Genomic DNA, 57,671 nt, shown 5'->3' on the forward strand with positions numbered 1-57,671 from the left:
CCGCGCCTCCAGGCCGTTCCGTCGTCACCTGCACGACGTGACCCGCGTTCGCGACGGCTGTCGCGTATCGACGTGGGAACGCGTCGGTAGCCTGGTCCGGTGAACTCCCGTCGTGCCTTCCTGATCTGGGGCGTCGCGGTCCTCGCGTACGTCCTCGCCGTCGTGCAACGGTCCTCGCTCGGAGTGTCCGGCGTCGACGCGCAGGACCGGTTCGCCGTCTCGGCGGCCGTCCTGTCGACGCTCGCCGTGGTGCAGATCGCCGTCTACGCGGGGCTGCAGATCCCGGTGGGGATCGCGCTCGACCGCGTCGGACCGCGCAGGCTCGTGCTCCTCGGTGCCGCACTGCTGGTCGTCGGACAGGCGATCGTCGCGGTGTCGCCCTCGATCGGGCCGGCCATCGCTGGGCGGGTGCTGGTCGGGGCCGGTGACGCGATGACCTTCATCTCGGTGATCCGCCTGGTACCGATGTGGTTCAGCGGCCGGATCCTGCCGCAGATCTCCCAGTGGACGGGCAACCTCGGGCAGATCGGCCAGGTCCTGTCGGCGTTCCCGTTCGCCGTGCTCCTGCACTCGGTGGGGTGGACCCCGGCGTTCGGCGTCGCTGCCGCGGCCAGCGCGGTCGGTCTCGTGCTCGCCGCCGTGTTCGTCCGGAACGGTCCGGTGCCGGTGCGGACCGACACGATCCCGCTGCCGCACTCGTGGGGTGCCGCGTTCAGCACCTTCGGGCACGCGCTCCGGCGCCCCGGCACACAGCTCGGGTTCTGGTCACACTACGTCACGCAGTCCTCGGGCACGGTGTTCTCGCTGCTGTGGGGCGTCCCGATGCTCCGGGGACTCGGGTACTCCCCGGGCGAGGCGGCGGGCTTCCTCACGATCATCGTGGTGGTCGGGTTCGTCGCCGGCCCGGTGCTCGGCGTGCTCTGCGCACGGTTCCCGATGCGCCGGTCGAACCTGGTGCTCGGCGTGGTCGTGCTGCTCGCGGTGCTCTGGACGGCGATCCTGCTCTGGCCCGGGCACCCGCCGACCTGGCTGCTCGTGCTGCTCGTCGTCGCGATGGGCATCGGCGGACCCGGTTCGCTCATCGGCTTCGACTTCGCCCGGACCTTCAACCCGATCGGCTCGCTCGGCTCGGCGAACGGTGTGGTGAACGTCGGCGGGTTCCTCGCGGCGTTCGTGATGATGTACCTGATCGGCGTCGTCCTCGACGTGGCGGCGCGGGCATCGGGCACCACGGTGTTCGCCTGGGAGAACTTCCGGATCGCCCTCACGGTGCAGTACGTCGTGGTCGGGTTCGGCGTCGGGATGCTCCTGCACGCCCGCCGCCGGACCCGTCGGGTGCTGCACTCGGAAGAGGGAATACGCGTCGGACCACTCTGGGTTGCACTCGTTGCACGCCTGCGGAGGCGGCACGTGCAATAATGATCACGGACCCGTTCGGGACCCCTGTCTGTCGGAGCACTTCGGTGCGCCGGTGAACTCGGGGGACTTGACATGGGTCCTAGTGCTGCCCGGAACGGTAGGACTCGTACGACGCGGGGGACTGCGGCGCGGGACCTGGGCGGCGAGGGAAGCCACGACCCCACGAACGTGGCACGACGAGAGAGGTGATCGCATGGCTGCCCGGAGCACGACGATCGATCCCACGAAGGACACCGAGCCCGAGGGCGCTGTGGCAGAGGACGCCACCGCCACCGAGGGCACCGCAGCGCCGAAGAAGCGCGCCACGAAGGCCCCCGCCACGAAGGCCCCTGCCAAGAAGGCGCCTGCCAAGAAGGCAGCACCCAAGGCGAAGAAGACCGACGCCGTCGACGAGGCCATCGCCTCGGACGAGCCGGTCGAGGAGCCGACCGACGAGGCCGACGACACCGACGACAAGACGGCCAAGCCGGACGCCGCTGCCGCGGTCGCCGCCGGTGCGCTCGTCATCTCGCAGACCGACGACGACGAGGCACCGGTCTACTCCACGACCATCACGGGTGCCACCGCCGACCCGGTGAAGGACTACCTCAAGCAGATCGGCAAGGTCGCCCTGCTCAACGCCGAGCAGGAGGTCGAGCTCGCGATGCGCATCGAGGCCGGCCTGTTCGCCGAGGACAAGCTGCAGCACTCGACGGGGCTGTCGAAGCCCGCCGAGCGTGAGCTGCGCTGGGTCGCCCGTGACGGTCAGCGTGCGAAGTCGCACCTGCTCGGCGCGAACCTCCGTCTGGTCGTCTCGCTGGCCAAGCGCTACACCGGTCGCGGCATGCAGTTCCTGGACCTCATCCAGGAAGGCAACCTGGGCCTGATCCGTGCGGTCGAGAAGTTCGACTACACCAAGGGCTTCAAGTTCTCGACGTACGCGACCTGGTGGATCCGTCAGGCCATCACCCGCGCCATGGCCGACCAGGCCCGCACCATCCGCATCCCGGTGCACATGGTCGAGGTCATCAACAAGCTCGCCCGCGTGCAGCGCCAGATGCTGCAGGACCTCGGTCGCGAACCCACTCCGGAAGAGCTCGCACGCGAGCTCGACATGACCCCGGAGAAGGTCGTCGAGGTGCAGAAGTACGGTCGCGAGCCGATCTCGCTGCACACGCCCCTGGGTGAGGACGGCGACTCCGAGTTCGGTGACCTCATCGAGGACACCGAGGCGGTCGTGCCGGCCGACGCGGTGGGCTTCACGATGCTGCAGAAGCAGCTCGAGAGCCTGCTCGACTCCCTGTCCGAGCGCGAGGCGGGCGTCATCCGCATGCGCTTCGGCCTGGGCGACGGCCAGCCGAAGACCCTCGACCAGATCGGTGACACGTTCGGCGTGACGCGCGAGCGCATCCGTCAGATCGAGTCCAAGACGATGGCGAAGCTCCGCCACCCGTCGCGGTCGCAGTCGCTGCGCGACTACCTCGAGTAAGCCGGCATGCGCTTCTTCATCCCGATCCTGATCGGGCGGATCCTCCGTGCCCTCGCCCGTGCGCGGGGCGGTGGATCCGCCTACCCGGGGTTCATCGTCCTGAAGCTCGTGCCGGACTTCCTGCAGCACGTGACGAAGCAGTTCCCGAACGGCGTCGTCTTCGTGCTCGGTTCGAACGGCAAGTCGACGACGACGCACATGATCTCCGACATCGTCCGGGCCCACGGGCTCCGTGTCTTCACGAACCCGTCGGGCGCGAACCTGCCGCAGGGCATCGCGTCGGCCCTGCTGTCCGAGGTCTCGCTGACCGGACGTCTCAAGGCGGACATCGGCATCCTCGAGGTCGACGAGGCCTTCGCGGTGGAGCTCGCCGGCATCCTGTCGCCCTCGACGGTGACGATGCTCAACGTGCAGGTCGACCAGCTGTACCGGTTCTTCGAGACCGAGCGTGTGGCGACGATGATGCTCGACACCGCCGCACTGTCGACGGCGAACGTCATCACGAACCACGACGACCAGTTCCTCGACGGCTACAGCGGCACCCCGGGGCAGCGCGTCCTGCGGTTCGGTGCGAGCGACGAGGTCATCGCCGCAGCGCCGAACGGCCTGCAGAACGCTGACTCGTTCGACGCCGGTGACCGTGCCCAGCACACCGCCGACGCCGAGGTCGTGGCCCACACGGGCGACGGCGCGACGATCCGCTTCGACGGCGCCGAGATCCCGGTCCGTCTGCCCGCCCGCGGCCTGCACTACGCGGTCGACGCCGCCGCGGCCACCGCGACGGCGAGTGCGGCCCTCGGTGCGCAGTTCCGCGCCGACGCCGTGACGAAGGCCTTCGGCACGATGAAGCCGGCCTACGGCCGTGGCGAGCGGCTCCCCATCGCGGGCGAGTCCGCCGAGTTCACGATGTTCAAGAACGCCGCGAGCCTGCAGCTCAACCTCGACGCCCTGCCGGACCAGCCCGAGCAGGTCCTCATGGCGATCGACGAGGGCACGCCGGACATCTCCTGGATCTACGACATCGACTTCTCGAAGCTCGACCACGTGGACGTCGTCTCCGGCGACAAGGCGTGGCAGATCGCGATCGCGCTCGAGCATGCCGGTGTCCGCATCGGCCGGGTCGAGCCCGACGTCGAGGCTGCCATCAAGCACATGGAGCAGCTCGGTTCGACGACCCGTGGGACGAAGAACTTCATCGTCAACTACGAGATCATGATGATCGCCCGCAAGGCCCTCGGCCACCCGGACATGGAGAAGACCGCATGACGGCCGACCGGCTGACCATCCTGCACGTCTACCCCCGGCAGATGGGTGTCTCGGGCGACCGCGGCAACGTCGCGGCCCTGGTACGCCGTGCGGCCGCCGCGGACATCGAGACCCAGGTCCTCGAGTACGCGCCCGGCGACGACCTGCCGACCACGGCGGACGTCGTCGTGATCGGCAACGGACCGCTCAGCGCCATGCGCTCCCTGGGTGACGACATCGCACGCATCGGCGGAACGCTCCGTGCGTTCGCGGCCGATGGCGTGCCGGTCATCGCCGTCGGCGGCGGGTTCGACCTCGCGACGAACGAGGTCGTGCCGACCGAGGGCGCGCCGCTCGCCGGATTCGGTGTGTTCGACGCCCGTGCCGTGCGCGGTGCCGAGCGCCGCGTGAACTACTTCGTGCTCGAGACCCGGTACCCGCTGCTCCCCGGAGCGCCGAAGGGTCTTGCCGGCTTCGAGGACCACGCCACCCGCATCGAGCTCGCAGCCGGCGTGACGCCCTTCGCCGACGTCGTCTCCGGCGGCGGCAACCAGGCCGGCTCGCCGGTCGAGGGCGCGATCGTCGGGAACTCCTTCGGCACGCACACCCAGGGTCCGGTCCTGCCGCTCAACCCGCAGCTGACCGACGGTGTCCTCGCCGCAGCCACCGCACGGCTGGGCCGCGAGTACGCGCCCGACGCGGAGCAGACGGCGACCATCGACCGCTACGCACGTGAAGCGCGCGCGACGGTCGACCGCTACGTCGACAAGGCGTTCAAGCGCATCGCCTGACGCACGACGAAGAAGGCCGGGTCCCGAGGGGGCCCGGCCTTCGTCGTCTCCGCGCGTTCTGAACCAGGCTGCAGACAGACAGGAGGCGCGGTGCCAGCTGGCACCGCGCCTCCTGTCCGTCTGCCGGTCGCGACTACTTCGACTCGTAGAGTCGGCTGCTCTCGTCGTGCCACTCGATGGCGGTCGCCGCGAGCTTGTCCTTGAACTCGGCGCCGTGGTGGGCGCAGAAGTAGAGCTCGCCGCTCGACATGGTGGCTCGGATGTAGGCCTGCGCCCCGCAGCTGTCGCAACGGTCGGCGGCGGTCAGCTGGTGGTTGCTGACTTCGTCGATGGAGGGGTCCTGCACGGTCTGGGTCATTGCTGTGCTCCTCACGGATCGCAGGTGGTGCCGGGTGGTTGCACCATTTCAACACGTGATGCCTGGGAGCGACGCATTGTCGCGGCCTGTTTCGCTCAGCGCGGATCGGATGGCCCCAGTGCGAGTGTCCACACGGTGCTGTCGGTGCCGCTCGGTAAACTCCGACGGTGAGCTCCGACTACTCCGCACGCCATCTCTCCGTCCTCGAAGGGCTCGAGGCGGTCCGGAAGCGGCCGGGCATGTACATCGGGTCGACGGACTCCCGCGGCCTCATGCACTGCCTGTGGGAGATCATCGACAACTCGGTGGACGAAGCCCTCGCGGGACACGGTGACGAGATCGGCGTCGTGCTGCACGCCGACGGCTCGGTCGAGGTCCGCGACACCGCCCGCGGCATCCCCGTCGACGTCGAACCGAAGACCGGCCTGACCGGGGTCGAGGTCGTGTTCACCAAGCTGCACGCCGGTGGCAAGTTCGGCTCCGGATCGTACGCGGCCTCGGGCGGGCTGCACGGCGTCGGGGCCTCGGTCGTGAACGCGCTGTCGGAGCGCCTCGACGTCGAGGTCGACCGTGGCGGCAAGACCTACGCCATGTCGTTCCACCGCGGCGAGCCCGGCATCTTCGACGACCGCAAGGGCATCGGCCCGGACGCCCCGTTCGCGCCCTTCACGTCGGGCAGTGAACTGCGTGTGGTGGGCAAGGTCAAGAAGGGCGTCACCGGTTCCCGGATCCGGTACTGGGCGGACCGCCAGATCTTCACCGCCGACGCCCGGTTCAGCACCGACGACCTGGTCACCCGTGCACGCCAGACGGCGTTCCTCGTGCCCGGGCTCGGCATCACCATCACCGACGAGCGCGCTGCGTCGATCGACGCCGCTGCCGCCCGTGCCGAGGCGACGGGCACCACCGTGGCTGCCGGCCCGGTGGTCGAGCGATTCCGGTACGAGGGCGGGATCGGCGAGTTCGTCGAGCACCTCGCCGTCGACAGCCCCCTGACCGACGTCTGGCGTGTGCAGGGCACCGGGACCTTCACCGAGACCGTGCCGATGCTCGACGACAAGGGCCACATGGTCTCCACCTCGGTCGAGCGCGAGTGCGAGGTCGACCTCGCACTCCGCTGGGGCAGTGGGTACGAGACCGTGTTCCGCAGCTTCGTCAACATCATCGCGACGCCGAAGGGGGGCACCCACCAGGCCGGGTTCGAGTCCGGTGTCGTGAAGGCCGTCCGCGCCCAGGTCGAGGCGAACGCCCGCAAGCTCAAGGTCGGGCAGGACAAGCTCGACAAGGACGACGTCCTCGCCGGCATGACCGCCGTGCTGACCGTGCGGTTGCCCGAGCCGCAGTTCGAGGGGCAGACGAAGGAGATCCTCGGCACCCCGGCGGTCCGCAAGATCGTCGACCAGGTGGTGTCGAAGCGCATCACCGAGATCCTGACCTCGACGCAGCGCACCGAGAAGGCGCAGTCGGCCGCCCTGCTCGAGAAGGTCGTGTCGGAGATGAAGACCCGCATCTCGGCGCGGGCGCACAAGGAGACCCAGCGGCGCAAGAACGCGCTCGAGAACTCCTCGCTGCCGACGAAGCTCGCCGACTGCCGCTCGCAGGAGACCGAGGGCACCGAGCTCTTCATCGTCGAGGGCGACTCGGCCCTGGGCACCGCGAAGCTCGCGCGCAACAGTGAGTACCAGGCGCTGCTGCCGATCCGCGGCAAGATCCTCAACGTGCAGAAGGCGTCCGTGTCGGACATGCTCTCGAACGTCGAGTGCGCGTCGATCATCCAGGTCATCGGTGCCGGTTCGGGTCGGACGTTCGACATCGACCAAGCCCGCTACGGCAAGATCATCATCATGTCCGACGCCGACGTCGACGGCGCCCACATCCGCACACTGCTGCTGACGCTGTTCTTCCGGTACATGCGGCCGATGATCGAGCAGGGCCGGGTCTTCGCCGCCGTGCCGCCGCTGCACCGGGTCGTCGTGGTGAACCGCGGCAAGCCGAACGACACGCTGTACACGTACTCCGAACAGGAGCTGCAGACGGTGTTGAAGAAGCTCGAGAAGACGGGCAAGAAGTACCAGGAGCCGATCCAGCGGTACAAGGGCCTCGGTGAGATGGACGCGGACCAGCTGGCGGAGACCACGATGGACCGTGCGCACCGAACCCTGCGCCGGGTGAACGTGACCCATGCCGAGGGCGCTGCGAAGGTGTTCGAGCTCCTGATGGGCAACGACGTGGCGCCGCGCAAGGAGTTCATCCTGGCCGGCGAGGGCCTCGACCGCGACCGCATCGACGCGTAGCGGCGCGGCGGCAGGCCGAGTCTCGGTGCCGCCAGAGCGACACCGTGCCGCCACCGTGCGCGGTCCGTGCTGCCGAAGCGACAGTCTCCCGCGAACTGTTGGCGGACTTCTGTCGCTTCCGCGTCGGCGGCGCGAGCGGTCCGGACGCGACTGGCCCGCGCCTCCCGGCCAGCGAGTCTCGCGGTGGGCGACCGGACTCGGGTGCCGGACGGCGAACGATGTCGCGTAGGCCGAGTCTCGGTGCCGCCAGAGCGACACCGTGCCGCCACCGTGCGCGGTCCGTGCCGCCGAAGCGACAGTGTCCCACGAACCGTTCGTGGGACACTGTCGCTCTCGCGAGCGAGCGAGCGCGCGCAGCGGACGGACGGACGGACGGACGGCGCCCGCCTACGCCTCGCCGGCGGTGCCGTCGAGCGTCGCGGCGCTGCCGCCGATCGAGCCGATGACGGCCTCGAGCGGTGCACCCGACCCGTCACGCTTCGACAGCCAGTCGGGCAGGGTGCGGGCGGCGCCGTCGGTGCCGACAGCGTGCGGCGGCGCGATGCCCGCCCAGCCGACGGTGAGCCCGTCCTCGCCCTTCAGGAACGCGTGCGCCCGGACACCCTGGGTCGCGCGGCCCTTCGCCGGGAACTCCGACAGCGCGGAGACCTTGGCTCGGCCGGCGTCGGTGCCGGGCAGCGCTGTCGAGGTGGTGGACACCGTGGCGACCACGGCGTCGTCGGAGCGTGCGACGGACCCGAACCAGATCACGGCGGCGCCGTCGGCCAGGGCCATGCCGGCCACTCCACCGGCGGGCAGCCCCTGCGCCCGGACGACGGACGCCGGGAACCGCAGCAGCTGCGCGTTCGAGCTGATGAACACCAGGTCGTCGGACTCCGGGGCCTGGGCGGCACCGACCACCGCGTCTCCGGGCTTCAAGCCGATGGCGACGAACTCGGGCTTGTCCGGCCAGGCGCCGGGGACGACGCGTTTCACGACGCCGTGCGCGGTACCGATCGCCAGCGAGTCCGACGATGCCCCACCGAGGTCGACGAGCGCGACGACCGTCTCGCCCTTGGTGAGCGCCAGGAAGTCGGTGACCCGGACGCCGGCGTCGAGCCGGACCGCTGCGGGCGGCACGGCGGGGACGTCGACGGGGGAGAGCCGCAGGACCCGCCCGGTGGAGGTCAGGGCGCCGAGCTGCCCGCGGACTGTGCTCACCACGGCGGAGCGGACGGCGTCGTGCTTCGAGCGCTTCGGCACGCGGACGATGCCGAGTTCCGACGTCGGGATGTCGACGCGGATGAGCCGCCCGGTGGTCGAGAGCAGCACGCGGCAGGGGGAGTCGGCGATCTGCAGGGACTCCGGGTCGACCGCGGCCTTCCGACCGCCCTTGACCGGGGCGTCCGCCTCGGTGAGCAGGGTGCGGCGCGGGGTCGCGAACTTGTCGGAGACCTCGGTCAGCTCGAGGGCGACCTGCGCGCGGAGGCGCTCGTCGGACGCCAGCAGTTCTTCGAGGGCGGCGATGTCGGCGAGCAGCTGGTCACGCTCGGCCTCGAGCTCCATCCGCGAGAACTTCGTCAGGCGACGCAGGCGCAGCTCGAGGATGTACTCGGCCTGCACCTCGGACAGGTCGAAGACGTCGCGCAGGCGGTTGCGCGCCGCCTCGGAGTCGTCGGACGTGCGGATGACCTGGATGACCTCGTCGATGTCGAGGATCGCGATGAGCAGGCCCTCGACCAGGTGCAGCCGGTCCTTGCGACGTGCCAGGCGGTACTGCGACCGGCGGGTGACGACGTCGAGCCGGTGCTGCACGTAGACGTCGAGGAGCTCGCGCAGCCCGAGGGTGCGGGGTGACCCGCCGACCAGGGCGACGTTGTTGATGCCGAAGCCGTCCTCGAGCGGGGTGTGCTTGTAGAGCTGCTCGAGCACGGCGGTGGGGTTGAAGCCGCTCTTGATGCCGATGACGAGCCGGAGCCCGTGGTTGCGGTCGGTCAGGTCGTTGACGTCCGAGATGCCGACGAGCTTCTTGGACTGGACGCCGTCCTTGATCTTCTCGATGACGCGCTCGGGGCCGACCAGGTAGGGCAGCTCGGTGACGACGAGGCCGACCTTGCGCGGGGTGAGGTTCTCGACGCTCACCTTGGAGCGGGTGCGGAACGAACCGCGGCCGGTGGCGTAGGCGTCGCGGACCCCGGAGAGCCCGACGATGGTGCCGCCGGACGGCAGGTCCGGGCCGGGCACGAACTCCATGAGCTCTTCGAGGGTGGCCTGCGGGTTCATGAGCAGGTGCTTCGCGGCCTCGACGACCTCGCCCAGGTTGTGCGGTGCCATGTTCGTCGCCATGCCCACCGCGATGCCGGAGGCACCGTTGACGAGCAGGTTCGGGAACGCCGCCGGCAGCACGCCGGGCTGCATGATCTGGTTGTCGTAGTTCGGGACGAAGTCGACGACGTCCTCGCCCAGGCCCTCGGTCATCGCCATCGACGGTTCGGCGAGCCGTGCCTCGGTGTAGCGGGCCGCAGCGGGTCCGTCGTCGAGTGAGCCGAAGTTGCCGTGGCCGTCGACGAGCGGCACGCGCATCGTGAACGGCTGGGCCATCCGGACCAGCGCGTCGTAGATCGCGCCGTCGCCGTGCGGGTGCAGCTTGCCCATCACCTCGCCCGTGACGCGGGCGCTCTTGACGTGTCCGCGGTCGGGGCGCAGCCCCATCTCGGCCATCTGGTACAGGATCCGGCGCTGCACCGGCTTCAGGCCGTCGCGGGCGTCGGGCAGTGCCCGCGAGTAGATGACGGAGTACGCGTACTCGAGGAAGGAACCCTGCATCTCCTCGGAGACGTCGACGTCCTCGATGCGCTCACCGTCGGGCAGGCCGACTACATCCGTGCGTGCCATGGCACCTTTCTGGAAGACCAGAGTCGTCTGGAAGACTCGTGGAATGGGAACAAGCGTACCGACGGCCCCCGACGGCGTCGCGAACCTCGCCGACGTCTTCCCGAGTTGCCTCGTCGCGCTCGGTGCAGCGGACGATGCGTGGTTGCGTGGCAACGGCCTGGAGGCCCGGATCACCCTCCGCCCCGCCCGCTCGGCGATCGTCGTGCTCGTCGACGGCCTCGGGTCCGCCGCGCTGTCCGCGCGCGCCGGGCACGCCCGCTGGCTGACCGGCGCGAAGGGCACCGGCACCGCGAAGAAGCTGCGGAGCGGGTTCCCGACCACGACCGCGGCCGCACTGAGCACGCTCACGACGGGCCGATCGCCCGGCACCCACGGGGTGATCGGGTACAGCGGCTGGAACCCGGACACCGGTGCCGTGATGAACCTGCTCGGAGGCTGGGACACCGAGGTGCCCGCCGACTGGCTCCTGACGCAGACGCTGTTCACCCGGGCGGCTGAGCTCGGACTCGACCCGGTCGTCGTCGGGCCGGACCGGTACCGATCGTCCGGGATGACCGCGAACGTGCTCGGCGGTGCGCGGTACGTGTCGGCGGACTCGATCGCCCAGCGGGTCGACGCCGCCCTGGCCGAGACGGACTCCGGCCGGTCGCTCGTCTACCTGTACGTGCCGGAGCTCGACTCGATCGGCCACAAGTCCGGCTGGCAGTCCGACCGGTGGACGGCCGCGCTCGAGTTGCTCGACGGGGAACTCGCCCGCCTCGATGCCCGCAGCGCCGACGACGTGGGGGTCCTGGTGACGGCGGACCACGGTGTGCTCGACGTGCCGGACCACGCGAACATCGCGATCGACCCGCTGCTGCTCACCGACGTCGTCGGTGTCGCAGGAGACCCGCGCTGCCGACAGCTCACGGTCGCACCGGGCACCGACGTCCGCGCCCTCGTCGGCGCGTTCCGGGCGCGCTACGGCAAGAAGGCGTCCGTCGCCAGCCGTGCCGAGGCGATCGAGGCCGGGTGGTTCGGGCAGGTGTCCGACGAGGTGGTGCCGCGGATCGGTGACGTGCTCGTCGTGGCGCGAGGCTCGTGGGCGTTCAACGACGACCGAGCCCTGCGCGAGGACGAGACACCGAAGCGCATGATCGGCCAGCACGGCGCGATGACCGACGAGGAGACGATCGTCCCGCTCCGGCTCGCCGGTGCCTTCGCTCACTAGGGGCGTCGGCGCCGACGCGCGGTGGTCCGGATCAGGCGGGGTCGTCGTCCGGGCGGGTGCCGAAGACGATCTCGTCCCAGCTCGGCATCGAGCGGCGGCTGCGCTTCTTGCGTTCGCCGCGGCTCTCGGGCTCCGGCGCCGAGGCCGGACGGCCGTCGGTCGACTGCGGTGCGGTGTCGTTCGCGCCGCCGTCCTCGAAGCCCTGCAGCGGGATGTCGACGACGCTGATCGAGGTCCCGCGGGCGGGCTCCTCGCGCTGTTCGCCGAAGGACGCGGCCTCACGCTCACCGCGGCGACGGCGCAGCGCCTCGAGCAGGTCGGCGGTCTCGTTGCCGGGAGCACGTTCTTCCACGGTGGCCTGGCCGATGCGGGGCAGTGGCGCACGGAGCGGTGCGTGCTGGGACGGTTCGGGCTCGGCGGCCGGCTGCTCCGGCTCGTCGACGCGGAAGGCTCCGGAGTCGAAGCGGGTGCCGTCGTCGTCCTGCTGCTCGAACTCGACCGCACGCAGGCGCGGGGCGATGCCCTCGTCGTCGGTGTGCGACAGCCGGTGGGCGTCACCGTTGTCGGGCGCGAGGGTCGAGGTCTTCGGGTCGAAACGCCACTGGGCGTCGTGCTCGACCTCGCCCGCGGTGTAGCGGACGCGGACCTGCCAGCCGCTCTCCGGGTGCTTCCAGGAGCCCCAGGTGATCGCGGTGGCCTCGCCGGCCTCGAGCTTCGCGGTGATCGCGGGGCCGAAGGTGTCGGGGGCCTCGTCGTCGACCGGGGTGACCGGGACGCGGTGCGAGGCGTCGAGGATGAAGGCCCGCTCCGCCAGGACCGGACCCTCGAAGCGACGGACGTACTCGACGTCGACGTCGAGCGCGGCTGCCACGTCGGCGGCGTCGGCACCACCGCGGATCCGTGCCTGGACGTCCTTGGGGGAGACCCGCTTCTGCGGACCGGCGTCGGGGTTCGCCTGGCGCACCTGACCCGCCAGCGACGACGAGACGGGCAACCGGAACTCGGTGCCGCCGTCGGTCGCCAGGAGGAGTGCGCCGGACTCGACTCCGATGACTCTCACGTCTTGCATGGTTCCGCCTTCCCAGCGTCGCGTACGGTCCTGCTGTCGTACCCCGTGAGTATGCAGGGAGGACGGACGGTTTCCGGGGAGGCGCACGGGCGTGCCGCGCACATCCGCAGGCCGATCCGAGAGCGCGCCGGAGCCCGGCAACGGGTGTCGGGAATGTCCGGTTCGGGTCACTGGTTGCACAGCCAGCACGACCCGCCGCAGCACTCGGTTTGCGCATCGGCGGGGCGTGGTGCAAACTGTCGCCGCCGATCACCCGGCGACGACCTCTCGATACGAGAATGGATGGGCATGGCCACCGATTACGACGCCCCCCGGAAGACCGACGACAACTCTGACTCAGAGTCGATCGAGGCCCTCAAGGAGCGCGTTCCCGACAAGATGTCGGGGGTCGTCGACGATGATTCCGACAACCCCGGCAGCTTCGAACTCGCCGGGCAGGACCTCAGCGACGTCGACCTCGACGTCGTGGTGCTGCCCCCGCAGGTCGATGAGTTCACCTGCGTCGAGTGCTTCCTCGTGAAGCACCGTTCCCAGCTCGACCACGAGTCGAAGCTCGGACCGGTCTGCGCGGAGTGCGCGTCGCTCTAGCGAGCACAGCCGCGTCGTCCTCGACGCAACGATCAGCGAAGGCCCCGCGTCCCGATGGGATGCGGGGCCTTCGTCGTGGGCTGCGAGGCGGGGCCGAGCCGCGCCTCCAGGGCCGTTGCCCGTGGTCCGTCAGGACCGCAGCGCCTCGACGACCTTGCCCGGGTGGCGGACGCTGACCAGCCAGTAGGGCGTCGGGTCGGCGTCGTCGCGCACCTCGACCTTGACGACCCCCCGCACGTAGCCGCGGAAGAGGGTCCAGGCGCGGGCGTCGAGTGCCGGGCCGCGCTGCTCGGTGGCCGCCGTGCCCTCGAACGCCTCGGTCGTGCCCACGAGCGTCCGGGGGAGGTGTGCCCTGCCCGCGTGGAACTCGGTGTCGGTGACCTCGATGGTGGGTGCGAGTACCCACAGGAGCACGAGGACCCCGAGCTCCATCCCGATCGCCACGAGGACGCCGGCCAGGACGCTGATGGGGAGGAAGACGAGCAGGGTGGCGGGGATCACGAGCGCCGTCGCCAGGTACAGGGCGGGCGGGGCCCAGAGTCGTTCGCGGTACAGGGTCACGGGTCCATTCGATCACGAGCGGACGAGGTCACGGAACGGTCACGGCTGCACTACCCTCGTCACGTGACCGAACCAGTCGACGTCCTCTGGACCGGGGAGCACGCTCCCGGCCACGCCCACCCCGGCGACGCGGGTGCCGATCTCGTCTCCACCGAGGCCTTCGTGCTGCAGCCGGGCGAGCGACACCTGGCCGCCACCGGACTGCGGATCGCGCTGCCCGAGGGGTACGCCGCGTTCGTGGTCCCGCGCAGCGGCCTGGCGGCGAAGCACGGCATCACGATCGTGAACAGCCCCGGCACCGTCGACTCCGGCTACCGCGGCGAGATCAAGGTCGCGCTGCTCAACACGGACCAGACGGAACCGTACGAGGTCCACGTGGGCGACCGCATCGCCCAGTTGATCGTGATGCCGGTGCCGCAGGTGACCTACACCCGGGTCGACGAGCTGCCGGACAGCGTCCGCGGACAGGGCGGGTTCGGCTCGTCGGGCTACGGTGACCGGAGCGGCGCCGTGCACGGTGCCGCCGCAGACGCTCAGGAAGGGACGCGCGCATGAAGTTCGGCCGACGCAAGCAGGACGAGGTCGAGGTGGCGGACGCCGTCGCCGACGACATCGAGGTCGCGGACACGTCCCCCGAGGTCGACATCGCGACCGATGCAGACGCGGACCACGACGAGGTCGACGCGGTCGCCCCGACGGACAAGTCCGCTCCGGACGACCGGGCCGAGAACGGCCCCCACGACGAGACCGAGGCGAACCTGGTCCGCCCCTACGTCGACCTGGGCGGGGTGAAGGTGCTCCCGCGTGAGGGCCTGCACCTGCGCCTCGAGGTCGAGGAGGGCTCGCAGCGCGTCGTCGCGGTCGGGCTCGACTACGACGACTCCACGCTGCAGGTCCAGCCGTTCGCCGCGCCCCGGTCCACCGGCCTGTGGCACGAGATCCGCGCCCAGATCGCCGAGCAGATCGAGCGCCAGGGCGGTGTCGTGACCGAGGTCGACGGCCCGTTCGGCCCCGAGCTCCGGGCGTCCGTGCCGGTCGCCGTGGATGGTGACGGCGGCACCGCCGGTTCCCGTCCGGCCCGCTTCGTCGGCGTCGACGGCCCGCGCTGGTTCCTGCGCGGCGTGATCGCCGGCAAGGCCGCCGAGCAGCCCGACGACGCCAGCGAGATCGAGGAGCTGTTCCGCAGCGTCGTCGTCGTGCGCGGCACGACGCCGATGCCGCCGCGCGACCTCATCCCGCTGCACATGCCCAAGTCGACGCAGACCGCGATCTGACGGCCCGACGAGCAACCCCGCCTGGAGGCACGGTGCCGGACCACGACGACACCCCACGACCCGAGACGGCTGGCCCCGACCCCGCTGCACCGGCAGCTGAGTCGTCGGTGGCGCCGTCGTTCTCCGCGCAGTTCCGTGACGCGGTGCAGAACGCCGGCATCGCCCGCGTCGCGCCCGGCGAGGCACCGTCCGGTCGGGCCCTGCTGGGCGCGGTCGGCGGGGTTCGTGGGCTCGCCGAGTCGGTGCTGCCCGGGTTCGCGTTCCTGGTCGTCTACGCGATCACGAAGGAGCTCGTGCCCAGCGTCGTGATCCCCGTGGTCGTCGGCCTGGTGTTCGTGGTGCTCCGGCTGGTGCAGCGGCAGTCGGTGACGATGTCGTTCGCGGGCATCCTCGGCGTCGCGGTCTCGGCCGGCCTCGCGCTCATCACCGGCCGCGCGGAGAGCAACTTCATCCCCGGCATCATCATCAACGCGGTCTGGCTCGTCGGGCTGCTGATCACGCTGGCGATCCGCTGGCCGCTCATCGGGCTCGTCGTCGGCTTCCTGCTGCCCGCGAACGAGGACGGCTCGCACGTCGACTGGCGTGCCGACCCGGTCAAGCGGCGGGTCCTGACGGTCGCCACCTGGATATGGGTCGGCCTGTTCGCCGTCCGGCTCGCGGTGGAGGTCCCGCTCTACCTGACAGCGCAGGTCGAACTGCTCGCCGGGCTGAAGCTCATCCTCGGCGTGCCGCTGTACGCGGCGGTCCTCTGGGTGACGTGGCTGCTGGTCCGCACCGTGTTCGTCCGGCGCGACGACGTCGCCGCGGTGTAGAGTTCTCTCGACATCAAGATAGTTCCTGCCGGGCGCGCACGTGTCCGCGGGATTAGGTTTGCCTTGCTGGTGGGACGGTCCACGGCCCGCGAGGATGAGGGCAAACCGATCAGTAGGGAGGCGGCACGGTGGCTGCAGTCAATAGCTTCGGCTCGAAGGACACACTGTCGGTTGGGGGTGTCGACTACGCGATCCACCGGATCGACTCGGTTCCCGGGCACGAGAAGTTGCCCTACAGCCTGAAGGTGCTGCTCGAGAACCTCCTCCGCACCGAGGACGGCAAGAACGTCACCGAGGGGCAGATCCGGGCGCTCGGCTCCTGGCGTCCCGACGCGGAACCCGACACCGAGATCCAGTTCTCGCCGGCGCGCGTCGTCATGCAGGACTTCACGGGTGTGCCGTGCATCGTCGACCTCGCCACCATGCGCGAGGCCATGGCGGACATCGGCGGCGACCCGAACAAGATCAACCCGCTGTCGCCGGCCGAGATGGTCATCGACCACTCCGTCATCGCCGACCTGTTCGGCAGCACGGACGCCCTGCAGCGCAACACCGACCTGGAGTACGAGCGGAACGGCGAGCGCTACCAGTTCCTCCGCTGGGGCCAGACCGCGTTCGAGGACTTCAAGGTCGTCCCGCCCGGCACCGGCATCGTGCACCAGGTGAACATCGAGTACCTGGCGAAGGTCACCTACACGCGTGACTTCGACGGCGAGACCTACGCGTACCCGGACACCCTGGTCGGCACCGACTCGCACACCACGATGGTGAACGGCCTCGGCGTGCTCGGCTGGGGCGTCGGCGGCATCGAGGCCGAGGCCGCGATGCTCGGCCAGCCCGTGTCGATGCTCATCCCGAAGGTCGTCGGCTTCAAGCTCTCCGGCGAGATCCCCGCCGGCGTGACCGCGACCGACGTGGTGCTCACCATCACGCAGGAGCTCCGCAAGCACGGCGTCGTCGGCAAGTTCGTCGAGTTCTACGGCGAGGGCGTCAGCGCCGTCCCGCTCGCCAACCGCGCCACCATCGGCAACATGTCGCCCGAGTTCGGTTCCACCGCGGCGATCTTCCCGGTCGACGACGTCACGCTCGACTACCTGCGCCTGACCGGTCGCGACGAGGCGCAGATCGCCCTGGTCGAGGCGTACTCCAAGGCCCAGGGCCTGTGGCACGACGCCTCGGTCGAGCCGAACTACTCCGAGTACATGGAGCTCGACCTGTCCACGGTCGTGCCCTCCATCTCGGGCCCGAAGCGTCCGCAGGACCGCATCGAGCTGTCGAAGGCCAAGGACCAGTTCGAGGTCGACCTCGCCAACTACGCGAGCATCGACCACAGCGAAGAGGACAAGGCCGTCGCCGACACGTTCCCGGCGTCCGACCCGGTGGCCGCGGCCCCCGGTGACGAGCACGCCGTGGACGACCTGCAGGACGCCCCCGGGCCCGAGGTCCCCGTGCACGCCTCGAGCGCGCCCGGCACCGTCTCGAAGCCGACCTCGGTCGCCATCGCCGACGGCGACCCGTTCACGATCGACCACGGTGCCGTGGCGATCGCCGCGATCACGTCGTGCACGAACACGTCGAACCCGTCGGTCATGATGGCCGCCGGCATCCTCGCCCGGAACGCCGCGCAGAAGGGCCTCACCGCGAAGCCCTGGGTGAAGACCACCCTCGCGCCGGGGTCGAAGGTCGTCACCGACTACTACGAGAAGGCCGGTCTCACCACCTACCTCGAGCAGCTCGGCTTCTACACGGTCGGCTACGGCTGCACGACCTGCATCGGCAACTCCGGCCCCCTGCCCGAGGAGATCTCGCAGGCCGTGCAGGACAACGACCTCGCCGTCACCGCGGTGCTCTCGGGCAACCGCAACTTCGAGGGCCGCATCAACCCCGACGTGAAGATGAACTACCTGGCGTCCCCGCCGCTGGTCATCGCGTACGCCCTCGCCGGGTCGATGCACTTCGACTTCGACAAGGACGCACTGGGCACCGACCAGGACGGCAACGACGTCTACCTGACCGACATCTGGCCCGACGCGGCTGAGGTGCAGCAGGTCATCGACACCTCGATCGACACCGAGATGTTCACCCACGAGTACGGCTCCGTGTTCGAGGGCGACGACCGCTGGAAGAACCTGCCGACCCCGACGGGCGACACCTTCGAGTGGGACCAGGAGTCGACCTACGTCCGGAAGCCCCCGTACTTCGAGGGCATGACGATGCAGCCCGACGCGGTGGCGGACATCTCCGGTGCCCGCGTGCTCGCGAAGCTCGGCGACTCGGTCACGACCGACCACATCTCGCCGGCCGGTTCGATCAAGGCCGACAGCCCCGCCGGTCAGTACCTCGCCGAGCACGGCGTCGACCGCAAGGACTTCAACTCCTACGGCTCGCGTCGCGGCAACCACGAGGTCATGATCCGCGGCACGTTCGCGAACATCCGTCTGCGCAACCAGCTGCTGGACGGCGTCGAGGGCGGGTACACCCGTGACTTCACGACGCCGGACGGCGAGCAGTCGTTCATCTACGACGCCTCGCAGCACTACCAGGCGCAGGGCATCCCGCTCGTCATCTTCGGTGGCAAGGAGTACGGCTCCGGCTCGTCCCGTGACTGGGCGGCGAAGGGCACGAACCTGCTCGGTGTCCGTGCGGTCATCACCGAGAGCTTCGAGCGGATCCACCGCTCGAACCTCATCGGCATGGGCGTCGTCCCGCTGCAGTTCCCGGCGGGCGAGACGGTCGAGTCCCTCGGCCTCGACGGCACCGAGGTCGTGTCGATCTCCGGGCTGACCGAGCTGAACGAGGGCCGCACCCCGAAGACCGTGCACGTCACCGCGACGCCGAGCGAGCACTCGCCCGCCGGCAAGCAGCCGGTGGAGTTCGACGCGGTCGTCCGCATCGACACCCCCGGTGAGGCCGACTACTACCGCAACGGCGGCATCCTGCAGTACGTGCTCCGCTCGCTCGTCTGAGCGACGTGCGCACGGGTCGCTGACGCGACCACAGGACGGACGGGAGGCCCGTGGCGACACCGCCACGGGCCTCCCGTCCGTTGTCGGGTCCCGAGAATAGAGTGGGCCGACAGCCCCACGAAAGGAGCGCCCGTGAGCCTGCTCGCCAGCATCACGTCGCCGCGCGACCTGAAGCGTCTCTCCGACGCGCAGATGACCGACCTCGCCGCCGAGATCCGGCGCTTCCTGGTCGCCGAGGTCGCGAAGACCGGTGGGCACCTCGGGCCGAACCTGGGTGTCGTCGAGCTGACGCTCGCGATGCACCGCGTGTTCGACTCGCCGAACGACCCCTTCGTCTTCGACACCGGGCACCAGTCGTACGTGCACAAGCTCGTCACCGGGCGGCAGGACTTCTCCAAGCTGCGCGAACGCGGTGGCATCGCCGGCTACCCGCAGCGCAGCGAGTCCGAGCACGACATCGTCGAGTCCTCGCACGCGTCGTCGTCGTTGTCGTGGGCCGACGGAATCTCCCGCGCGTTCGGGCAGACCGGGCAGACCGACCGCTCCGTCGTCGCGGTGGTGGGGGACGGCGCCCTCACCGGTGGGATGACGTGGGAGGCGCTCAACAACATCTCTGACGACAACGACCGGCGCCTGGTCATCGTCGTCAACGACAACGGCCGCTCGTACGCCCCGACCATCGGTGGCATGGCGCGGTTCCTGAGTTCCGTGCGCACCCGCCGCGAGTACCGGGCCCTGTACGAGAGCACGCAGGCCGTGGCGGCGCGGTTCGGTGCTCCGGGTCGTGCGGTGTACCGCGGCATGCGCGGGGGCCTGCACGGCTTCCTGTCGCGACTGACGAACAACGAGGCGCTGTACTCGAACCTCGACATCAAGTACATCGGCCCGGTGAACGGGCACGACCAGCAGGCGATGGAGGCTGCGCTCCGGCAGGCCAAGGAGTACGGCGCTCCCGTGATCGTGCACGTCATCACGGAGAAGGGCCACGGCTTCGAGCCTGCCCTGCGCGACCAGGCCGACCAGTTCCACGCCGTCGGCCACATCGACCCGGAGACGGGCGAGTCGCTCGACGCCGCGTCGGGCCCCTCGTGGACCTCGGTGTTCGCGTCCTCCCTGGCCGAGGCCGGCGCCTCGGACCCTCGGATCGTGGCGATCACGGCGGCGATGCTCCGGCCGACCGGGCTGCACCTGTTCCAGGAGCAGCACCCCGACCGCGTGTACGACGTCGGCATCGCGGAGCAGCACGCCGTGACGACCGCCGCGGGCCTGGCGTACGGGGGACTCCACCCGGTCGTGGCGCTCTACGCGACGTTCCTGAACCGGGCGTTCGACCAGGTGCTGATGGACGTCGCCCTGCACAGGGCCGGCGTGACGTTCGTGCTCGACCGCGCCGGCATCACCGGTCCGGACGGCCCGTCGCACCACGGCATGTGGGACCTCGCACTGCTGCAGGTCGTGCCGGGGATCCGGATCGCCGCACCACGGGACGCCGCGACACTGCGTGAGGAGTTCCGCGAGGCGATCGCCGTCGACGATGCCCCTACCGTGCTGCGGTGGTCGAAGGGGCAGGTCGGGCCGGACATCCCCGCGGTCCGTCGTCTCCCCGACGGTGTGGACGTGCTGCACGCCGCCGCGGACGACGTCGAGGACGTCCTCTTCGTCGCCGTCGGGTCCATGGTGCCGGTGGCACTCGAGGCCGCGGCGCTGCTCGAGGCGCAGGGCATCGGCGTCACCGTCGTGGACCCGCGCTGGGTGGTCCCGGTCCCGGGTTCGCTCATCGAACTGTCGCGCTCACACCGGCTCGTCATCACGATCGAGGACGGCGTGCGGGTCGGCGGCGTCGGGACCCGGCTGCGGCAGGACCTGCGTGCCGCTGGGGTCGATACCGGGGTGAACGAGCTCGGGCTGCCCGACGCGTTCATCGACCACGCGACGCGGTCCCAGATCCTCGCCGACGCGGGGCTGACGGCGCAGGCCATCGCCCGCGACGTCATCGACCAGGTCGTCGGGACGAAGCTGCCGCAGGCGAAGCCCGCGCGCTCCCGCGAGTCCGCCGCGTCCGACCGCTGACCGCTCGGCCCGGGTCCGGGTCCGGTCCGGGTCCGGTCAGCAAAACACCGGTGTTCGCGCTCCACTCCGCGGTTTGCGGGTGTTCGGTGCGCGAACACCGGTGTTTTGCGTACTGGGCCTAGCGGGAAGCGGGGCCGACGATCAGGGGCTCGTGGAACGTACCGCCGAAGACACGCTCGGAGGCACCGGAGCGGTCGAGGTACGGGCTGATCCCACCGGCCTGGAACGGGTAGCCGGCGCCGAGGATGAGCCCGAGGTCGATCTCCTCGACGTGCTCGACGACCTTGTCCTCGAGCATGCGGTGCAGCTCGTCGGCCAGGGCATCCTCGAACCGGCGCTGCATCTCGGCGGCGTCGACGGGCTTCGCGTCCTTCTTGGACGGTGCGACCAGCTTCACGGCGGCGGGGTCGTACCCGGTCGCGTTGCCCTTCTTGTCGCGGGTCAGGATCGTCCCGTGCTCGGCGATCTTCTTCAGGCCGTCGCCGGGGTAGAAGCGCTCCGGCCAGGCGGCGTGGTGCGAATCGAGCACGTGCGCACCGACCGGCAGCCCGACGAGCTCGAGCAGCTCGAACGGCGACATCGGCAGGCCGAGCGGTGCGGCACCCTGGGCGACGGTGTCGAACGAGGTGCCTTCCTCGACGCCGCGCATCGCCTCGCCGAGCACCCGGGCGAGCACCCGGTTGACGACGAAGCCGGGCTGGTCCGCGGTGATGACCGCGGTCTTCTTCAGGGTCTTCGCGACGGCGAGGGCGGTGACGAGGGCCTCGTCCGAGGTCTTCGCCGCGCGCACCACCTCGAGCAGCGGCATGACCGCGACCGGGTTGAAGAAGTGGAAGCCGACGAGCCGCTCCGGGTTCGTCAGGACCGACGCCATCTCGTCGACGGAGAGCGACGACGTGTTCGTGGCGAGGATGGCGTCCGGGGCGATGACCTGCTCGATCTTCCGGAAGACCTCTTGTTTGACGGTCATCTCCTCGAAGACGGCCTCGATCACCCAGTCCGCGTCGGCGAAGTCGTCGTACGACACCGAGCCGCTGACGAGCGCGGTGATGCGGTTGGCGTCGTCGGGGGAGATCCGGCCCTTGTCGAGCAGCTTCGTGACCTCGCCGCGGATCCGCTCGACACCGGCGTCCACACGGGACTGGTCGACGTCGGTGATGACCACGGGGACCCCGAGACGGCGGGCGAAGAGCAGCGCGAACTGGGAGGCCATCAGCCCGGCGCCGAGGACACCGACCTTGGTGATCTTCTTCGGTTCGACACCTTCCGGCGCGCCGACGGGCTTCTTCGCGCGCTTCTGCACGAGGTCGAAGGCGTACATCGACGCGGCGAACTGGTCGCCGGACAGCAGGTCGGCGAGGGCGTCGTCCTCGTCGGCGAACCGTTCGTCGAGCGAGCCCGACTTGGCGGCGGCCACCAGGTCGAGTGCTCGGAACGGCGACTTCGGCACGGTGCCGATCTTCGACGCCACCTGGCCACGCGCGACCTTGACGACGGTGCCCCATGCCGCCTTCTCGAGCATGCCCGGCTCGTTCTTCCGCACCACCTTGGTCGCGCCGGTGATGACACGATCGGCCCAGGCAACGGACGAGGGCAGGAACGTGACGGACGGCACCAGGACGTCGCCGATGCCGATCTCGACCGCGGCCGGACCGTCCATCAGGCGGTTGTTCTTGAGCGGGTTCTCGACGATGACGCGGAGCGCGCGCTCCGGGCCGATCAGGCGGGGGAGCAGTGTCGCGCCACCCCAGCCGGGGATGATGCCGAGGAACACCTCGGGCAGGCCGATGCCCTGCGCGGCGGACGAGAAGGCCCGGTACGTGCAGTGCAGGGCGATCTCGAGCCCGCCCCCGAGCGCCAGGGTGTTCACGAACGCGAACGACGGCACTCCGAGGTCGGCGAACTTGCGGAGCGTGGCGTGCCCGAGGGCGGCGAGGTCGTGCGCGGCCTCGCGCGACGGGACCGCTGCGGCCTGGGACAGGTCGGCCCCCGCCGCGAAGCAGTACTCCTTGCCGGTGATCGCGACGCCCTGGATCGTGCCGGCGGCGGCCTCGGTCCGCAGGGTGTCGAGCACCCCGGACAGTTCACGGAGCGTGCGGGGTCCGAGGGTGTTCGGCCGCTTGTAGTCCTTGCCGTTGTCGAGCGTGATGAGTGCCAGCGTGCCGCCCGAGGGCATGGTTACGTGCTTCACGAACGAGTGGGTGACGACCTCGTCCTCGCTGAGTTCGGCCAGTCGGTCGTTGTCGACGATGGTCATGGTCACGCCCCCTTCCGAGCGGAACGCTCGGCCGACTTGCTGTGGTTCGGGTTCTCCCAGATGACGGTGCCGCCCTGGCCGAGCCCGATGCACATCGTGGTGATGCCGTACTTGACGTCCGGTCGCTCGGCGAACTGCGCCGCGAGCTGGTTCATGAGTCGGACACCGCTCGACGCGAGCGGGTGGCCGACGGCGATGGCGCCGCCCCACGCGTTCACGTTCGGGGAGTCCTGGGCGATGCCGTAGTTGTCGAGGAAGGCGAGCACCTGGACGGCGAACGCCTCGTTGATCTCGAACAGGCCGATGTCGTCGATCGACAGTCCGGCCTTCGACAGTGCCTTGTCGGTGGCGGGGACCGGGCCGACGCCCATGACCTCGGGCTCGACGCCGGCGAAGGCGAACGACACCATGCGCATCTTCGTCGACAGGCCGTGCTGCTTCGCACCGTCCTCGGACGCGAGCAGGCTCATGGTCGCGCCGTCGTTGAGTCCGGCTGCGTTGCCGGCGGTGACCCGTCCGTGGGGCCGGAACGGCGTCTTCAAGGCGGCCAGCGCCTCCAGGGTGGTACCCGGCCGGGGCGGCTCGTCGGTGCTGATGACGTCCCAGCCGTCGCCCTTGTTGACCTCGACCGGGATGACGTCGGGCTGCAGCTTGCCGTTCGCCCAGGCGGCGGCGTAGCGCTGCTGGGACTGGACGGCGTAGGCGTCCGTGCGGTCCTTCGTGATCGCGGGGAAGCGGTCGTGCAGGCGCTCGGCGGTGGCGCCCATGACGAGGGCGTCGCTCGACACCATGCGCTCCGCGACGAAACGCGGGTTGGGGTCGGCGTTGAAGCCCATCGGGTGGCGGCCCATGTGCTCGACCCCACCGGCGATCGCGACGTCGGCGGCACCGAAGGCGATGGCACCCGCGAGCGTCGTGACACTCGTCATGGCGCCAGCGCACATGCGGTCGATCGCGTAGCCGGGCACCGACTTCGGCAGGCCTGCGAGCATGCCGACCGTGCGCCCGAGCGTCAGGCCCTGGTCACCCTGCTGCGTGGTCGCGGCGACGGCGACGTCGTCCACCGCTGCGGTGTCGAGGGAGTCGTTCCGGTCGAGCAGTCCGCGCATCGCGTGCACCGCGAGGTCGTCGGACCGCGTCTTCCAGAACACCCCCTTCTCGCCGGCTCGTCCGAACGGTGTGCGAACGCCGTCCACGAACACGACGTCTGATGCCTTTGGCAATCCGGGCCTCCCAGATCCTCTTCGATCGGGCCGGAACGCAGGTCGCTCCGGCCTGGCCGGGCCTCGCCCGGCGACCCTGCCGACGCTATGCCCCCACCCTGGGCGGCCGCATGCCGGTTGGGCAGTTCCTACGACTCGTCGTCGTCCGTCGCGGCGGGCCGCTGTGCAGCAACGACAAAGGCAGACGCGATGATCGACGAGAGTTCCTCGACCTGCCACGGGCGCGCGTCGTGCTCGGCGAGGGCGGCTCCGACCAGTTCGGTCGACACCGGCGACGGCGGTGCCCACGACACGAGCCGGAGCGTCTCCGGCGTGAGCAGGTTCTCGAGCGGGATGTCGAGCTCCTCGGCACGCTTCGTCACCGCGGCGCGCGCGGCCTTGTACCGGCGGTCGGCCGCGGGGTTGCGGTCGGCCCAGGCGCGCGGCGGCGGGAGCGTCGCCTCGCCGGCACCACGCAGGCGGGGGAGGTCCTCGGTGGTGCGGCCCTCGTCGACGGCGGCCCACCAGCGGTCGAGCTCGGAACGGCTGGCGCGGCCCGTGAAGGCCTTCAGCGCCCCCAGCTCGGCGCGCGACTCGGGTGCGGCGGCCGCAGCGGCGACGATCGCGGCGTCGGGGATGGTGCGGCCCGGGGCGATGTCCGCCTGTCGGGCGTACTCGTCACGGGCGAGCCACAGCGACCGGGCGATCGCCAGGGCGCGGGCACCACGGAGCGCGTGCATGCCCGACAACCGACGCCACGGCTCGGCGCGGGCCGGCTTCGGTGCACGGTGCAGCACCGCGTCGAACTCCTCGGCCGCGATGCGGGACTTGCCGGCCTCGTCGAGCTTCTCGGCGAGGGCGTCGCGCAGGTCGGGCAACAGCTCGACGTCGAGCGATGCGTAGACGAGCCACGACTGGGGCAGGGGACGGGTGGACCAGTCGGCGGCCGAGTGCGCCTTCGCCAGGGTGATGCCGAGCAACTGCTCGACGACGGCACCGAGGCCGACACGGGGGAAGCCGGCGATGCGGGCGCCGAGTTCGGTGTCAAAGATGCGGGTCGGGACGAGGCCGACCTCCTGCAGGCACGGCAGGTCCTGCGAGGCGGCGTGGAACAGCCACTCCTCGTCGACGATGGCGTCCTGCAGGGCGGAGAAGTCGCCGATCGGGATCGGGTCGAACAGGAACGCACCGGCACCACGGCGGAACACCTGGATCAGGTACGCGCGCTGCGAGTAGCGGTAGCCGCTGGCGCGTTCGGCGTCGACCGCGACGGGGCCGTGCCCGGCGGCGATGGCGGCGACCGCGTCGAGGTACTCGTCGTGCGTGTCGATGACCTTGACGGCGTCGTGCGACGCCTCGAAGGCGGGGCCGGCAGCGGCGGCCGGAGCAGTCGAGCCGGCAGCGGCGGCCGGAGCAGCCGAACCGGCAGCGGCGGCCGGAGCAGTCGAACCGGCAGCGGCAGCCGGAGCAGCCGAGCCGGCAGCGGGGCTGGCGGCGTCCTGGGGAGCGGGATCGGTCACTTGGCGAGCCTCCTCGGGGCCAGCAGGGTCACGCCGTCCGATGCGGGAGGCAGACCGGCGAGCATGGCGACGATGTCCTGCCAGGCCCGGACGTGTGCGGTGAGGTCGTCGCCGCGTGGTGTCCACGACGCGCGGAGTTCCAGCTGGGCGCCGTCGCCCTGTGCGGCGAGGTCGCCGTACCCGCGCGAGATGATCTTGGTGGCCGTGCCCGAGGCGTGGTCGTACGTCGCACCGTGCGACTCGAGCGCGTCGACGAGCCAGCTCCACGTCACGTCCGCGACGAACTCGTCGACGCCGATCTCCGGTTCGAGCGGCGCCTGGGCGAACGAGACGACGCGGAACGCGCCACCCCAGCCCTCGGGTTCTTCCGGGTCGTACAGGGCGATGAAGCGCCCGGTGCCCAGGTCCGACTCGACCCCGTGCGCGGTGCCGGACACGTCCGCCGCCAGGGCGATCGAGAACGGTGCGATCCGGGTCGGCGAGGGGATCTCGGTGACGGTGGTCTCGGCACGGCCGCTGCCGCCGGACACGAACGCGCGGAGCCGCGCGAAGGCGTCGGGCTCTCGGGTTTCGGACACACATGCAGACTAGGCTCCGGGCCATGTCCCGATCCGCGCGACCCGCCGAGGACGTCGTCCAGGAGACCGCTCGATCGGCCGGGTTCATCGCACTCGGCGCCGGTCTGGCAGCAGCAGCGGTGGGGACGGCCGTCATCGGTGGCTTCGTCGCCGCCGTCGCCCGCGCCGTCGTCACGCCTGACCGCAAGCGCAACGAGCGCGTGCCGATCCACGCCGTCGACCCGGTCCGGAAGACCGTCACGATCGAGCGCACCGCGGACACGGAACTGCAGGGCCGCTACTCGCTCTGGTTCGGCGGCGGCACCGGACACATGCGCGTCGGCGAAGTGCTCGGCACGACCGACACCACCGTCACCCGCCGCATCATCGCCATCGACGCCGGCGACCCGACCGCCGCCCGTCGCGGTCGCTGGGGCGGCTGGTTCTACCTGACACCCGGCGAACTCGACGTGCCCGTCGAGGACGTCGACATCCCCACCCCGAACGGCCCTGCCCCGGCATGGGTCGTCCGCGCCGACGATCCGGACGCCCCGTGGGCCGTGCTGGTGCACGGCCGTGGTGTCACCCGCGCCGAGACCATCCGCGCCGTCCCGGTCTTCCGCGCCGCCGGCTACTCGGTCGTCCTCGCCTCGTGGCGGAACGACGGCGTCGCCCCGCCCAGCGTCGACGGTCGCTACGGCCTCGGCAGCACCGAGTGGGAGGACGTCGACTCCGTGCTCCGCTGGCTCACCGCGCAGGACGCCCAGAGCGTCGTGCTGATGGGCTGGTCGATGGGTGGCGCCGTCGTGTTGCAGACCCTGCTCCGCTCGCGGTTCGCCGGGCTGGTCGACGGGGTCGTGCTCGAGTCACCCGTGGTCGACTGGCACGCCGTCCTGAAGTCGCAGAGCCAGCTCCTGCGCCTGCCGCGGCCGGTCCGCAAGGTCGCACAGCGCCTGCTCCGCACGCCCGTGCTGTACCGGTTGGCCGGGCTGCAGCGGCCCGTCGACCTGCGCGAGCTCGACATGGTCACCCGTGCGGACGAACTCACGGTGCCGATCCTGCTGCTGCACAGCGACGACGACGGCTTCGTGCCGTCCTCGGCCTCGCATGACCTGGCCCGCGCGCGGCCCGACCTGGTCCGGCTCGAGATCCAGACCACGGCCCGGCACACGAAGCTCTGGAACCACGACGCCGACTGGTTCGACGCCCGGATCCTCGCGTGGCTCACCGAGGTGGTCCAGCGGCGCGGCGCGGCCAGCGCGCGGTAGAGACGACCGAACGACGGACGGGAGGCGCGGTGCCAGCTGGTACCGCGCCTCCCGTCCGTCGTTGCCCCCGTTCGGTCGCTTGGTGACCAGGAATGGTCGGGTCACCGTCCGACACCCGACCATTCCGGCTCACGAAGCGGGTGGTCCGGCATTCGTTCCGTTCGAGGCGCTTCCTGCTGCCTCGTCGGGCGGTTCGCGAGTCTGCCGGAGCTTGCCGACCAGATCGATCACTTCGTCGAGGAGCGCGGGCGAGCGCTCATCTCGTGGGCGTTCGCGTCTGCCTCGGTCTTGTAGATCTCGCCCCATGCGATGCTCGGAGGCATGGCATGGACAGGCAGATCGACGTCAGGGAGACAGATCTGCACGAAGTGCGGGAAGGCGGGGAAGGTCCAGAGGTCTTCGTCTTCGAAGCGACCCCAGAGCAACAGCTCCCCGACGCCCAGCGGGTGGCCGAGCTCCTGACCGTTCAGCGGGGGATCGCAGGTGACCATCAGCGCATGGTGACCGTTCGGGAGCTCGATCGGTCGTTCCACTTCGCACCGGAAGACGGACGAGAACCGCTTGCTGTCCATGGACGAGAGAAAGAAGACTTCTTGCATGTCAGTTCTCCGGATCGATGCCGTTGCCGTTGGGGAGGGAGTCGCGCAACGTTGCTTCGAGCAGGAACTGCCCCGAGTTCACGCTGTGACCGGGCTCAGTCTTCCCTGACGGTAGCCCTGCGACGTCGCGGTGGTTGGCAACAGAACCAGGGTGGGAAGGTGTCCATGAGGCACCGGTCGCCTGAGCATCTCCGCCGGAGACACGGCAGATCTTCTGAGCTTCGAAGGCCGTCGGGAGCTCGTCGCCGAGCTTGTTCACCGCTGTCGGCAGGTGGACCTGGTTGAGCAGGGGACGTGATGGCGTACAGCGTCGTGAGGACCCAGACGAGCCCGGGTGAATCGAGCTCTGAGGAGAACTGGACCAGATCGGGCAGCACGATGTGATCAGCGGGGATCGTGTACGTGACCATCTCGAGGTCGTTCGGCAATGTCGTGGTCATCCGGTCTCCTCTGTCGTCTCGACCTGTGGCGAGAAGCCACCCACGCTCATGGCAGCGAGGACGTCGGTCCTGCCTGGCGTGAACGCGATGATCGCGACCGCGGTGTCAGCCTGCACGGTGCACAACCCCGGCTGCTCGTCGCCGAGCGGCACGAGCGCACTGGCGAACTCGTCGAGCCCGCGGACGTCGGAGCCACTCTTGGCCGCCATTGTGTACTTCGTCAGGAAGGTCCGTGCCGTCGAAAGGGCGCCCTGTTCGAAGACGCGGACCCGTTGTTCGGCCGGACACTGCGATGCCACCGTGAGCGCCAGTTCCGCCCCCGGGGCGTCTGATGCGCGCAGGCGCGTGCGCAGTTCCTGGACGGTGATGTGGACGAGTCCGACGGAGCGGTCGATCGTCGTGGCTGCCACGAGCGTTCGGTCCGTCGCGCGCAACACGACCGTCACGAGTTCATCCCCGTGCTCGACCTGACAGATCAGGACCAGCTCGTCGCCGAGGGCTTCGAGTGGGTCGATGAACGGCACGAGGTTCGGCTCCTGCTTCGAGTAGGACCGCCGGATGACCGCTGCGAACGAGCGTGCGGACACGTCGGAGACGAGCACTTGCGCGTCCGATCCCACTGCGGCGAGGACCTCGACGACACGATCTGGCAGGTCCACAGTCGTTCCGTTGGTGACCGCTCGGAGATGGTGGATCGAGATGGCCGGGGGCACGTCCGTCACCGTCTGATCTCCGCGGACGACGGGCTGTGTCGGTACCGGACCTCGCCGTCGGGCAGAACGTCGATGTCCACTCGTGCGCGCCCCGGTTCGCTGTAGTGCCAGGACGGACCTCGGCGGTTCGACCAGCCCTCGAGCAACTCACCCGAGGCGAACCGGATGGCGATCCGCGCGCCCGTGACTGCACCGTCCGAGACGACCTTGTTGTGCAGGGCAAGGAGGTCGAGCAGGGACGGTTTGTCGCCGGGATCGAGGAACGCGTGTTCCCCGTCAGAGCCTGTCAGCGCGAAGTCGGTCTCGAACCGGAGCGAAGCACCGCTCGAGAAGCGGATCGTCACGTCTGGTCCGATGCTGATGAGGTCGACGGTGTCGCCGGCGATGTCCAGCGCGAAGGGCTGGCGCGGAACGCCGCTCATCCTCGATCTCCTTCCGTGCCGGTGCCCGTGCTCGTGCTCCCGGTCGGCGGCTCGGTGCGGGCCGGGCGACTCTTCGGCCCGGAGACCTGCCAGGACTCGAACTCGGCATCGGGACCGGCGACGAGGGTGTCCCCGCCGTCGAAGATCAGCGTCAGTACGCCGTTCTCGGTCGAACTCCGAACGAGCTCGGCACCGAACAGCCGCAGAACCGGGAGCAGTGAGTCCTTGCGGTCGGGATCGACGACCGCGGTGCTTCCGGACCGGTCGGTGACGGTGCACTCGGATTCGAGCTGGACGCGGTAGGCGTTGCCGAACCCCAGCTCAAGCCGGAAGTCGACGCCTATGAGGTCGAGCGTGCCCGCGCGCTCGAGGGTCATCGCGCCCCCGGTGGAGTCTGCCGTGTCACGGGTCACGATCGTTCACTCGTCCGAAATCTGCGCGGAGCCGACGACAGAGGGCCGGCGGAGTTCATCCCGCGTCGCATCTGTGAACCCCGGAAGTTCAAGACTGTCGACGTTCCTCTTCCTCATCCAGATCATGATCTCCCTGGTTGATTCAGGATCGTCGTTCACGGACTGCTAGTCGCCGAACAATTCGGACGACGTAGGAGTTGGACGATATCGAACTTCGTCGTAAGCCGGGAGCCACGGTTCCAGACCGAAGTGAGCACGAACCGCCTTCTCGAGGACGATCGGGGAATCGATCGTGAGCCGCGGGACCTGGGTAGCCTCCTGTCCCGTTGCCCGGCGCATTCTCGTTCCGTCGAAGTTCGTCACCCGGACTCCGTCGTAGTCGTCTGATCCGAAGCTGTAGGCGGGCAGGAAACGTGCCTGATCCGGAGCGCGGTGGCCCACTATCTGCCACATCCCCGGTCGGAATCGGGCGTCGAACGTCATCCGGGCCAGGAGTGGCGGAGTTGCGGCCACCTCGCTGAGGTCGAGGCTCTGAACTGCATCTTCAGGAACGACCAGATCGAAGACGACGACGTAGAACGAACTCTTGTACTTGCCGATCACTTGTCCGAGGGCAGCCCTGCCGTCGCCGAGGGGCACTGTGAAGATGTCGCCGATCGAGACCCTGTAGACCTGCTGTTTCGTACTCAATACGGGCTTCCTCCTGCCGCGTCGTAACGCTTGTCGCTCATCTGGTGGCGCTTGTTGGACAGGCCGCCATCCGGGTTGCCCTTGTTCGTGGGTCCGCCTTCGTTGCGAATGTGGAACTCTTCTCGACGGTCCAGGTCGACTCCTGGGTGCCCCCTGTCGATCCTCTCAAATCTGAACGCCGCATCCGGGTGTTCTCGTGCGTGAGCGGCCTGGCGCAGGAGGAAGTGGTCTTCACTCTTGGTCTGTCCGATGTAGGGCTTCAGGCCGTCGGTGATGTCCGTGCGCCGGTAGATGATGCCCGGTGGTACCGGCGTCTCGTCGCCGAGCTTCGCCACGGACGTCGGCAGGTGGACCTTCGACATCGTGCCGCCGGTGGCCGCCGACGTCGCCGCACCCTCGGCAGCGTTCCGGAGCAGGCCGCCGGGGGTCACCGGCTGGCCACTCACCGCGTAGTTCGCGACGTTCTCCGCCGCACCTTCTGCTGCGTTCTTGACCAGCTGCTTGCCGATCAGGGCTCCGGCGCCACCGCCGACGGCACCGAAGGCCCCGCTGACGGCGACCTGGCCCCAGTTGACCTCGCCGGTGGTGGCCTTCTGGATGATGGTGTCGGCACCGGCGCTGATCAGCATCATGCCGACCGGACCGCCGACGCCGGTGGCGACGAGCACCCCGCCCGCGACGACCATGGCACCGCCGGCGACGTACTCCCAGTTGTCCGCGAACCAGTCACCGGTGGCTGCAGCGGCCCGGGCGAGCGGACCCTGTTCGGCTGCCGCGTAGGCCTCCAGCTCCGCGTCGGTGACGGGCGCGAGACCGAGCGGGTCGATGGCGTGCAGCGGATCGTTGCCGGCGAACGAGTACGGGTTGCCGGCCCAGGCTGCTCCGGCGGGCGCGCTGATCGGGTCGACGGACAGGAAGCCGCGCGACGACGAGTCGTAGGCGCGAGCACCCATCCACTCCAGGCCGGCGACCTGCAGCGAACCGTCGGCGCCGAGGGCGACCCCGCCCGGCAGACCGGAGCCGCCGAGGTCGACGAGCGTCTGCCACGGGTCGGCTTCGTCGGCTGCTCTGGTCGTGCGTCGACCGCTGGTGATCCAGCGGTCGTCCACCCCGATCAGGCCGCCGGGAGCGCGGAGCACCGGCTCGTCACCGACGGCCAGGAGCGTCGGCGCGAACGCGGCGGTGTCCCAGTCGATCGGGACGCCGTCGACATCGGCGAGTTCACCGAGGGCGTCGACCTGCAGGTCGGTTGTGGTGCTGCCTGCCGCGGTGGACTCCGCCACCCCGGTGAGGTGACCCTGCGGGGTCCAGCCGTACGTGGTCGTCACGCCGTCGGCTCGGAGCGCCTGCACCCGACGACCAGCGCCGTCGTAGGCGTACTCCACTTCGGGCAATCCGTCCGGAGCGTCGACCCTGCTCAGCTGTCCGGCGGCGTCGTACGTGAACCGTCGGGCCGCGGAGTCCGTCCGTTCCTCGACCAGACGCCCCGCCGCGTCGTAGACCCAGTCCGTGCGACCACCCTCGTGGACGGCGGCCACGAGCTGTGCGGCATCGTCGTGCTCGTAGGAGACGCTCTTCCCGGCGCCGTCGACCCGGGTGATCCGCCCATCGGCGTCGCGTGCGACCGTGCTGACCTGCGTGCCCTCCGCGTCGATGCGCGCGTGCCGGACCACGTGTCCGTTCACGTACTCCCAGGTCTGCAGCTGATCGCCGGCGCGGGCCTGCAGGAGTCGCCCTGCCGCGTCGTGCTCGTACCGGGCCTCGCCGAAGACCGAGTGCTCGACCCGGACGACCCGCCCTGCCGCGTCGTGCTCGTACCGGGTCGTGGACCCGTCGGGAGACTGCACCGAGGTGCGGAGCCCGTCGGCATCGTGGGTCCACCGCGTTTCGCGCGCGCCGGTTGAGCGGCGGACGAGCTGCCCGAGTCGGCTGAACTCGAGGACGTGGGCGGTGGGGGAGTCCGGACGGGTCTCGTCGGTGATCGTCACCGTGCGGGTGCGGGAATCGCGGTCGATGCGGCCGATCAACCGGTCACCGGCGTACTGCGCGGATTCCCGACCAGCTGCGTCGTACTCCCACCGCAGCACAGCGCCGTCCGGGTCGGTCTGGGTGAGCTGTCGTCCGGCGGTGTCGTAGGTCGCGATCGTCGTGCGCCCGAGCTGATCCGTGGACGAGGCCACCTTGTCGAGCTGCGTGTACGTCCGGACGGTCACGCCACCCAGCGGATCGACGGTGCGGACGAGTCGTCCACGCTGGTCGTACTCGTAGCGGGTGGTGCCGCCGAGCCCGTTCACCGCGGCGACGAGCTGTCCGGCGGCGTCGTACCGGAAGCTCCGCTTGCCGAAGCGGGTGTCCCGCGCCGAGACCACGCGACCGACCCGGTCGTACCGGTACCGCACGGTGCCGACTCCGGGGACGTCGGCGTGGACGACCCGACCCTGGCGGTCGTACTCGGTCCGGGCGACCTCGCCGGTCGGCAGGGTGCGCGCGACGACCCGCGAATCGGCGTCATAGGTCAGCGTGGTGCGTGCGCCGGCCGGGTCGATCGCGTTGACCGGGCGACCGCACGCGTCGTACTCGTACCGGGTGGTTCGGCCAGCCGGGGTGGTGACGGCGACGACGCGTCCGGCGAGGTCACGTTCGATCCGGGTGAGGCCCCCGTCCGCGCCGACGAGCTCGACCGGGCGGCCGCAGGCGTCGTACGTCGTGAGTTCGGCGGACGTGTCCGCGTGCTCGAACCGGGTCGGACGCCCGAACTCGTCGGTCGTCACGGAAACGGCGTCGAAGGCGTCGCGAACCGTGGAGACGCCGTCCGCGCGCGAGCGACGCACCTCGGTGCGGACACCGGTCGGGTCGACCGTGGCACCGAGGGCTCCGACCGCGTCGTACTCGCGCTTCCAGGTGCCGCCGGCCGGGTCGACCACGGCTTCGAGTCGGGAGAGCGCGTCGTGCACGAACGCCCACTCGGCACCGTCGGGCAGGGTCATCGACGAGACGTTGCCGAAGGCGTCGAAGTCCTTCGTCACGACGCGACCGAGGGGATCCGTGGTGGACACGATCTCGCCGTGCTGGCCGTAGGCGACCTCGGTGCGGGCACCGGTCGGGTCGATCGTCGCCGTGACCCGACCGCCGTCGCGTGCTCGAACCGCCACAGCCCGCCGTCCGGGTCCTCACGCGCGGTGAGCAGTCCGGCGGCGTCGTAGCGGTACCGGGTCCGGTTGCCGAGCGGTGTGACCGCCTCGATGATCCGGCCTCCAGGGTCGCGGACCAACTGCGCGGTGTCACCGACGGCGTTCTCGACCCCGATGAGCTCACCGGACGCATCGTGGTGGAAGGAGACGACCACGCCCATCGGATCGGTCGTCCCCACGAGCAGGCCGTCCCGCCACTCGAGCAGCGTGCGACCGCCGACAGGGTCGATGACGACGGAGGGGTTCCGGTCCTCGCCCGCGTACTCGTACTCGACCACCCCGCCGTTCGCGGTGACCACCGTGGTCATGCGGTCCTGCTCGTCGTACCCGAAGGTCAGGTCGGCGCCCTCCGGTGTCACGGTCCGGGCGCGCCGTCCCCGCTCGTCGTACCCATGGACGGTCACCTGGCCGTCGCGCTCGGTCACCGAGACGAGGTTGCCGTGCGGGTCGTACGACATCGACTGGCGCTGCCCGTCGGTGTCGATGATCCCGACGACGCGGCCCTTCCGGTCGGCGATCCAGGTGTTCGCGTGGGCCCCGTCGACGTCCGACACCGAGGTGACCCGCCCCCGCAGGTACGTGAACCGGACCTGTCGACCGAACGGTGTGCGCTGCTCGACGACCCGGCCGCGGTCGTCGTAGGTGTTCTCGCACTCGACGACCCCCGTCGCCGCGGTCACTCGGTCGATCAGCCCGTCCGCGTTCCAGCGGTACACGCGACTGCCGACGGCATCGGTCGTCCGGACCAGCCGGCGGGCGTCGTCGTAGTGGTACTCGACGCGTCGCCCGTCCGACGCCGTCACCGACGCCACCCGGTCGCCGCGGTACTCGATGTCGACGAACCGCCCGAACACGTGCGAGAGCCGGGTGATCCGGTCGTGCTCGTCGCGTCGCACGGTCACGGCGGTGCCCGCTCCACGCGCACAGCTCAGCCACAGTCCGGACGGCGTGAACGCCCACCGACCGCCGGCGTTGTCCCGCACGACGAGCGAGTCCTGCTCGGCCCGGAGCCACAGGTCCTCGTCGACGCCGCGGCCCCACCCGTCCCCCTGTCGCGGGAAGTCGACCTGCCGACCGTCGTCGAGCACGACCGAAGCAACATCGTCGCTGACCTCGAGCCGGATGTCGAGGATCGAGGACCAGCCGAGCCCGAACACCCCGATGCGGCCGTCGAGCGAGTTGTACATCCGGGTGAGCCGGAGCGACGCAGCCTGCCCCGCGAAGGACAGGTCGGTCTCGGGCTCGAGGAAGTTCCCTGTCGCGGTGTTCACGGGGTCGTCGGCGAACCCGTTGGTCGGGGGCGTTCCCATCGCCGAGAAGGGTCCGATGGTGAAGTCGTCACGTCCGGCGTCGATCCCCGCCGAGGACAGGGCGGCCGCGATCGCCGCGTCCGACAGCGTCGCGGGCCCGGCACCACCACCGGCGGCCTCGAACTGCGCGGCGACGGTGCCCGCCCAGTCGGCGTCCTGCCCGTTCGCCGTGAGCCAGTCGTTCACCGCGGTCAGCAGCGACTGGGCGTTCAGGGTGCCCCAGCAGGGGTTGCACTCGGCCTCGTAGTCGCTCAGGGCGTTGCGGAACGTGGAGACGGCGCTCGACAGGTCCGAGTCGAGCGTCCGGGTGTTCGCCTCGAAGGAGCGGAGGTCTTCGGGGACGGCCGACGACGTCCCACCGCTGGTCCCACCACCCGCGGGGATCTCGCGGCCCTTGACGCTGACCTCCTCCGCCTGCAGTCGCGGCTCCGGCTCGGGCTCCGGCGGCTTCGGGTCGTCGCCCCCGCCGAACCACGTCGAGACCTCGTGCCCGGCAGCGACGAGGAGGTTCTCCTCGCGTTCACGCTTGCGGGCGTCCCACGCCTTCGCCTGCTTCCGCCGGTCGTCCTCGTCCTTCGCGGCGTCGCGGAGCTCCTGCACGAACCCCGACAGGCTCTGCAACGACTCGACGAGCTTCGTCGCGCTGCGCGCACCGATGTCGGCGTTGTCCGCGAAGACCTCGGAGAAGTACCCCCGGAACTCTGCACTCGCGGTCGTCACCGACGACGACCGCGATCCGGACTGGCCGCCGATCGACGACGCGAGCGCCGTCGAAGCCGATTTGAGCGTGTCCGCCGCGCCGTACGAGTAGCCGGTCGGATCGTTCCCGTGGATCTTCGCCATCGTCAATTCCCCCCATGGTGCTGACCGGCCCATCCTGGCACGGCCAGCGACTGAAATGCCAGAGGACTGGCTGAACCGACGGACGGGAGGCCCGTGGCGGTGTCGCCACGGGCCTCCCGTCCGTCAGTGGGTCGCGTCTACGCGACCGCAGCCTGCACCTGCCGCTGGACGCGACCGAGCATGCCCACCATGCCGCGGATCCGCAGCGGGCTGACCGCCTCGGACAGGCCGATGGTCAACGGGTAGTCCGTCGGGACGGCGAGCACCTGCTCGACGGTCAGGCCGGACAGGCCCTGCGCCAGGATCGAGGCGAAGCCGCGGGTGGTCGGTGCCTCGCGCGGTGCGGTGGCGTGCATCCGGACGACGTCCGGGGCGTCGCCGTCCTCGCCCACCGTCACGGTGATGAAGACGGGGGACTGGCACTCCTCGACGCGTTCGAGTTCGTCCTCGTGCCCCTGCAGGCGCTCGGGCAGCGCCGGCAGCTCGTTCGAGAACTCGAGGAGGAGCTGCAGGCGGTCCTTCTGGCCCAGGGCGAGGAAGTCGTCGCGGATCTCGGCGAGGGTGGCGGGGAGTGTGGCGTCGGTGCTGGCGTTCATCGGTTCGGAACCGTACCCGGCTCGGATCCCTGCACGATGGGGACGCGGACGGCGCTGCCCCACTCGGTCCACGAACCGTCGTAGTTGCGGACGTCGGCGTAGCCGAGCAGGTGCTGCAGGACGAACCAGGTGTGGCTCGAACGCTCACCGATGCGGCAGTACGCGATGACCTGGTCGGCGTCACCGATGCCGGCGCCCTCGCGGTAGATCGCGTCGAGTTCAGCGCGCGACCGGAAGGTGCCGTCGGGCGCCGCCGCCGTGGCCCAGGGGATGTTCACCGCGGTGGGGACGTGCCCGCCGCGCAGCGCGCCCTCTTCCGGGTAGTCGGGCGCGGTCGTGCGCTCCCCGCTGTACTCCGGGGCGCTCCGGACGTCGATGAGCGGCTTGCCGAGGTGCGCGAGGACGTCGTCCTTGAAGGCACGGACGGGCTCGTCGTGGCGCTCGACGACGGGGTAGTCGACGGGCGTCACGGGGGTCTCGTCGGTGGTCAGGGCGCGGTCCTCGGCGATCCACTTGGCGCGGCCGCCGTCGAGCAGGCGGACGTCCTGGTGGCCGAACAGGGTGAACACCCAGAGGGCGTACGCGGCCCACCAGTTGTTCTTGTCGCCGTAGATCACGACGGTGGTGTCGCGGCCGATGCCCTTGCCGCCGAGGAGCTCGGCGAACGCGGCGCCGTCGATGTAGTCGCGCTGCACCGGGTCGTTGAGGTCGGTGTGCCAGTCGACCTTCACAGCGCCGGGGATGTGTCCGGTCTCGTAGAGCAGGACGTCCTCGTCGGACTCGACGACCACCAGGTCGGGCGCGCCGGCACCGGCGTCCAGTTGCTCCTGCAGCCACTCGGTGGAGACGAGGCGCTCCGGGTGCGCGTAGGCGGCGAACTGCTCGGACGGGTCGACCGGTGCGGTCATCGGGGGTACCTCCAGGGGTGCGGGGGAGCGTGGTGCTGGGGAGCGTGCTGCTGGCGCCGGACTAGGATCGGGCGTCGGTGCCTGTGGGCAACGGTACGCGGACGTACCGTGCCCCTGACGCAACGTGACACCCCACGACATGCTTCCCGGAAGGGTCCCCCGATTGCCCGCTCACCTCGTCGACCGTGATCCCCGGGTGACCCCGCAGCAGATGGCCGCGGCGCTCGTGCCCCCGCCGCAGTTCACGGACGCGTCGTTCGACTCGTACCGGCCGGACCCGGACTACGCCTCGCAGGCCTCGGTCCGCGATGCCGTCGCCGCCTTCGTGACCGCAGGGCCCGCCGAGGCCCCACGGCGCGGGCTGTTCGGGAGGCGCAAGCAGTCGGCGGAACCGTCGGCCAAGTCCGGGGTCTACCTGGACGGCGGCTTCGGTGTCGGCAAGACCCACCTGCTCGCGGCGGCGTACCACGCGGCCACCGGGCGGAAGACCTTCGGCACCTTCATCGAGTACACCGCGCTCGTCGGGGCACTGGGGTTCCAGGGGACGGTCGACCTGCTCCGCGGCACCGACCTGGTGTGCATCGACGAGTTCGAGCTCGACGACCCGGGCGACACGATGGTGATGACCCGGCTCATCAAGGAACTGACCGAGACGGGCACCCGCTTCGCCGCGACGTCGAACACGCCGCCGGGGGCGCTCGGCGAAGGACGCTTCGCCGCGCAGGACTTCCTGCGCGAGATCCAGGCGATGTCCGACCGCTTCGACACCATGCGCATCGACGGCCTCGACTACCGCCGACGTGCGGTGGACGAGTCCGCTGCCGTCGTCGACGACGTCGCCGGGTTGCTGCCCACGGGCGCGGTCACGCTCGACGACTTCGGAGCGGTGGTGGCGCACCTGGGTTCCGTGCACCCGTCGAAGTACGTCGCGCTGGTCGAGGACCTGGACGCCGTCGGACTGACCGACGTCCGGGCGTTCACCGACCAGACCGACGCGCTGCGCTGGGTCGCCCTGGTGGACCGGCTGTACGACGCGCAGGTGCGGATCGTCGCCTCGGGGACCCCGCTCGACCAGGTGTACCCCGACGTGATGCTCGAGGGCGGCTACCGCAAGAAGTACCTGCGCGCGGCGTCCCGCGTCGTGGCGCTCACCCGCGCCTGAACGTCGCTCCCTGCCCGGACCGATCTGTCCACGGCGGTCTCCTGCCCCTCGCGCAGGGGACATCGGGCCGCTGGAAACACGACGTTTACAAACGGCGCGGTCGCGTTACATCCGCGAAACAGTTCGTGCTCCCTCGTGAAACCTCGCCTCGCCAGACTCGGTGACACCCGAGGCGGTCCAAGAGCCGCTCGTGCAATCGAGAGGTGAACAGATGCTTGATCAGGGCCAGACAGGCTTCATCATGATCATGGCTGCGCTGGTGTTGTTCATGACACCCGGCCTGGCCTTCTTCTACGGCGGTTTGGTGAAGGCGAAGTCCGTCATCTCCATGATGATGATGTCCTTCGGTGCGATCGCGCTCGTCGGCGTCCTCTGGGTGCTGTACGGCTACGCGATCGCCTTCGCCAACACGGGGCCGCACACGGCCGTCAGCGGCGTCGTCGGGTTCTTCAGCATCGACTGGAACCAGATCGGCCTCGGCCAGGCGTTCGAACAGTCCCAGGCCACCACGCTCGCCGCCACCTACCCCGACCTCGCCTTCGTCGGCTTCCAGGCCACCTTCGCGATCATCACCGTCGCGCTCATCTCCGGCGCCATCGCCGACCGCGCCAAGTTCGGCGCGTGGATGGTCTTCGCCGGCATCTGGGTCACGGTCGTCTACTTCCCGGTCGCCTCGTGGGTCTTCAACCTGACCTCCGGTTGGGCCGCCACGTGGGGCGTCATCGACTTCGCCGGTGGCACCGCGGTGCACATCAACGCCGGTGCGGCGGGTCTCGCCCTGGCGATCGTCCTCGGCAAGCGCGTCGGCTTCGCCAAGGGCGCGCACAAGCCGCACAACCCGCCCTTCGTCCTGCTCGGTGCCGCCATCCTGTGGTTCGGCTGGTTCGGCTTCAACGCCGGCTCCGCCGGTGCCGCGAACGGCGTCGCGTCGCTCGCCTGGATCAACACGCTCGCCGCTCCCGCAGCCGCGGTCCTCGGCTGGTTGCTCGTCGAGAAGCTCAAGGACGGCAAGGCCACCTCTGTCGGTGCCGCCTCGGGTGCCGTCACCGGCCTGGTCGCGATCACCCCGGCCTGTGCCAACCTGACCCCGGGCTGGGGCATCCTGCTCGGCTTCCTCGCCGGCATCGTCTGCTGCTTCGCCATCGACTGGAAGTACCGCCTGGGCTTCGACGACTCGCTCGACGTGGTCGGCGTGCACCTGGTCGGCGGCATCTTCGGCACCCTGTTCCTCGGGTTCTTCGCCAACGACACCGGCCTGATCTACTCCGGCTCGTTCGAGCAGCTCGGCAAGCAGGCGGCCGCAGCCGGTGCCGTCGGCGCCTACTCGTTCGTCCTGGCCTTCCTCATCGGCTGGATCATCGAGAAGACCATGGGCTTCCGCGTCAAGACCGAGGACGAGGTCGCGGGCATCGACACCGCCGTCCACGGCGAGGAGGGCTACGTCCTGTACGAGCAGACCGACGACAGCCCGGTCAGCGTCCGCTAGTCACCAGGCACCACCCGTACGACGACGGGCCCCGCGCACACAGCAGCGCGGGGCCCGTCGTCGTGTCGCTGGGTCGCGTGTTCGACGTGACCACGGACGGGAGGCTCTCCACCGGTCACGGTCGGTCCGCCGCTGGCGCGTCGGCACGGAAGCGGCTTCGGAGGCGCGGTGCGGGTCGGACCCGCACCGCGCCTCCAGGCAGATGGTCGCGTCAGCGATCCGTTGGTTCCGTTGGTTCCGTCACCAGGCGTAGTCCTCCGGCGAGGTCGTGTGCCCCGGGAAGATCTCGTCGAGCCGGTCGAGTGCACGCTGGTCGAGGCGGATGTCGACAGCGCGGACCGCGGACTCCCACTGCTCCATCGTGCGCGGGCCGGTGATCGGCGCGGTGACGCCGGGCTGGTGCAGCAGCCAAGCGAGGGCGAGCTCCCCGGGGGTGTGCCCGAGTTCCTTCGCGAAGGACTCGTACGCGGTGAGCTGGTCACGGTGCGAATCGACGTACTCGGCGCTGCGGCCGGACAGGCGACGCGAGCCGTTCTCCGTCTTCTCGATGACGCCGCCGAGCAGGCCGCCCTGCAGCGGCGACCACGGGATCACGCCGAGGCCGTACGCACGGGCGGCGGGCAGGACCTCGCGCTCGACGTCGCGGACCACGAGGTTGTAGATCGACTGCTCGCTGACCAGGCCGAAGGTGTTGCGGCGCTTCGCGGCCTCCTGCGCCTGGGCGATGTGCCAGCCGGCGAAGTTCGACGAGCCGACGTAGAGCACCTTGCCCTGCTGCACGGCGACGTCGATCGCCTGCCAGATCTCGTCCCACGGCGTCGCACGGTCGACGTGGTGGAACTGGTACAGGTCGATGTGGTCGGTCTGCAGCCGCTGCAGACTCGCGTCGAGCGACTGCCGGATGTTCAGGGCGCTGAGCTTGCCGCCGTTCGGCCAGTCGATCATCTCGCCGTAGACCTTCGTGGCGAGGACGGTCTTCTCGCGACGCCCGCCGCCCTCGGCGAACCAGCGGCCGATGATCTCCTCGGTGGCACCCTTGCCCACCGAGCCGCCGTACCCGTTGGCGGTGTCGAAGAAGTTGACGCCGAGCTCGTGGGCCCGGTCCATGATCGCGTGCGAGTCGTCCTCGCTGGTCTCCGGGCCGAAGTTCATCGTGCCGAGCACTGCTCGTGAAACCGACAGCCCTGTCCGTCCGAGGTGTGTGTAGTCCATGAGACGGGTCTACTCGTGACGCGCTGGTGGCGCCAGGCCCTGGGAGTACCGGTCGAGGGGTGGGGAGTAGTCAGGGAGGACCACTCGAGAGGAGCAGCCATGCCAGCCAAGGACGATATCCCCAGCACCCTGCAGCGGTCCCCGGAGCACGCGCAGGAGATCTTCGAGAAGGCGCTCGACTCGGCGAACGAGTCGTACGGACCGGGCGAGCGCGCGCACCGCACCGCGTTCGCCGCGGTGAAGCACGAGTACGAGAAGGTCGGCGACCACTGGGAGGAGAAGGAGTCCTCCGGCCCGTCCGACTCCGGTGCCGCGGGTTCGCGTGGTGCTGGCTCGGACTCATCCGGGAAGACCGAGGGCGGTGTCGACGCGAACGCCTCGAAGGCACACCTGATGGACGTCGCGAAGCGGCTCGACGTGCGCGGCCGGTCGAAGATGAACAAGGACGAGCTGGTCGACGCGATCGGCAAGGCCAACGACCGTGCGACCGCCGCCGCGCGGAAGTGACGGTGCGAGGCGGGGCCTGCATTCCTCGGCAGGCATGCTGGCTCGGGGTGAGGGGGTAACGTGCCGACGGTGAACATCCCAGCACTCCGTGGCAGCCGGATCCTCGGGTTCGGACACCACCAGCCCGAACGCATCCTGACCAACGACGAACTGTCGACGATGGTCGACACGAACGACGAGTGGATCCGCACCCGCACCGGCATCCAGACCCGACGGATCGCCGGGCCCGAGGACACCGTCACGTCGATGGCGATCGAGGCCGGCCGCCGTGCCCTCGCCGACGCCGGGGTGTCGCCCTCGGCCGTCGGACTCGTCATCGTCGCGTCCACCACGCACCAGGACCGCGCTCCGTACACGGCCGGCCGGGTCGCCGCCGCACTCGGCATGACGAACGGCCCCGCGCCGATCGACATCAACACCGCGTGCAGTGGCTTCGAGTACGCGCTCGGGCTCGCCGACCAGTCCATCCGGACCGGTTCGGCCGACGTCGCGCTCGTGATCGGGTCCGAGGTGCTGTCCGGCATCGCCGACTGGACCGACCGGTCGACCTGTGTGCTCGTCGGTGACGGAGCCGGCGCCGCCGTGTTAGGTGTCGCCGAGACGCCCGAGATCGGGCCGGTGTCGTGGGGGAGCGTGCCGCACCTGCTCGATGCCGTCCGCGTGGAGGGGTCGCCGGGGCGCTTCAACCAGGAGGGTCGCTCGATCTACCGCTGGGCCATCACCGAGGCGGAGGGACACGCCCGCAAGGTCGTCGAAGCCGCGGGGCTCTCGATGGACGACATCGAGGTGTTCGCGTTCCACCAGGCGAACCTGCGGATCATCGAGCCGCTCGTGACCGCGCTCGGCGGGGAGTCCAAGTTCGTCATCCGCGACGTCGTCGAGTCCGGGAACACCTCGGCGGCGAGTGTGCCGCTCGGGCTGTCGAAGGCGTGGGAGCGTGGTGACCTGCCCGAGGGTGTGCCGGCGCTGCTGTTCGGCTTCGGGGGCGGGTTCGCGCACGCTGGACAGGTCGTGACGACGCCCGTGCGGTCCTTCTAGGACACGGCCTGCAACAGACACAGACACAGACGCAGGAACGGCCCGGGCACGCTGCCCGGGCCGTTCCTGTGTCAGCGCTTGGTGTCCTGGTCCGGCGCTTCGTGCCGGGGTTCAGGGCGTCGTGCCGGGGTTGAGCGCGTCGTGCCGGGGTTCAGCGTTTCGTGCCGTGGTCGTCGTTGCCCGGCTCGGTCCAGAGGTCCTGGTCCTTGCCCGCGCCACGCTTCCACGGCAGGGCACGCCGGGTCTTCTCGGCCGCGGGGGTCACGGTCAGGACGATCGGGAACTGCGCCGGCGGCATGCCGAAGCCCGTCCGCGACGCCTGGATGACCTTGCGGCCCAGCGCGTGGTTACCGAGGCCACCGACGGCCGCGCCGATGCCGAACGGCAGGGCCCGACCGAGCACCGACCCGCCCTGTCGGATGGCGAAGCGCTTGATGAACTGGTCTCGGACCTGTCCGCCGATGCCGTTCACCATCTGCTTCGGGAGGGACGAGGTCACCATCTCGCCCCAGAACGCGGTCCGGACCTGGCCACCGGCGATCTGTCCACCGAGTTGCTTGATCAGCTGCGTCCCCGGGGCGCCGAGGATCATCGCCATCACCAGGGTGCGAGCGCGCTCGGGGTCGTCCAGGGCGATCCCGTGCACCTCGGTCACCGACTGGGCGAACAGCGCCGTGGTCTCGAGGAACCCGATCGTCTCCGCACCGCTCAGTCCGAGCGCGGCAACCATCCCGACGCCCGGGATCACGGCGCTCGCACCGACCGCGGCACCACCGGTCGTCACGGCCGTGAGGTACTGCCGCTCGAGGATCTGGATGACCTCGGCCGGCGTGGCGTCGGGCTTGCGGCGGCGGATCGCCTTGACGTGCGCCACGACCGCCGGCCGCTGCACACTGATGGCGCGGTCGAGCAACTTGACCCATCCGGCGGGTTGTTGCGGTTGCGGGGTTCTGGAGTCGTCTGACGTGGGGGAGACCTGGGCGTTCGGCAGGGGCACGATCGCCTGGTCCTTCGGGGAGCGGGCCATGCGCTCACCGTACGCCGGGCATGTGGGAGGCTCGCTGGATGGACGGCGACCGGACAGCGCGACCCCTCGACGTGGCTCGCCGCGCGGCCGGGTTCCTGCCCGTCCACGAGGTCGCCGCCCTCGCACCGGACGTCCGCGTGCTCGACCCCGGGTCCGTCCTGATCGGGGCCGGCGTGACCGTTCTGCCCGGAGCCGTGCTGTACCCGTCCACGACCCTGGAGACCCGCGACGGCGGCCTGATCTCGGTCGCTTCCGGAGCACGACTCGGCCCCGGGCCGGTGACCATCGTCGCGTCCGCGGTGACCGTGCACGTCGGCGAGGACGCCGAACTCGGGCCCGGACCGGTGACGATCATCGCGACGGGATCCGACGTGGTGGTGGGTGGTCGCGCCCGCCTGACGGCCGGGTGTCTCGTCGAGGGGCCGGCGCGCATCGGCTCCGGCGCGCAGGTGCTCGGGCCAGTGTCCGTCCGGGACGTCGAACTGGCGGACGGCGGCGACCACCGCGAACCCGACCCGGACCACCGCGGCGGTGTGGTCAAGGGCACGGGGCCCGTCCGTGGTGTGCGCGTGGGGGTCGGCGAGGTCGTGGTCGGCGGGGTGCTGAACGGCCGGGGAGTCTCCGGTTCGCCGACGGTGGAGCGCCAGCGGGAGTACCACCCCGAGGCACCGCACCGCCCGCGCTGACCGTCCGTGGTGGGTCACCCGCACGGCACACCTGCGCGCCGGAGCGCAGCCCGCACCCGGTCGGGCTGCATCAGGTCGGACCAGGAGAGCCGGATGACCGCGCGGACACCGGGGCACGACCGGATGAAGTCCTCACGTCGTTTCTCGCGCCAGTGCGCGTCGGCGGTCGAACGCCCGTCGAGCATCACCGGGTCCTCGTACTTCGCGCGGCCGTCGACCTCGACCACGACGCCCTGGTCCGGGAACCAGAAGTCCACCACCGCCGTCTCCGATCCTGCCCGGGCGAACACGTGCTGCTGCACCGGCTCGGGCACGCCGAGCTCGCGGAACCGCACCCGGCACACCGACTCGGCCGGCGACCCCGACAGTGCCGACCCCATCGCGATCGCGAGGCCCGCCTTGCTGCGGGCTGCTGTCAGCGCTGCGAACTCCGCCTCGAGCGTCGCGCGATCGCTGAGCCGACGCGAGAGCACGGAGTCGACGACGGGCAGCGCCTCGAACAACGCGCGCGTCGCAGCGACGTCGATCGCGGTCCTCGCCGGGGTCGTCGTGGGTATCGAGTCCTCGTCGATCCTGACCGCGGGCGGCCGCATCTGCGAGCCGTGCCGGACGAACCACGCCGTGACACGAGTGTGCGTCGTGGTCGGATCGGAGAGGTGCACCTTCGGCGGTGCCGCTGCGACCAACGGCAGACCGAGGACGGCGCAGGCAGACTGGTGTGAGACGACGTCCGTGTCACGGATCCGGTGCGCCGAGGCCCGGACGAGCACATGGTGCTGCTCGCCGGGGTGCAGCCCGTCGAGGGCACCCGGGTGGACGAGGACGCCCGGACGGAGGCGTTCGAAGCGTCCGCGGTGAACGTCGCGTTCGAGGGCACGGCGTTCGGCGGAGGTCGCGCCCGATGTGCGGATCAGTTCGACGTCGTTCGCTCTGGACATGACACCAGGCTCGCCGAACGCGGAGATCCAGCACGCTCCGGACGCCGATCTGTGGAGACTCTGGCGGTAACAGCGCCCTGTGGAGGACTGACCGCCTGCAGTGCGTGTGCATGTTCCGACGATCCACGCGTCGAACGACTCGTGTGTTGTCGCCTGATGTGCGCGCAACTACTGCGTGTGCATGTTCCGACGATGCACGACGAGAACGACTGGTGGAATGTCGCAGAACGGGTGCGCCCGGCGCGACCGCGCGCGCTACACCCGCGCGAGCTCCGCCCGCAGCGGCAGGTCCTGCTCCTCGAGGATGATCTGCGCGCCCACGGCGGTGCGGGCGTTCACGACGATCGGCGCGAGCAGGTTGACCGTGGTGCCGGACGCCCCGGGGTTCGCGACCACCAGCAGCATCGCGTCCGCGGGGTCGGTCAGCCCGAGCGCGGCGGCCTGCTCGTCGGTCAGCTCGGGCGCGTACGACGGCAGGTGCACCGCGGCGTCGAGCAGGAACAGCCGCGCGTCGTCGCCGACGAGCGTGAACAGCCCCTCGGCGCCGTCGACGGGCGACAGGGCGAAGGCCGGCGCGGCAGCGAGTCCGAACGGCGGGACGGCGAAGGTCAGGGAGATGCTCATCGGAGGTAGTCCATCAGGGTCGGCTGCAGGACCTTCGCGGTGACGGCGAGGGCTGCCTGGTAGTTGGTCTGCTGCACCTGCAGGTCGAGGACGGCCTTGGCGAGGTCGACGTCCTCGATGCCGGCGCGGCGGCTCTCGAGCGAGACGGTCGCGGACTTCAGTGAGTCCTGCGCCGCGAGCGCGGCGGCGTGCCGAACCCCGACGTCGGCCTGGGCGCCGCGGACGGTCCCGAGCGCGCCGTCCACGTCGTTGATCCGCGCGTTCACGTTCACCCCGTTCTGCAGGTCGCTGACGATGGAGTCGATCACGGCGAACACCGAGTCGTCACCGGATCCGAAGACCGCGGTGCCGGTGGTGTCGACGCGGACGGTCGTGCCGTCACCGATCCGCCGGGACACGTCGGTGCCTGAGGCCGCCCAACCCGTGGCCGGGTCGTGGGCGGCAGCGGCGGTCGACGACCCCGCGAACACCGAACGGGTGCCGTAGGTGGTGTTGGCTCGTGCCTCGAGGTCGGCCTTGAGCGACCGGAACTGCGTGACGAAGGCGTCGCGGTTCGTCTCGCTCATGGTGCCCGAGTTCGCGGCCTGGACCGTGAGGTCGCGGACGTTGTTGAGCACCCCGTACACGCTCGACAGTGCACTGTCGGTGGTCGCGAGCCACGCCGCGGCGTCGTCTGCGTTCCGCGAGTACTGCGCCGCAGCGGCCTGCTCCTTGCGCACCTGCATCGACGACGCGGTGCCGACGGGGTCGTCGGACGGCTTCTGGATGGCGCGCAGCGTCGTGGCCTGGTCGGTGAGCTCGGCGACCTTCGCGGCACCGGCCTGCAGCCGGGCCGAGGCGGCCGCCATCGACATCTGGGTGGTCACACGGGTGATCACGATCAGCCCCTCCCGACGAGTCCGACTCGGTTGATGATGGTGTCGAGCATCTCGTCGACGGCGGTCAGGACGCGCGCGGCGCCCTGGTACGCGTGCTGGTAGCTCAGCAGGTTCACGTTCTCCTCGTCGAGGTCGACGCCGGCGCTCGACTGCTGCTGGGTGCGTGCGTTGGTGAGCGCGAGTCCGGTCAGCGTCGATTCCGACGTCGCCGACCTGGAGGCGGTGCCCACCCCCGTCACGAACGTCGCCCAGACCTGGTCGGCACCGTCGGACGACGCCCCGAGTCGCGCGAGCGCGTCGGCGAACGAGTCGTCGAGTTCGCCCGCCGCGTTCCGCGTCGCCAGGCCGCCGGCGTCCGTGGGGACGACGCCGAGCGCCTGGGCGGCGGGCACACCGGTCGCGAGCGAGAAGAACGGTGCGCCCGTGGCGCCGGCCGGGGTGGTCCCGGTGGTGTGCAAGGCGTTCACGGTGGTGGCGAGTCGGGTGGCCACGGCGTCGTAGGACGCGGACGCCTCGGCGAGTGCCCCGCCGGTGCCGGTGCCGGACGCGGGCGCCAGGACGGCGAGGGCTCCGCCGATCGACCCGCCGCTCAGCCCGACGGCCCCGGCCGTGCCGGTGGTCCAGGTCAGGGTGACCGCGGTGCCGTCGGCCAGACGCTCGCCGCCGCCGAGGGCGACCGAGCGGGCGTCGGTGCCCTGCACGAGCGGGTTGCCACCGAGGAGCACGTCGACCGTGCCGTCGGCGTTGGTCCGGGTGGTGCCGCCGGCGAGCGTGGCGATCTGCTGCGTGAGCTGGTCGCGCTGGTCGAGCAGCTCGTTGGCGGTGCCGCCCGACGCCAGTGCGGTGCGGATCCGGCCGTTCAGGTCCGCGACCTGCTCCGCGGCGCCGTTCAGCTGGGCGACCTGGCCGGTCAGGGAGCCGCGCACCGACGACCACTGCGCATCGACGGCCTTCGATCCGGCGGCCAGGGCGGAGACGACGGTGCCCGCGGCCCCGAGCACCGCGCTCGCGGCACCGGGGTCGTCGGGGTGGCTGGCGAGCTCGCTCCAGGACGACCAGAACGCATCCAGCTTTGCGCTCAGACCGTCCTTGCCGGGCTCGTGCAGTCCGGTCTCGAGGGCGGAGAGTGCGCTGGCGCGGGCGTCGGCGTACGCCGACGAACCGGCGGCGACGCGGACGCCGGCGTCGAGCGTCAGGGACGCCAGGCGGGCGATGCCGTCGACGGAGACGCCCTGGCCGGCGAGGGCCGCGGTGCCCCGCATGAAGCCGGTCTGGGTCGCGGGGACCGAGTTCTGCGTGACGCGCTGCCGCGTGTACCCGGCTGTGCCGGCGTTGGCGATGTTCTGGCCGGTGACGTCGATGCCGGCCCGGGCCGCGGCGAGGCCGGAGTACGCCGTCGCGAGGGATCCGAAGGTGCTGACCACGGTGTTACAGCGTCCCCTCGAACAGGCGGGCGCCGTCCGCGCCGGCACCCGACGTGCCGGTGGCGTCGTAGGTGGCGGCGCCGGTGACGGTCCCGGCCAGGGTCTCCTCGGTGGCCTGGGCGGCGGCACGGAGGAACCGGTCGTTCTCGTCGCGCAGCGCGCCGATCTGGGTGGTCAGCTCGACCATCGCGGTGAGGTGCGACGACAGGATCTCGCCCCACGGGCCGTTCGGCGCCGCGGCGACGACGTCCCGCAGGGGAGCGTCGGCGGGCACGCCCCACTCCTCGGCGACCTCGGCACTCTGCGCGGCGCGCTCGAGTCCGGTGCTGCGGAGCCGGTCGAGGACCTGCTCGACCTCGCGGCTGGCGTGCGACACCCAGCGGGAGCGGCCCGCGGTGAGCAGGAGCTGCTCCTCCTCGAGCTTGAAGGTGAGCAGTTCGAGCAGCTCGCGTTCGCGCCAGAGCACGGCGGACAGGTCGTTCACGCTCATCAGCTCCTCCCAGGTGGTGGTTCGTCGGGGTGGCCCCCGGTCCGTCATCCTGCGGACACCGGGACCTATCGACTCGGTGGTCGCGACCGTAAGCCCCCGCGGCCGAGTGCCGACTCCGTACTCGCCGAGACTGTGACCCGATGAGCCCTGTCGGGGGACAAGAACGGTCGTTCCCCACCCGGAGTCCCCAGAAATGCCGACCGGATCCGGGCCCTGACACCCCCGCACTGGGGACGCATGTGGACCCACTCAGCCCATTGCCAGCCGATACATTCAGAACGCACCCCGGGGGACGCCCGGAACCGCTCGGGAACGACACGGGGTGCTCCGCTCGGAGGGACCCGGGCGGTTCTTCGGCGTACGCACCGGCCATCCGAGGCCGGCGTTCGTCGCGCCCACGGACGGGTGAGCCGACACACGTCAGGTCGACCAGGGGATGAGCATGGACCGCACCGAACGCAACGCGATGATCGTGGAGCACCTCCCGCTCGTGGGCTACATCGTGGCCGACGTCCGCTCCCGGGCGACGCACCTGGACCGCGACGACCTCGCCGCCGTCGGGTCCCTCGCCCTCGTCGCCGCGGCCGATGCGTTCGACCCCACCCTCGGCGTCCCGTTCGGCGCCTACGCCCGCACCCGGATCACCGGGGCACTGGCCGACGACATGCGCTCGGCCGACTGGGCCTCCCGCGGCACCCGCAAGCGCATCCGCGAGACCCTGGCCACGCAGGAGGCCCTGTCGGCGCGACTCGGCCGGACCGTCGGTGCGCAGGAGATCGCCGACGCGATGGGCGTCGACAAGCAGACCGCGGTGGACGCGATGAGCGACGCCGCCCGCACCGTCGCGCCCCTCGACGAGACCGTGCACGACCTGGTCGCGGCCGACCTGCCGCTCCCGGGGGACGACCTGCTCGAGACCGAGAAACGCCGGTACCTCCGCGCCGCGGTCGAGGCCCTGCCCGAGCGGATGCGCTTCATCGTCGAGGCCGTGTACTTCGGCGACCGATCGGTCACCGACGTCGCCGCCGAGCTCGGCATCACGCACTCCGCCGTCTCGCAGCAGCGCTCCGAGGCGATGCGCCTGCTCCACGACGGTCTCGCCGCCCACTACGGCGACGGCACCACCGTCGAGCCCGCCAGCCGCACCACCGCGGCCCGTCGCAGTGCGTACCTGGCCCGTGTCGCCACGAACGCCGCCGCCGGTGTCGCCCGCGCGGTGCACGACGCTGCAGCAGGACCGGCCGTCGCGGCGAGTTGAGACGTCGGCGGAAACTTCTCCGCCGATCCCCTAACGACTCCCGGCGACCGGCCGAGAGTCATCCATGTCAGCCCACGGACGGGCAGACGCACGACCCACGTTCACGGAGGAAACCACCATGGGTATGTCCATCAACACCAACCTCTCGGCACTCAACACGTACCGGAACCTGAACTCGACGCAGAACGACCTGTCGAAGTCCCTCGAGAAGCTCTCGAGCGGCCTCCGCATCAACCGTGCTGCCGACGACGCTTCCGGTCTGACGATCTCCGAGGGGCTGAAGTCCCAGGTCGGTGGCCTCACGGTCGCCGCCCGCAACGCGCAGGACGGCATCTCCGTCGTGCAGACCGCTGAAGGTGGCCTCACCGAGACCCACTCGATCCTCCAGCGCATGCGCGACCTGGCCGTCCAGGCCGGCAACGACTCGAACAACGAGGACTCGCGGAAGGCGATCACCACCGAGGTCGGCGAGCTCACCAAGGAGCTCACCCGCATCTCGGCGTCGACCAACTTCAACGGCATCAAGCTGCTCGACGGCTCCGCCGGCGCCGCAGGGGTGCTGAAGTTCCAGGTCGGCGCGAACGGTGACGCGGCGAGCCAGATCGACGTGGACCTGTCGAAGTCGAACGTGGAGTCCGTGTCGACCGCGGTCGGCGCGCTCACCTTCGACTCGGCCACGAACGCTCAGGCTGCCATCACCGCGATCGACGAGCAGATCAAGTACGTCTCCTCCGCTCGTTCGACCATCGGTGCCATCCAGAACCGCTTCGACCACGCCATCAACGTGACGAACGTGGCCAAGGAGAACCTGACGGCTGCCGGTTCGCGCATCACCGACGTCGACATGGCACAGGAGATGGTCAAGTACACGCGCGACAACATCCTGAGCCAGGCCGGCACCTCGATGCTCGCGCAGGCGAACCAGAGCACCCAGGGCGTGCTCTCGCTCCTGCGCTAGCCATCACGCGGTCCGCCCTCCGGGCCCCCTGCGGGCACGGAGGGCGGACCTCGCCGTCCTGACCACCTCCACGACGCCAGGGAGTGTCGACGATGTCCTCGTCCGTGTCCTCGAGCACCAGCCTCGCGATCGACGGTCTGGTCAGCGGTCTCAAGACGACCGACCTCATCAACTCGCTGATGAGCGTCGAGGGCGTCCCGCAGACCCTGCTCAAGAACAAGCTCACCACCACCAACTCGTTCATCTCGTCACTGCAGACGCTCAACGGGTTGATCCAGGGGCTCGCCACCAAGGCCGCGGACGCCGCGAAGGCCTCGTCGCTGGACCTCTTCGCCGCGACGAGCAGCGCTGCCGGCGTCACGGCCCTCACCGGCACCGGCGCGACCGCCGGGTCCATCAGCTTCACCGTCGGATCGACCGCCTCGGCCCAGGTCGGTGTCACGGCTGCGATGTCGACGTGGGCCAGCGATGCGCAGCCGATCACGATCGTCGGCGCGGACGGCAAGTCGACCACGGTGACGCCGGCGTCCGGCTCCCTCGACGACGTCGTGTCCGCCCTGAACAAGGCCGGTGCGGGCGTCACCGCGACGAAGGTCTCCGCCGGTACCGACGCCGACGGCACCAAGCTCTCCCGCCTGCAGCTCACGTCCGCGAAGACCGGGGCGGCCGGCGGGTTCCAGGTCTACCGGGGTGGCGCGGACGCCGTGGCAGCAGGCACCGCGACGAACGTCCTGACCGAGACCGGTGCCGCGGTCGTGACCGCGGCGACCGATGCCAGTGTCACCCTCTGGGCCGGCACCGCCGCCGCGCAGACGGTCACGAGCGCCACCAACACCTTCACGGGCCTCGTCCCCGGGGTCGACGTCACGGTGTCGAAGACCACCGCCGAGCCGGTCACCGTCACCGTCGCGCAGGACACCACGAAGGCCCAGTCCGTGGCCTCCGGGCTCGTTGACGCCATGAACGCGATCGCGGCCTACTACAAGACCAACACCACGGTGTCGAGCACGACCAGTGCCACGTCCGGCACCACGACGACCAAAGCCGGTGTCCTGACCGGCGACGGCGCCTCCCGCGACGCGGTGCAGCGCCTGACGAGCACGATGTCCGCCCCCGTCGACGGCAAGTCGCCGTCGACCATCGGCATCGTGATCATGAAGGACGGCACCTTCACCTTCGACCCCGAGGTCTTCCAGAAAGCCCTCGCGACCGACCCGAAGGCCACCCAGGCGATGCTCTCCGGCGTGGCCGCCAACGTCGGCGCCGCAGCCACCGCCGCGTCCGACAAGTACGACGGCTCCGTCACGACCTCCATCACCGGCCAGCAGGCCGTCGCGAAGGACCTGACCACCCAGATCGACAGCTGGACCGACCGGTTGGCGATGCGCCGGGCCTCGCTGCAGACCCTCTACGCATCACTCGAGACCAGCCTCAGCAAGCTCCAGTCGCAGTCGAGCTGGCTCGCCAGCCAGCTCGCCTCGACGTCGAGCTGACGGGAACGACCATGACCTTCGACTTCCAGGCCGCCGCTTTCCGCCAGGCTGCCCAGCCCCGCACCGTCACCGACCAGCGACGTGCCCAGTACACGAACGAGGCCGTGCTCTCGGCGACCCCGGCCCAGCTCGTGACGATGCTCTACGACCGACTGCTGCTCGACCTGCACCGGGCCGAGGCTGCGCAGGTCGCCGCCGACTGGGCGGCGGCACGCGAACAGCTCCTGCACGCCCAGGCCATCGTGGGGGAGCTGTCCAGCACGCTCCGGATCGACGTCTGGGACGGCGGCGAGGGCCTGCTCGCCGTGTACAACTACGCGTCCACCTCGCTCATCACCGCCAACGTGCACCGCGACGTGCAGGCGACCCGCGACTGCATCCGGATCCTCGAGCCGCTGCGTCAGTCGTGGCACGAGGCGGCCGCGTCGCTGCCAGCGACGCCCGCCACGCAGCAGCCGACCGGGGGAGCCCTCGGTGTCGCCTGAGCAGCCCGACGGGCGAGCCGTCTGGGAGGCCCTGCTCACGTCCCTGGAACGCGACGCCGCCGGGCAGGCGGCCGGTTCCACGGCCGTGGCCGGGTGGTCGGAGCCAGCCGGGCTGGGACCGCTGCCGCGCGACCTGGTGGGACGGGCCTCCCGGCTGCTCGCCGCGCAGCGGGACCGCATGACGGCGCTCGAGGCGGACCGCCGCTCGACGCTGGAGCACCTCGGCGCCCTGCGCGCCGTCGACGCCACGCGCGAGCCCCGCGGGTCCGTGTACCTCGACGCGTCCGCCTGACCCGCGCCCCCGCACCAGTTCTGCGACAGAGCACCCGTCGACCGACGGGTGCTCTGTCGCATCTCGGGTGCTCCGCCCCGTGCAGCGCCGCCCGCCCCCCGTTCGGGGCGACGCCTAACGCGGCCGACGACGGGCTCCGATAGCGCCCCACGAGCACGGATCGCTCACCAGTTCGGCCAGGGATCGGCCACCACCGCACGGCGACGTCGTCAGCACGACGACACGCCCTGACGAGGGGGACCCTTCCGTGTTCGATTCCGTGACGAGCGTCGCGCTGCAGAGTGCACTCGACGGCCTGTCGATGCGCCAGAAGGTGATCGCGAACAACATCGCGAACATCAACACGACGAACTACCACGCCGAGAAGGTCCAGTTCGAGGACGCCCTGGCGAAGTCGATCGTGGACGGCGACGGCGCCACCACGCCGACGATGGCGCGCAGCCTCGAGCCGACGAACACGAACGGCAACAACGTCAACCTCGACGAGGAGACGCTGTCGAACATCGACACGGTGCTGCGGTACCAGTTCGCGACGCAGGCGATGAACTCCGAACTCACCAGCGTCCGTGCGGCGATGCGGACGAACTCGTGACGACCTTCGACGCGATCGGCATCGCGAGCACCGGTCTGACCGTGCACCGGAAGTGGCTCGACGCCGTCTCGGACAACATCGCCAACGCGAACACCGTGAAGTCGATGGACGACACCGCGTTCCAGGCGCGGTACGTCGAGGTGCAGGAAGGCGCCGGCGTCTCCGGTGCCTACGTCAAGGGCGCCGCGTTCGGCAGCGCCGCCGGCCGTGTCACCTACGACCCGGACAACCCGCTCGCGAACGAGGAGGGCTACGTCCGCATGCCCGACATCGACCTCGGCACGCAGATGGCGGACCTCATCATGGCCCAGCGCGGCTACCAGGCGAACGCCGCCGTGGTCGACCGTGCCAAGACCGCCTACGAGGCGGCACTGCAGATCGGGAAGAACTGATGCCCATCGACGCCGTCAACGGTGTGACCACCAACGCGATGACGAACGCACTGACCGGGGTGTCCGGCACGTCCGGCGACGTCGCCGGCGCTGCGGGCGCGACGAGCACCGACGGCAGCGGGTTCGCCGCGAGCCTCGGCAACGCCGTCGACGGGCTGCAGTCGCTGCAGAGCGACTCGAAGACCCTCGCGCTCAAGGCCGTCACCGGCAACCTCGACGACATCCACGACGCCACGATCGCCGCCACCCGCGCGCAGGTCACGCTCGAGCTCGTCTCCGCCGTCCGCAACAAGGGCGTCGACGCCTTCAACGAGATCATGAGGATGCAGGCCTGATGCCCGTCGCCGTCAAGAACGTCCTCGCGCGCCTGTCCGCGTACGTCAAGGGCTTCTCCGCCGCCCAGCGCACCATCGCGATCCTGGCGATCGCGGCACTCGTGCTCGGCGGGATCGCCCTGGCGTCCTGGCTCGGCAAGGCGTCCTACGCGCCGCTCTTCACCGGGCTCGCCGCGGCCGACGCGAGCTCCATCACGGACCAGCTGCAGACCGACGGCGTACCGTTCCAGCTCACCGACGGCGGTGCGACGATCCTCGTGCCGCAGGCGCAGGTGTACTCCGAGCGGCTCAAGGCGGCGTCGAACGGCCTGCCGTCGTCGAACGAGGGCGGCTACTCGCTGCTCGACAAGATGGGCGTGACGAGCTCGGAGTTCCAGCAGGACGTCACGTACAAGCGTGCGATGGAGGGCGAGCTCGCCAAGACCATCGGCGCGATGGACGGCGTGCAGACCGCCACCGTGCAGCTCGCGATCCCGGAGAAGTCCGTGTTCGTGTCCGAGGAGAAGGACCCGACCGCGTCGGTGTTCATCGCGACCGAGAACGGCACGCAGCTCAGCACCGACCAGGTGCAGGCCGTCGTGCACCTGACGAGCGCCTCGGTCGAGGGCATGCAGCCCACCGACGTCTCCGTCGTCGACGCCAAGGGCCAGACCCTGTCGGCCGTGGGCACCGGTGCGACCGGCAGCGGCGCGGACCAGGCCGCCGACTACGACGCGGCGACGAGCAAGAAGATCCAGGACCTGCTCGACACCACGCTCGGGGCCGGCAACGCGACCGTCGTGGTCTCGGGGACGATGAACCAGGAGTCCGGCACCCGGACGTCGGAGAGCTACACGAGCCCGACCTCGGGCCCGGTCGCGCTGAACGAGTCGAGCACCACCGAGGAGTACGGCGCCGGTGCCGGCGCAGGGAACGGTGCCACCGGCGTCCTCGGCCCGGACAACATCGCCGTCCCGAACGGCACCGCCACGAGCGGCGCCGGCGACGACGGGTACAAGAACGAGTCGGCGACGAAGAACAACGCCGTCGACCACACCACCGAGACCACGCAGATCCCCTCGGGCGGGCTCGACCGGCAGACCATCTCGGTCGCGCTGAACTCGAAGGCCGACGCCGTGCAGAACGCGAACCTGCAGAGCATCAACGACCTGGTGTCCGCCGCTGCAGGGGTCGACCAGGCCCGTGGCGACCAGGTCAAGGTGGCGATGATGGACTTCGACACGAGTGCTTCCGACCAGGCCGCGAAGGCGCTCGAGGAGCAGCAGAAGGCCGACCAGCAGGAAGCACTGTGGTCGTCGATCCGCACCGCCGGCATCGTGATCGGCATCGTCCTGGCCGTCATCGCGATCATGTTCTTCGTCGCCCGCCGCAACCGCAAGCAGGAGCGCGAGGCCGTCGACCTCGGCGAGCTCGACGCCTTCGCCGGCGAGACGTTCCAGCTGCCCCTCGCGATGGACGGGCTCGACGACCGGGCGACGCTCGGTGCCGGTGACGCCCCGACCGCCGTGCTCTCGGCGATGCCCGCCGGGGACGCCCCGACCGAGGTGCTGACCACCGAGGAGATCACGGCCGAGCGCCGCCGTCAGGACATCTCCGCCCTGGCCGAGCGCGACCCGAAGCGCACCGCCGAGCTCCTGCGCGGGCTGCTGGACGACCGGGCGCCGGTGTGAGCGCGCTGATGCCGAGCCCCGGCGGCGGAACCGGCCCGAGCGACCGTGCCCTGACCGGCGCGCAGAAGGTCGCGCTCATCCTCATGCAGATGGAGACCGAGCGCGCGAGCGCGGTGATGAAGCAGTTCACCGAGATGGAGGCCGAGGAGATCTCCGCCGAGATCGTCCGGATGCGCCGCCTCGAGGACACCGTCGTCGACCAGACCATGAGCGAGTTCCACCGCCTCACGATGAGCGGCCGCACGCAGAAGCGCGGTGGCAAGGAGACCGCCCTCGGGCTGCTCGAGGCGTCGTTCGGCGCCGAGCGGGCCGCCGGCGTGATGGACCGTCTGGCCTCGAACCTCGCCGGGCAGTCGTTCGACTTCCTCGACGACGCCGAACCCGGCCAGGTCGTCACCCTGCTCGAGGGCGAGCTGCCGCAGACCATCGCCCTCGTGCTGGCGCACCTGGGCCCGGGGCAGGCCAGCGCAGTGCTCGCCGGCGTCGACGAGCGTGTCCGCACCGACGTCGCCCAGGCGTTCGCCACCATGGGCAGCGCGACGCCCGAGGCCGTCGGCATCGTGGCCGGGGTGCTGCGCCAGCGTGCGGGTGCGGTCGTCTCGCCGCGCGAGAGCGTCGAGGTCGTCGGCGGCATCGCACCCCTGGTCGACATCATCAACCGCTCCGACGTCGCGACCGAGAAGGCCGTGCTCGAGGGACTCGAGGCCCGTGACCCGGAGCTCGCCGAGGACATCCGCTCGCGCATGCTCACCTTCGAGGACATCGTGAAGCTCGAGTCCCGCGACATCCAGCAGGT

General features: G+C 70.4%; 53 protein-coding genes (1 of these 53 cut by a window edge). 28 read left to right on the forward strand and 25 right to left on the reverse strand.

What is annotated here, in order from left to right; genetic code table 11:
* The first annotated feature begins 99 nt into the window (after positions 1-99).
* From H489_RS23340 to H489_RS23355, 4 genes are all read left to right on the forward strand, one after another.
* Positions 100-1,419 carry an MFS transporter gene (locus tag H489_RS23340; protein ID WP_017886089.1) on the forward strand — a complete coding sequence of 440 codons (1,320 nt, stop codon included), beginning with the start codon at positions 100-102 and terminating at the stop codon, positions 1,417-1,419.
* 193 nt (positions 1,420-1,612) lie between these two features.
* On the forward strand, positions 1,613-2,887 hold the full coding sequence (locus H489_RS23345) for an RNA polymerase sigma factor (RefSeq protein ID WP_017886090.1): 1,275 nt from the start codon (positions 1,613-1,615) through the stop codon (positions 2,885-2,887).
* A gap of 6 nt (positions 2,888-2,893) precedes the next feature.
* A complete protein-coding gene (locus tag H489_RS23350; protein WP_017886091.1) occupies positions 2,894-4,153 on the forward strand; it encodes a MurT ligase domain-containing protein in 1,260 nt (419 codons plus the stop codon).
* Entirely contained in the window at positions 4,150-4,923 is a 774-nt protein-coding gene (locus H489_RS23355) for a type 1 glutamine amidotransferase (protein ID WP_017886092.1), read from the forward strand. Before H489_RS23350 ends, H489_RS23355 begins: the two co-directional genes overlap by 4 nt.
* A gap of 133 nt (positions 4,924-5,056) precedes the next feature.
* Here the strand turns inward: H489_RS23355 and H489_RS23360 are convergent, their stop codons facing one another.
* The gene (locus H489_RS23360; RefSeq protein WP_017886093.1) at positions 5,057-5,281 is read right to left on the reverse strand and encodes a hypothetical protein; all 225 of its coding nucleotides are present in this window, start codon (positions 5,279-5,281) and stop codon (positions 5,057-5,059) included.
* A gap of 167 nt (positions 5,282-5,448) precedes the next feature.
* Here H489_RS23360 and H489_RS23365 point away from each other — a divergent pair, with 167 nt between their 5' ends.
* Positions 5,449-7,575: a DNA gyrase/topoisomerase IV subunit B gene (locus tag H489_RS23365; protein WP_017886094.1), complete on the forward strand. Its 2,127-nt coding sequence runs from the start codon at positions 5,449-5,451 to the stop codon at positions 7,573-7,575.
* A 387-nt stretch (positions 7,576-7,962) separates the two neighbouring features.
* On the opposite strand, the gene H489_RS23370 is transcribed toward H489_RS23365, so the two are convergent.
* Entirely contained in the window at positions 7,963-10,449 is a 2,487-nt protein-coding gene (locus tag H489_RS23370) for a DNA topoisomerase (ATP-hydrolyzing) subunit A (protein ID WP_017886095.1), read from the reverse strand.
* Between the two features lie 43 nt (positions 10,450-10,492).
* Between H489_RS23370 and H489_RS23375 the strand changes: the two genes are divergently transcribed.
* Positions 10,493-11,659 (forward strand): alkaline phosphatase family protein, encoded by a 1,167-nt coding sequence (locus H489_RS23375; protein WP_017886096.1) that lies wholly within the window; start codon positions 10,493-10,495, stop codon positions 11,657-11,659.
* A 31-nt stretch (positions 11,660-11,690) separates the two neighbouring features.
* On the opposite strand, the gene sepH is transcribed toward H489_RS23375, so the two are convergent.
* Complete coding sequence (gene sepH, locus H489_RS23380) at positions 11,691-12,719, reverse strand: septation protein SepH (protein WP_167578285.1); 1,029 nt, start codon at positions 12,717-12,719, stop codon at positions 11,691-11,693.
* A gap of 297 nt (positions 12,720-13,016) precedes the next feature.
* Here sepH and H489_RS23385 point away from each other — a divergent pair, with 297 nt between their 5' ends.
* Positions 13,017-13,316 carry a DUF4193 domain-containing protein gene (locus H489_RS23385; RefSeq protein WP_017886098.1) on the forward strand — a complete coding sequence of 100 codons (300 nt, stop codon included), beginning with the start codon at positions 13,017-13,019 and terminating at the stop codon, positions 13,314-13,316.
* Between the two features lie 129 nt (positions 13,317-13,445).
* On the opposite strand, the gene H489_RS23390 is transcribed toward H489_RS23385, so the two are convergent.
* Positions 13,446-13,877, reverse strand: a complete 432-nt coding sequence (locus H489_RS23390) for a DUF3093 domain-containing protein (protein ID WP_017886099.1) — start codon at positions 13,875-13,877, stop codon at positions 13,446-13,448.
* 63 nt (positions 13,878-13,940) lie between these two features.
* On the opposite strand from H489_RS23390, the gene dut reads away from it, so the two are divergent.
* The 5 genes from dut (at position 13,941) to dxs (ending at position 20,999) form a co-directional block, all read left to right on the forward strand.
* Entirely contained in the window at positions 13,941-14,432 is a 492-nt protein-coding gene (dut, locus tag H489_RS23395; RefSeq protein WP_017886100.1) for a dUTP diphosphatase, read from the forward strand.
* Positions 14,429-15,151, forward strand: a complete 723-nt coding sequence (locus tag H489_RS23400; RefSeq protein WP_017886101.1) for a DUF3710 domain-containing protein — start codon at positions 14,429-14,431, stop codon at positions 15,149-15,151. The genes dut and H489_RS23400 overlap by 4 nt, the downstream gene beginning before the upstream one ends.
* Positions 15,152-15,258: 107 nt before the next feature.
* Positions 15,259-15,963 carry a DUF3159 domain-containing protein gene (locus H489_RS23405; protein ID WP_167578286.1) on the forward strand — a complete coding sequence of 235 codons (705 nt, stop codon included), beginning with the start codon at positions 15,259-15,261 and terminating at the stop codon, positions 15,961-15,963.
* 128 nt (positions 15,964-16,091) lie between these two features.
* Positions 16,092-18,929, forward strand: coding sequence for an aconitate hydratase (locus H489_RS23410; protein WP_017886103.1), 2,838 nt, complete (start codon positions 16,092-16,094; stop codon positions 18,927-18,929).
* A gap of 132 nt (positions 18,930-19,061) precedes the next feature.
* Positions 19,062-20,999, forward strand: a complete 1,938-nt coding sequence (gene dxs / locus H489_RS23415; protein ID WP_017886104.1) for a 1-deoxy-D-xylulose-5-phosphate synthase — start codon at positions 19,062-19,064, stop codon at positions 20,997-20,999.
* 118 nt (positions 21,000-21,117) lie between these two features.
* On the opposite strand, the gene H489_RS23420 is transcribed toward dxs, so the two are convergent.
* The 4 genes from H489_RS23420 to H489_RS37605 all read right to left on the reverse strand — a co-directional run bounded on the left by H489_RS23420 (position 21,118) and on the right by H489_RS37605 (position 26,556).
* Positions 21,118-23,256 (reverse strand): 3-hydroxyacyl-CoA dehydrogenase NAD-binding domain-containing protein, encoded by a 2,139-nt coding sequence (locus H489_RS23420; RefSeq protein WP_031259260.1) that lies wholly within the window; start codon positions 23,254-23,256, stop codon positions 21,118-21,120.
* Between the two features lie 2 nt (positions 23,257-23,258).
* Entirely contained in the window at positions 23,259-24,479 is a 1,221-nt protein-coding gene (locus tag H489_RS23425; protein WP_081612195.1) for a thiolase family protein, read from the reverse strand.
* Positions 24,480-24,607: 128 nt separating this feature from the next.
* The gene (locus H489_RS37260; RefSeq protein ID WP_017886107.1) at positions 24,608-25,978 is read right to left on the reverse strand and encodes an HRDC domain-containing protein; all 1,371 of its coding nucleotides are present in this window, start codon (positions 25,976-25,978) and stop codon (positions 24,608-24,610) included.
* Positions 25,975-26,556 carry a DUF3000 domain-containing protein gene (locus H489_RS37605; protein WP_017886108.1) on the reverse strand — a complete coding sequence of 194 codons (582 nt, stop codon included), beginning with the start codon at positions 26,554-26,556 and terminating at the stop codon, positions 25,975-25,977. The genes H489_RS37260 and H489_RS37605 overlap by 4 nt, the downstream gene beginning before the upstream one ends.
* 23 nt (positions 26,557-26,579) lie before the next feature.
* Between H489_RS37605 and H489_RS23440 the strand changes: the two genes are divergently transcribed.
* The gene (locus H489_RS23440) at positions 26,580-27,803 is read left to right on the forward strand and encodes an alpha/beta fold hydrolase (protein ID WP_017886109.1); all 1,224 of its coding nucleotides are present in this window, start codon (positions 26,580-26,582) and stop codon (positions 27,801-27,803) included.
* Between the two features lie 227 nt (positions 27,804-28,030).
* Here H489_RS23440 and H489_RS23445 read toward each other — a convergent pair whose 3' ends face one another.
* The 10 genes from H489_RS23445 to H489_RS23480 form a co-directional block, all read right to left on the reverse strand.
* The gene (locus H489_RS23445) at positions 28,031-28,402 is read right to left on the reverse strand and encodes a hypothetical protein (RefSeq protein WP_017886110.1); all 372 of its coding nucleotides are present in this window, start codon (positions 28,400-28,402) and stop codon (positions 28,031-28,033) included.
* 436 nt (positions 28,403-28,838) lie between these two features.
* Entirely contained in the window at positions 28,839-29,501 is a 663-nt protein-coding gene (locus tag H489_RS23450) for a hypothetical protein (protein ID WP_017886111.1), read from the reverse strand.
* A gap of 59 nt (positions 29,502-29,560) precedes the next feature.
* Positions 29,561-29,977, reverse strand: coding sequence for a DUF6188 family protein (locus H489_RS23455; protein ID WP_017886112.1), 417 nt, complete (start codon positions 29,975-29,977; stop codon positions 29,561-29,563).
* The gene (locus H489_RS23460; protein WP_017886113.1) at positions 29,974-30,390 is read right to left on the reverse strand and encodes a DUF6188 family protein; all 417 of its coding nucleotides are present in this window, start codon (positions 30,388-30,390) and stop codon (positions 29,974-29,976) included. Before H489_RS23460 ends, H489_RS23455 begins: the two co-directional genes overlap by 4 nt.
* 6 nt (positions 30,391-30,396) lie before the next feature.
* Positions 30,397-30,549, reverse strand: a complete 153-nt coding sequence (locus tag H489_RS38035) for a hypothetical protein (RefSeq protein WP_156155263.1) — start codon at positions 30,547-30,549, stop codon at positions 30,397-30,399.
* A gap of 6 nt (positions 30,550-30,555) precedes the next feature.
* Positions 30,556-31,080, reverse strand: a complete 525-nt coding sequence (locus H489_RS23465) for an Imm26 family immunity protein (RefSeq protein WP_017886115.1) — start codon at positions 31,078-31,080, stop codon at positions 30,556-30,558.
* Positions 31,077-34,067: an RHS repeat-associated core domain-containing protein gene (locus H489_RS38600; protein WP_413813391.1), complete on the reverse strand. Its 2,991-nt coding sequence runs from the start codon at positions 34,065-34,067 to the stop codon at positions 31,077-31,079. Before H489_RS38600 ends, H489_RS23465 begins: the two co-directional genes overlap by 4 nt.
* Positions 34,068-34,102: 35 nt before the next feature.
* A complete protein-coding gene (locus H489_RS37265; protein ID WP_031259263.1) occupies positions 34,103-36,424 on the reverse strand; it encodes a DUF6531 domain-containing protein in 2,322 nt (773 codons plus the stop codon).
* A 137-nt stretch (positions 36,425-36,561) separates the two neighbouring features.
* A complete protein-coding gene (locus H489_RS23475; protein WP_017886116.1) occupies positions 36,562-37,020 on the reverse strand; it encodes a SufE family protein in 459 nt (152 codons plus the stop codon).
* A complete protein-coding gene (locus H489_RS23480; protein WP_017886117.1) occupies positions 37,017-37,928 on the reverse strand; it encodes a sulfurtransferase in 912 nt (303 codons plus the stop codon). Before H489_RS23480 ends, H489_RS23475 begins: the two co-directional genes overlap by 4 nt.
* 139 nt (positions 37,929-38,067) lie before the next feature.
* Here H489_RS23480 and zapE point away from each other — a divergent pair, with 139 nt between their 5' ends.
* Both zapE and H489_RS23490 read left to right on the forward strand, forming a co-directional pair.
* On the forward strand, positions 38,068-39,090 hold the full coding sequence (zapE, locus tag H489_RS23485; RefSeq protein WP_031259264.1) for a cell division protein ZapE: 1,023 nt from the start codon (positions 38,068-38,070) through the stop codon (positions 39,088-39,090).
* A 241-nt stretch (positions 39,091-39,331) separates the two neighbouring features.
* The gene (locus tag H489_RS23490; RefSeq protein WP_017886119.1) at positions 39,332-40,576 is read left to right on the forward strand and encodes an ammonium transporter; all 1,245 of its coding nucleotides are present in this window, start codon (positions 39,332-39,334) and stop codon (positions 40,574-40,576) included.
* Between the two features lie 240 nt (positions 40,577-40,816).
* On the opposite strand, the gene H489_RS23495 is transcribed toward H489_RS23490, so the two are convergent.
* A complete protein-coding gene (locus H489_RS23495) occupies positions 40,817-41,788 on the reverse strand; it encodes an aldo/keto reductase (protein WP_031259266.1) in 972 nt (323 codons plus the stop codon).
* Positions 41,789-41,887: 99 nt separating this feature from the next.
* Between H489_RS23495 and H489_RS23500 the strand changes: the two genes are divergently transcribed.
* On the forward strand, positions 41,888-42,295 hold the full coding sequence (locus H489_RS23500; protein ID WP_017886121.1) for a ChaB family protein: 408 nt from the start codon (positions 41,888-41,890) through the stop codon (positions 42,293-42,295).
* Between the two features lie 69 nt (positions 42,296-42,364).
* Positions 42,365-43,333, forward strand: coding sequence for a beta-ketoacyl-ACP synthase III (locus tag H489_RS23505; RefSeq protein WP_017886122.1), 969 nt, complete (start codon positions 42,365-42,367; stop codon positions 43,331-43,333).
* Positions 43,334-43,484: 151 nt separating this feature from the next.
* Here H489_RS23505 and H489_RS23510 read toward each other — a convergent pair whose 3' ends face one another.
* A complete protein-coding gene (locus tag H489_RS23510; RefSeq protein ID WP_152427158.1) occupies positions 43,485-44,360 on the reverse strand; it encodes a hypothetical protein in 876 nt (291 codons plus the stop codon).
* A 20-nt stretch (positions 44,361-44,380) separates the two neighbouring features.
* Here H489_RS23510 and H489_RS23515 point away from each other — a divergent pair, with 20 nt between their 5' ends.
* The gene (locus tag H489_RS23515; protein ID WP_017886124.1) at positions 44,381-45,046 is read left to right on the forward strand and encodes a hypothetical protein; all 666 of its coding nucleotides are present in this window, start codon (positions 44,381-44,383) and stop codon (positions 45,044-45,046) included.
* 14 nt (positions 45,047-45,060) lie between these two features.
* On the opposite strand, the gene H489_RS23520 is transcribed toward H489_RS23515, so the two are convergent.
* The 5 genes from H489_RS23520 to H489_RS23540 form a co-directional block, all read right to left on the reverse strand.
* Positions 45,061-45,984 (reverse strand): hypothetical protein, encoded by a 924-nt coding sequence (locus H489_RS23520; RefSeq protein ID WP_017886125.1) that lies wholly within the window; start codon positions 45,982-45,984, stop codon positions 45,061-45,063.
* Positions 45,985-46,239: 255 nt separating this feature from the next.
* On the reverse strand, positions 46,240-46,608 hold the full coding sequence (gene fliW / locus H489_RS23525; protein WP_017886126.1) for a flagellar assembly protein FliW: 369 nt from the start codon (positions 46,606-46,608) through the stop codon (positions 46,240-46,242).
* Positions 46,605-47,486: a flagellin gene (locus H489_RS23530; protein WP_017886127.1), complete on the reverse strand. Its 882-nt coding sequence runs from the start codon at positions 47,484-47,486 to the stop codon at positions 46,605-46,607. Before H489_RS23530 ends, fliW begins: the two co-directional genes overlap by 4 nt.
* A gap of 2 nt (positions 47,487-47,488) precedes the next feature.
* Complete coding sequence (gene flgK / locus H489_RS23535; protein ID WP_017886128.1) at positions 47,489-48,910, reverse strand: flagellar hook-associated protein FlgK; 1,422 nt, start codon at positions 48,908-48,910, stop codon at positions 47,489-47,491.
* Between the two features lie 4 nt (positions 48,911-48,914).
* Entirely contained in the window at positions 48,915-49,400 is a 486-nt protein-coding gene (locus tag H489_RS23540) for a flagellar protein FlgN (protein ID WP_017886129.1), read from the reverse strand.
* A gap of 442 nt (positions 49,401-49,842) precedes the next feature.
* Here H489_RS23540 and H489_RS23545 point away from each other — a divergent pair, with 442 nt between their 5' ends.
* The 10 genes from H489_RS23545 to fliG form a co-directional block, all read left to right on the forward strand.
* Positions 49,843-50,658 (forward strand): sigma-70 family RNA polymerase sigma factor, encoded by an 816-nt coding sequence (locus tag H489_RS23545; protein WP_040419087.1) that lies wholly within the window; start codon positions 49,843-49,845, stop codon positions 50,656-50,658.
* A gap of 118 nt (positions 50,659-50,776) precedes the next feature.
* Positions 50,777-51,616, forward strand: coding sequence for a flagellin (locus H489_RS23550; protein WP_031259268.1), 840 nt, complete (start codon positions 50,777-50,779; stop codon positions 51,614-51,616).
* A 104-nt stretch (positions 51,617-51,720) separates the two neighbouring features.
* Positions 51,721-53,109 carry a flagellar filament capping protein FliD gene (gene fliD, locus H489_RS23555; RefSeq protein ID WP_235045654.1) on the forward strand — a complete coding sequence of 463 codons (1,389 nt, stop codon included), beginning with the start codon at positions 51,721-51,723 and terminating at the stop codon, positions 53,107-53,109.
* Positions 53,110-53,120: 11 nt separating this feature from the next.
* Positions 53,121-53,594: a flagellar export chaperone FliS gene (gene fliS, locus H489_RS23560; RefSeq protein ID WP_017886133.1), complete on the forward strand. Its 474-nt coding sequence runs from the start codon at positions 53,121-53,123 to the stop codon at positions 53,592-53,594.
* Complete coding sequence (locus H489_RS23565; protein WP_017886134.1) at positions 53,584-53,886, forward strand: hypothetical protein; 303 nt, start codon at positions 53,584-53,586, stop codon at positions 53,884-53,886. The genes fliS and H489_RS23565 overlap by 11 nt, the downstream gene beginning before the upstream one ends.
* 247 nt (positions 53,887-54,133) lie before the next feature.
* The gene (locus H489_RS23570) at positions 54,134-54,478 is read left to right on the forward strand and encodes a flagellar basal body protein (RefSeq protein WP_017886135.1); all 345 of its coding nucleotides are present in this window, start codon (positions 54,134-54,136) and stop codon (positions 54,476-54,478) included.
* A complete protein-coding gene (locus H489_RS23575; protein ID WP_017886136.1) occupies positions 54,475-54,870 on the forward strand; it encodes a flagellar basal body rod protein FlgC in 396 nt (131 codons plus the stop codon). Before H489_RS23570 ends, H489_RS23575 begins: the two co-directional genes overlap by 4 nt.
* Positions 54,870-55,205 carry a flagellar hook-basal body complex protein FliE gene (fliE, locus tag H489_RS23580; protein WP_017886137.1) on the forward strand — a complete coding sequence of 112 codons (336 nt, stop codon included), beginning with the start codon at positions 54,870-54,872 and terminating at the stop codon, positions 55,203-55,205. The genes H489_RS23575 and fliE overlap by 1 nt, the downstream gene beginning before the upstream one ends.
* On the forward strand, positions 55,205-56,875 hold the full coding sequence (fliF, locus tag H489_RS23585; protein ID WP_017886138.1) for a flagellar basal-body MS-ring/collar protein FliF: 1,671 nt from the start codon (positions 55,205-55,207) through the stop codon (positions 56,873-56,875). Before fliE ends, fliF begins: the two co-directional genes overlap by 1 nt.
* An 8-nt stretch (positions 56,876-56,883) precedes the next feature.
* On the forward strand, positions 56,884-57,671 hold the 5' portion of the coding sequence (gene fliG / locus H489_RS23590; protein WP_042537259.1) for a flagellar motor switch protein FliG. The gene runs 253 nt beyond the window's last position; the window shows 788 of its 1,041 coding nt (coding positions 1-788); its start codon is at positions 56,884-56,886; its stop codon lies off the right edge, out of view.

The organism is Curtobacterium flaccumfaciens UCD-AKU, from assembly GCF_000349565.1.
GTDB lineage: Bacteria > Actinomycetota > Actinomycetes > Actinomycetales > Microbacteriaceae > Curtobacterium > Curtobacterium poinsettiae.

Bases quoted from the DNA above. Each gene is read 5' to 3' on its own strand.
- fliW (WP_017886126.1), bottom strand. From the start codon at position 46,608: ATGAGCATCTCCCTGACCTTCGCCGTCCCGCCGTTCGGACTCGCTGCC.
- H489_RS23540 (WP_017886129.1), bottom strand. From the start codon at position 49,400: ATGAGCGTGAACGACCTGTCCGCCGTGCTCTGGCGCGAACGCGAGCTG.
- fliF (WP_017886138.1), top strand. From the start codon at position 55,205: ATGCCCGTCGCCGTCAAGAACGTCCTCGCGCGCCTGTCCGCGTACGTC.
- H489_RS23500 (WP_017886121.1), top strand. From the start codon at position 41,888: ATGCCAGCCAAGGACGATATCCCCAGCACCCTGCAGCGGTCCCCGGAG.
- H489_RS23550 (WP_031259268.1), top strand. From the start codon at position 50,777: ATGGGTATGTCCATCAACACCAACCTCTCGGCACTCAACACGTACCGG.
- H489_RS23445 (WP_017886110.1), bottom strand. From the start codon at position 28,402: ATGCAAGAAGTCTTCTTTCTCTCGTCCATGGACAGCAAGCGGTTCTCG.
- H489_RS23370 (WP_017886095.1), bottom strand. From the start codon at position 10,449: ATGGCACGCACGGATGTAGTCGGCCTGCCCGACGGTGAGCGCATCGAG.
- H489_RS23420 (WP_031259260.1), bottom strand. From the start codon at position 23,256: ATGACCATCGTCGACAACGACCGACTGGCCGAACTCAGCGAGGACGAG.
- fliE (WP_017886137.1), top strand. From the start codon at position 54,870: ATGCCCATCGACGCCGTCAACGGTGTGACCACCAACGCGATGACGAAC.
- H489_RS23495 (WP_031259266.1), bottom strand. From the start codon at position 41,788: ATGGACTACACACACCTCGGACGGACAGGGCTGTCGGTTTCACGAGCA.
- H489_RS23400 (WP_017886101.1), top strand. From the start codon at position 14,429: ATGAAGTTCGGCCGACGCAAGCAGGACGAGGTCGAGGTGGCGGACGCC.
- H489_RS38600 (WP_413813391.1), bottom strand. From the start codon at position 34,067: ATGACCCTGCCCGACGGTGCCGAGTGGGCGTTCGTGCACGACGCGCTC.
- H489_RS23360 (WP_017886093.1), bottom strand. From the start codon at position 5,281: ATGACCCAGACCGTGCAGGACCCCTCCATCGACGAAGTCAGCAACCAC.
- H489_RS23480 (WP_017886117.1), bottom strand. From the start codon at position 37,928: ATGACCGCACCGGTCGACCCGTCCGAGCAGTTCGCCGCCTACGCGCAC.
- H489_RS23385 (WP_017886098.1), top strand. From the start codon at position 13,017: ATGGCCACCGATTACGACGCCCCCCGGAAGACCGACGACAACTCTGAC.
- H489_RS37265 (WP_031259263.1), bottom strand. From the start codon at position 36,424: ATGGCGAAGATCCACGGGAACGATCCGACCGGCTACTCGTACGGCGCG.
- H489_RS23440 (WP_017886109.1), top strand. From the start codon at position 26,580: ATGTCCCGATCCGCGCGACCCGCCGAGGACGTCGTCCAGGAGACCGCT.
- H489_RS23355 (WP_017886092.1), top strand. From the start codon at position 4,150: ATGACGGCCGACCGGCTGACCATCCTGCACGTCTACCCCCGGCAGATG.
- H489_RS23345 (WP_017886090.1), top strand. From the start codon at position 1,613: ATGGCTGCCCGGAGCACGACGATCGATCCCACGAAGGACACCGAGCCC.
- H489_RS23455 (WP_017886112.1), bottom strand. From the start codon at position 29,977: ATGAGCGGCGTTCCGCGCCAGCCCTTCGCGCTGGACATCGCCGGCGAC.
- H489_RS23520 (WP_017886125.1), bottom strand. From the start codon at position 45,984: ATGTCCAGAGCGAACGACGTCGAACTGATCCGCACATCGGGCGCGACC.
- H489_RS23510 (WP_152427158.1), bottom strand. From the start codon at position 44,360: ATGGCCCGCTCCCCGAAGGACCAGGCGATCGTGCCCCTGCCGAACGCC.
- H489_RS23350 (WP_017886091.1), top strand. From the start codon at position 2,894: ATGCGCTTCTTCATCCCGATCCTGATCGGGCGGATCCTCCGTGCCCTC.
- H489_RS23545 (WP_040419087.1), top strand. From the start codon at position 49,843: ATGGACCGCACCGAACGCAACGCGATGATCGTGGAGCACCTCCCGCTC.
- fliS (WP_017886133.1), top strand. From the start codon at position 53,121: ATGACCTTCGACTTCCAGGCCGCCGCTTTCCGCCAGGCTGCCCAGCCC.
- H489_RS23490 (WP_017886119.1), top strand. From the start codon at position 39,332: ATGATCATGGCTGCGCTGGTGTTGTTCATGACACCCGGCCTGGCCTTC.
- H489_RS23475 (WP_017886116.1), bottom strand. From the start codon at position 37,020: ATGAACGCCAGCACCGACGCCACACTCCCCGCCACCCTCGCCGAGATC.
- zapE (WP_031259264.1), top strand. From the start codon at position 38,068: ATGCTTCCCGGAAGGGTCCCCCGATTGCCCGCTCACCTCGTCGACCGT.
- H489_RS23515 (WP_017886124.1), top strand. From the start codon at position 44,381: ATGTGGGAGGCTCGCTGGATGGACGGCGACCGGACAGCGCGACCCCTC.
- H489_RS23375 (WP_017886096.1), top strand. From the start codon at position 10,493: ATGGGAACAAGCGTACCGACGGCCCCCGACGGCGTCGCGAACCTCGCC.